This window comes from Roseovarius maritimus (assembly GCF_043355895.2).
Lineage (GTDB): Bacteria > Pseudomonadota > Alphaproteobacteria > Rhodobacterales > Rhodobacteraceae > Roseovarius > Roseovarius maritimus.
The window spans coordinates 1-57,671 of record NZ_JBHFPF020000003.1 but is presented as its reverse complement, the minus strand read 5'-3'; the positions used below and the strand labels follow the sequence as shown (position 1 = coordinate 57,671).

Genomic DNA, 57,671 nt, shown 5'->3' with positions numbered 1-57,671 from the left:
GCCCCGATGATCGCCGCTGGGGTGCTGGCCTGGGCCGGCCTGCTGCATACGGCAGCCGGGCTTGGCACCGTCCTTGTCTTGGCAGGTGCGCCGATTACCGGCACGCCCGGCCTTGCGTTGATGAGCGGCGCCGATCCTGCCGCCGCGTTGCGCCAGCTGGTCCTGGGGACCGCGCTGCTGCCGCTTACGGCCGTGCCCGTCTTTGCCCTGCTGCCGATTTTCCCCGATCTGGTGGCGGTCGCCATCGGCGCCGCGCGCCTGCTGGTGGTGATTGCGCTGGCGGGCGGATTGGCCTTCGCGCTCCACGCGGCGATTCCGCGGCTGCGCCGCCCGAGCGCGGTCGCCGCGATCGACGGAGCGCTGGCGCTGTCCATGGCTTTGGTTGTGATCGGACTGATGGCGGCGGTGGGTCCGGCCATCCTGGCGCTGGACTTGGCGGTTCCAGCGTTGGTGGCGCTCGCCTTCGCCCTCAATCTCGGCCCGGCCATCGCAGTCTGGCACAGCTCGCGCGCGGCGCTTCCGGCTCCCGAAGCGGGCGCCCTGGCCATCGCCGCTGGCAATCGGAACCTCGCGATATTCCTGGCCGCGCTACCGCCCGAGATGGTGACGCACCTGCTGCTTTTCGTAGGTTGCTACCAAGTGCCGATGTACCTCACGCCCTTGATCCTGCCGCGGCTGCTTTCCGCCCTTCGGCAAGGGTGAAGGGCCGGCGGCTGCCAGCCCCTGCTACCAACATGCCTGCGCTTGCATCAAAGTCATTACCGACCCTGTCTATCCAGCCTGAACATCTGATGAAGCCGACATGAAATTGGCAATGCCCTTAAAAAATCAGCATTACCATACACTTCTGATTTCTTACGGAAAGGCGATCCCAATAGTGTTTCAATATATGATAATAAATTTTCACGATATGAAGCTTCCAAGCTAGACACTCTGCGTCACAAGTCACTAGCGTTTTTTGCGCAAAGAGCCGCGCAGACTCGTGGCTCGGTCGGTAAGGAAAGAAGCCTCGGACATGATGGCAGCAAAGCGCGAAAGGCATGGCATGGCGGCGGACGCGACCGAGACGTCGCTGGCCAAGGCATTGCGCCTTCTGCCCATCGTCGCCGAGCGCAACGCCACCGGGGTCAATCTTTCGATGGTGACGCGGCGCGCGGGAATGACGACGGCGACAGCGCGGCGGTTGCTTCAGGGGCTGGTGGATGGCGGGCTGCTCAGTTTCGACCCCTATTCCAAGCTTTATTTCCTCGGCGCCGAGTTCGTGCGCATGTCGCGGCTGGCGGGATCGCCCCAGGCGTTCGAGCGGCTGCGAAATGACATGCACGGATGCCTGACCCACATCGCCGAGCAGACGGGGGATAGTGCGTTCCTGTCGGTCATCTCGAATGGCGAAGCCCTTTGCATCGAGAAAATCACGGGCAGTCATCCGATCTCGGTCAACACGTTGACCGTCGGGGCGCGAAGACCGCTGGGCGTGGGCGCGGGCAGCCTTGCGCTTTTGGCCGCTCAAGAGAGCGACCAGCGCCAGATCATCATCGATGAAAATGCGCGTCGCTTCCTGCGCTATGGGCGCCTGACGGCCACGGCGGTCAAGCGGGCTTTGGCGCGGTGGCAAAAGGACGGCTACGTGTTCAACAGCTCGCTTATCATCGACGGGGTCAGCGCCATCGGTCTGCCCGTCTTTGACGAGCGCGGCGATCTGGTCTGCGCTGTCTCGGTCGGCACGATCAATGCGCGTATGCGCCCGGAGCGGCGCGCCGAGGTAGCCGCAATCATCAAGTCTGCCCTTGGCGACATAGGTTACAAAACAAGCAGGACGACAGATGTATCCCATTCACTTCTTTGAACGATCTGCGGGCCGCTGGCCTGACGCCGTCGCGGCCGAGTGCAAGGGCCGCACAGTCACCTATGCCGAATTGCAGGGCCAGGTGCGCGCGCTGGCCGCCGGATTGCAGGCCATCGACGGGGAGTTCGGCTCGCGCGTGGGGATCTGCTGCTACAACTCGCTCGAGCATCTGGTCGCCTGGTTGGCCGTTCTGGCGGCGGGCAAGGTGTGGGTGCCGCTTCAGGCAATGAGCACAGCCGAGGAACTCGTGCGCGCGGTGGAGTTCACCGACTGCTCAATTCTCATCGTCAGCGGTGAGACGCAGGAGCGTCTGCAGGGCGCGGCAGGGCCCGGACGCACCATGCTGGCCGCTGATCGCGTCGATGGGCTGGAGAGCATCGGCGCCCTGATCGCCCGGCATGATGGGCAGGGGCCGCAGCCCGCAACGCTGCCGCTGGACGCCACGCAGGCAATCAAGTTCACAGGAGGCACCACCGGGCGGCCCAAGGGAGTGATGCAGCCCTACCGCGCATGGAACACCAACATCGTCACCCAGATCGACGCCTGGTCGATGGCCCCGGGCGAGCGGTGCCTCGCCGCCGCGCCGATCACCCATGGCACCTCGACCTATATCCTGCCGACGCTGGGCAGTGGCGGCACGCTTGTCCTTCTGGACCGTCCGCGCCCCGAGGAAACGCTGGACTGCCTGCAGAACCGGCGCATCTGCACCACCTTCGTGCCGCCCACCGTGCTCTATATGCTGATGGAGCTGGAGACTGTCGGCGCCTCGGATTATGCCCATCTGCGCAACCTGATCTACGGCGCCGGCCCCATGCGCCCCGAGGCCATCGCCCGCGCGCAAGAGATCTTCGGCCCCTGCATCGCCTCGACCTACGGCCAGACTGAGGCGCCGCAGATTGCCACCATGATCAGCGCGCAGGACCTGCTGGACCCGGCCAAGCGCGCCTCGGTCGGGCGCGAGACGATGCTGAGCGAAGTGGCCATCATGGATCCGGAGGGCCGCCTGCTGCCCCCCGGCGAGACCGGCGAGATCGTCATTCGCGGCGATCTGCTGATGACCGGCTATTGGAAACAGCCCGACGTGACGGCCAAGACCATCTTGGATGGCTGGCTGCATACCGGCGATCTGGGGATCATCGACGCGGACGGGTTCGTCTTCATCCGCGGGCGGGCCAAGGAAATGATCATCACCGGCGGCTTCAACGTTTATCCCGCCGATGTCGAGCCGCTGATGGGCGAGCATCCCGAGGTCGTCGATTGCGCCGTTTTCGGCGTGCCGGACGACAAATGGGGCGAAGCGGTGCATGCCGCCGTGCAACTGAGCCGCGGATCGGATGCCACGGGCGAGGATATCATCGCCTTCGTCCGCGAAAGGCTGGGCCCGGTGCGCACGCCCAAGACCGTGACGCTCTACGAGGCGCTGCCGCGCAACGCCAATGGCAAATTGCAAAAGGCCGTTCTGGTCGATGATTTCATGGCCCGGACCGGCCAAACACCTGGAAAGGACTGATGATGGGCAAGGATGCCAAGACACCGACAACGGGCCTGTGCAGCTACACCGATACCGAGATTTTCTATCGTGGCCGCGACCTCGTGGGTGATCTGATGCAGGGAGGCGGGGGCGATTTCGTCACCATCATGATGGGCCACATCCTGAACCGCGAGGTCAGCGCACGCGATGCGCGGCTGATGAACGCCATCCTGATCACGATGATGGAGCACGGCCTGACCCCCAGCGCCATCGCCACCCGCTCGGTCTACATGAGCGCGCCCGAGAACCTGCAAGGTGCGGTGGCGGCGGGGCTCATGGCCGTGGGCAGCCAGTTCGTCGGCACGATCGAGAACAACGCGCGGTTGCTGGAGGATATCCTGTCGCAGCCCGAGGACGCGCGCCGCGCCCGCGCCGATGAAATCGTCGCCGACCACCGCGCGCGCAAGGCACATGTGCCGGGCTTTGGCCATCACCTGCACAAGCCGGACGACCCGCGCGCCATCCTGCTGCTGGAGATGGGCGAGAAAGAAGGGCTGGAGAGCGGCCATATCGAGGCGCTGCGCATGCTTGGCGCGGCGGTGGATGACGCGGCGGGCCGGCATATCACTATCAACGCGACAGGCGCGACCGCGGCGCTGCTGGGCGGCATGAACATTCCCACCAAGCTGATGCGCGGCTTCGCCGTCATCAGCCGCGCGGCCGGCCTCGTTGCGCATATCGCCGAAGAGCAGGAGCGCCCCTCGGGCCGTTATATCTGGCAGGTGGTCGACAAGGCCATCCCGTTCGAGAAATAGCCCGATGAGTGATCTGGCCCTTGTAACCGGAGGTGCAGCCGGAATCGGCGCAGCAATCGCGCGGCGATTGACCGAGGACGGCCTGCGCGTCATCGTGCTGGACCGCGTGCCGGTCACGCATGACTACGCGCAAGAAGAGATCACCGTCGATCTGGCCGATGTCGCGGCGACACAAGCCGAACTTGCCCGTGTGATCGGGGATCGCCGCATCACGCGCCTCGTTAACAATGCGGGCATCGTCATGCCCGCATCTCTGGAAGAGACCGACCCCGCCGATCTGGACGCCGTGGCGGCCGTCAACCTGCGCGCGCCCATCATCTGCATGCAGGCGGTCCTGCCTGGCATGAAGGCTGCGGGGATGGGCCGCGTTGTCAATATCTCCAGCCGCGTTGCGCTGGGCAAGGAACTGCGCACGGCCTATTCCGCGACCAAGGCGGGCCTGCACGGCATGACCAAGACATGGGCGCTGGAGCTGGGTCAGCACGGCGTGACCGTCAATGCCGTCGGCCCCGGCCCCATCCAGACAACGCTTTTCGATCGTGTCAACCCGCCGGGCGATCCGCGCACCGAGGCGATCATCGCCAAGGTGCCGTTGCGCAAGCTGGGCCAGCCCAAGGATATTGCCGATGCCGTCTCGTTCCTCTGCTCAGACAGAGCCGGATTCGTCACGGGGCAGGTTTTGTACGTATGCGGGGGGATGACCATCGGATCCGTATGACGAAAGAAGACACCGCGCGCGGGGAGGACGCGCGCGGTTCCAAAAACCAGAACGACGTTCATCAAGGAGGAGAAAACCATGAACATTTTGAAAAAGACAGCCGCGGCCATCGCCGTGGCCGCAGGTCTGGCGACCGCCGGTTTTGCGCAGGACGATTACCCGACCAAGCGCATTACCATCATTGTCCCATATAGCGCGGGCGGCGCGACCGACGTTCTGGCCCGGCAGGTCGCGGACAAGCTGGCGGTGCAGTTCGACGAGACCGTGACAGTCGAAAACCGCCCCGGCGCGGGTGCCACCCTGGGCACAACGCAAGCGGCTGCGGCGCGGCCCGATGGCTATACGCTCTTCATGGGGCAGGTGTCGTCGCATGGTATCGCGCCTGCGGTCTACAAGAACCTGCAATACGATCCGGTCGAGGATTTCAAGCCGGTCACGCTGCTGATCTCGATCCCCAACGTGATGGTGGTAGACAAGGATAGCCCGTGGCAGACCGCCGAAGAGTTTCTTGAGGCGACACGCAGCGAGGGACGCACCTTCGGCTCGTCCGGGGTCGGCAGCTCGATCCACCTCTCGGGCGAGATGTTCAAATCGCGCACAGGCGCCGACATGACGCATGTGCCCTACCGCGGCAGCGGCGAGGCCGTCCCGGCCCTGATGTCGGGCGATGTGGACGTGATGTTCGACAACCTGCCCTCGGCCCTGCCCCATATCCAGTCGGGCGAGCTGCGCGCGCTGGCGGTCACCACGCCCGAGCGTGCCGAGGCATTGCCGGATGTGCCGACATTGTCGGAGACGGGTATCGACGGGCTGGACGGCTTTGCCGCGCGGTCCTGGTTCGGCATTCTTGTGCCTGCCGAGACCGATGACGCGGTGGTCGAGAAGCTCTCGGCGGCGCTGAACGGAGTTCTCGAAGACGACGATTTCGTGAAGTTCGCCGATGGCCGCGGCGCGCAGATCGAGGGTGGTAGCCCGGACGACTTCGCGGCGTATATTGCTGATGAGCTGACCCAGTGGAAGGTCGTCGTGGACGAGGCCGGCGTCACCGTCGAGTGATCCGGTCCCAGTGATGCGATGGGCCGCGCCAAGGTTGGCGCGGCCCGTTTTGACCTCCTGAAATTCGCCCCACTCATTCAGACAAGGTGATCGCCGCATGGCCCGAGGCTCTTCGAAAAAATGGCGCAACGCCGCACGCAAGCGCGAGATGTCGATCGCGGGCGTTCTGATCATTGCTGCGGCCGTCTTTGCACTGGTGATCATCCCGCAGGGCGTTGTGCGCCCAAGCTCGGTCAAGCACCTGCCGCTGTCACCCGTTTTTCTGCCCTATGTCCTCGCGGTGCTGGTCGTGATCTTTGCCGCCCTGCACCTGGTCGAGGCATGGATCGCGCCCGATGCCGTGGCGGCTCCGCCAAGCGACGATGACGCGACGCACCCCCGGTGGAAGCTGCGCGTCTCGGTCCTTTTTGCCTGCCTTCTGGGCTACCTTATCCTGCCGGACATGCTGGGCATGTTGGCGACCGCGATCATGATCACCATCGGCCTCATGTTCCTCGCGGGCGAGCGCAGGCCCCTCATTCTGACCGGCGTCGGCATCCTGATGCCTGTTCTGGTCTGGCTCTTTTTCACTCAGGTCGCGCAGGTACCGCTGCCCGACGGCTTTTTCGAGGCGTGGAGATAGACGATGCTGGAAAACCTCGCCATCGGCTTCGAGATGTTCTTTCAGCTCGAGAATTTCATCGCCATCGCGATCGGCGTCGTCGTGGGCGTCGTCGTGGGCTCGATCCCCGGCCTGACGGCCACGATGGCAGTAGCTCTCGCCCTGCCCTTCACCTTTAATCTCGACCCCGTGACCGGCATCCTGCTGCTGGTCGGCATCTACAAGGGCGGCGTCTTCGGCGGATCGATCACCGCGATCCTCATACGCGCGCCGGGCACGCCTGCGGCCGCCTGCACGGTGCTGGACGGCTATCCGATGGCGCGCAAGGGCGAGGCCGGAAAGGCGCTCAAGATGGCGCTTTATTCCTCCTGCATCGCTGATTTCGTTTCCAATATCTCGCTGATCTTCTTCGCCAGCATGATCGCCTCCCTGGCGCTGGCCTTCGGTGCTCCGGAATATTTCTGGCTGATCTGTTTCTCGCTGACGGTCGTCATCTCGATCTCGGGCGAGTCGCTGACCAAGGGGCTGATCTCGGGCGTGCTGGGCCTTCTGGTCGCCACCGTGGGCCTCGATCTGGTCTATGGCACGCAGCGCTTCACCTTCGGCAATTTCAACCTGATGGGCGGGGTCAGTTACATCCCGCTGCTGATCGGCCTTTTCGCACTGCCCGAAGTCATCGACTTCTATGTAAAAAAAGTGGCCCCCGTCGCGGTCAAGGCCGCCGACGGCAGCCGTGTGACCTGGGCCGAGATGAAACGCTGCTTGGTGTCGATCTTTCGCGGCAGTTTCATCGGCGTGATCATCGGCACTATTCCGGGGGCAGGCGCGACCGCCGCCGCGTTCCTCTCCTATGGCGAAGCGCGCAGGTCGTCGAAACACCCCGAGACCTTTGGCCATGGCGAGATCGAGGGCGTCGCCGCCTCGGAGGCGGGCAATAACGGCGTGGCCGGGGCCACCCTCATTCCGCTGCTGGCCTTGGGTATTCCGGGCGATGTCGTCACGGCTGTCATCCTCGGCGCGTTCATGCTGCAGGGGCTGACACCCGGACCGCTGATGTTTCAGGACAATATCAGCCTGATCTACGCCATCTTTATCGGCATCATGCTCAGCTCCATCGTGCTCTTTGGCGCGGGTAAATTCGCGATCCGCTATTTCGCGCGTATCGCCGATGTGCCGCGCCATATCCTGCTGCCGATGGTGCTGATGTTCTGCATCTTCGGCAGCTACGCGGTGCAGAGCCAGATGTTCGACGTCGGTGTCATGCTGGTCTTCGGCGTCTTGGGCTACATCATGCTGCGCATCAACATGGCCGCGGCGCCCTTCCTGATGGGCTTTATCCTCGGGCCATTGTTCGAAGACAATCTGCGCCGCTCGTACCTGATCTCGGAAAGCGCCGCGATCTTCTTTCGCAGCCCGATCTGCTGGATCTTCATCGCCCTTACGCTCTTTTCCCTTTTTGTAGGCATTCGGCGCGAATGGCGGGCGATCCGCGCCCGTCACGGCGCTGGAAGGAGCGCGGCATGAGCGGGCTTTTGCAAGGCCGGATCGCCGTCGTGCTGGGCGGCGGGGCCATCGCGCCGGGTATCGGGATCGGACGGGCGCTTTGCCTCGCCTATGCAAGAGAGGGCGCATATGTGGTGGTGGCGGACCGCGATCTCGCGGCGGCAGAGGCCACGGTGGCCATGCTGCCCGAGGGCCAGAGCGAAGCGGCGCAGGTCGACGTGCTGGACGATGCCAGCATCGAGACGATGATCGCCGGCACCCAGGACCGGCATGGCAGGATTGATATCCTTCACTGCAACGTTGGCCTCGGCAAAAGCGGCCCGTCCGCGCAGACAAGCGGCGCGGATTGGCGGCGGATTTCGGATGCGAACCTCACATCGCTACACATCGCCGCCCAGGCCGCGCTGCCTGCGATGCGCGCGCGCAAGAGCGGCAACATCCTTGTCACCTCGTCAATCGCCGGGATCCGCGATGTCGGTTATCCTCACCTTGCCTACGGGGCGACCAAAGCCGCGGCGCTGCATTTCACGCGCCTTCTGGCGGCAGAAACGGCGCAGGACGGCATCCGCGTCAACGCCATCGTCGCCGGCCTGATCGATACGCCCCGCATCGGCATCACCCTTGCGAAATCCTACGGAACCCGCAGCGAGGCAGAGATGCGCGCCGCACGGGATGCGCAGGTGCCCTTGGGCCGTATGGGCCGCGCCGAGGAGGTTGCCGACGCGGCGGTGTTCCTGGCATCCGACCGCGCCTCCTACATCACCGGCACCGAGTTGGTCGTCGATGGCGGGCTGAGCGCGTCCATCCGTCAGGTCGCGGGAGACTGACGTCGAAAGCGCTCAGCGGAGTATAGCAAACGCCCCTCGTTCGCTCTTGGCGGCAGGCCAACATTCAGGTCTTCCCGGCAGAGACACTTATCAACCGATGCGACGGGCGGCAAAGCGATCTCTTCGCTAGTCTGGGCGCCTCGGTTCGCCAAGTGCGAGGTCTGCCGGTCACGAGCTTTCATTACCTGCCTGTTTGAGCGTCATTTTTCCGAGATTGAGTTCGATGCCAAATCTGCATTGTGTGAAGCCAGCCCGCTTCCGGCCACCGTTTCTCTGCAATATCGAGGCCAATCCGCGCCTGCTCCAGCAAGCCCGACAGGATTTGTGCGCGAATGCGATACGCGTTGCCAATTTCATCCAGCCCCAGGCCTTCTTCGAGCACATCGGCAATTCTCAGCGCCAATGGCACGTCCTGCTGCCCGACGACCTCTAGGTAGGGCGTCATCAACCATGCAAGACCTTGCTCGGAGAGCGCGCTCAGACGATCATGCACGGTGTCGTCAATCACGCAGCGCAACATCAACCAAGCCATCTCGCATTGGTCCAACTGCGACGCCGTGAGCGGAACCTCCATGACTGATGCGTTGATTGCCGTGACTGGGTCACGTTCTGCGCCGACCGCTTTCAAGCCGATGTCATGCAGAGCAGTTTCAAGTGTTTCCTTCGCGCCGGCATCCGCAAAGAACATCGCCCTCATGATCGGCATTCCCAGCACGGCCTCAGATCGCGCATTCTGGAGAAAGCCGCGTTCGTTGATCCGAGCCAATACGGGCATCAGTTCGGCCAACCGACGCTCAGGTGAATACAGCTTCCGGTGCAGTCGACTCGGGAGTTTCACGAAACTCGTTGCCGCTGAACTTGCGACCCGCATTTCGGAACGCTTCACGTACTCGACGCACATGAACACGTCCGACCCCATTCCAACAGGCGATGGCGACCAGCCTCGCGGCAGACGCAAATACGCATCCCGCCGCACCGCGAAATTGTTCAGGCCAGCGTTCAGCAAGACAGGCTTGGCCCGACCCGACAATTCGCGCGACATGTCGGTGCCCAAATTGGCGATGTTCCACGCCCAGGTTCCGCCAGACCCGAATTCGAGGCTCGCTTGCATCGCAAAGTCCGCGTCCTTCAACATGCCCGTCATGACGTCGAGATGCTGCGCCGCCCATAGATCATCATCGCCGATATGACAGACGAATTCGGCGTTGGACTCGCGGATGACAGGGTCGCGGTATGCCTCCCCAAGACGTTCGCCTTTCGGCTGGACGATAAACCGGACACGCGGGTCAGTCGCAGAAACCGCCGTCAAAATGTCAACGCTTCGATCAGGCGAACCGTCACAGATGACAACCAATTCCCAATCGTGATCCTTTTGCGCCTGGACGCTCGCGACCGATGCGAACAGCGTATCGGCGTGATCAAATGTCGGGCAGATAATCAGCGTTCTGGCCAAAAGGTGCCCCCAAAGTCAGCATGCAAGTCTTAGGCCACTCGCCAAAAACGGATTCTTACCACCCTACAATTCCTGGAGGAACGTCATATGGGATCAGCGGAGTACCGATAGGCAAACGCATCTTGTCCGGATTTTCGTGATCATAGGGCGCCGTCGGAAAGTTCACGACGCGGCAGTCGGTGCTGCCAATGTTCATGTTCAGATGCCAGACATTGACCGGAATGCTGATAATGCGCGGGTTTTCCGGCGTCAGGATAATCTTGGTAATCTTGCCGTGTGTCGCGCTATCCGGACGGACATCGTAACAGACGATTTCCATGCGGCCATCCAAGAGGAAATAACGGTCTTCGTGCAACTCATGAAGGCCCCAGCCTTTGGCGTAGCCGGGGCGAATGGTGTAGGTGTACACAAATGAAATCGGGTCAGGGTGCCAGCCCCAACGCGTATCGAAAAGTTCCGTCACCGATCCGCGATTGTCGACATGCGTACGGCTTGGATGCTCGCGCGTCCCGTCAACATTCTTCGCGCGGGGCGTGCCGTCAGTTTCGACAGTTGACGCGTCAAAGATCGCTGCGGCCTTCGTCTCTTCCAATAGGTTCCGTGAATCAGTCAAAGCATGTCCCCAATTTTCACTGATTATGCACGATACTGGCGCTGAGCTTCAAGCTTACAGACCATGATTTCGGTTTCGATCCGGCGCTTCACGAGCATCCCTTTACACTTCCGAATGCCGGACATGCCGGACAGGATCTCTCCGTCATCGCCTGCGTCTGGGAAATCGCCGCTGTGGTAAGGTAGGGATTTCCGCCTGTCATGCCGCAGCCATGCGCCGACAGGGTTCTGGTAGTATTTCTCGGGAATGTCCCAAAACGCAATCGGCTTGGTCGCGAAAGCTCATTCCTGGCTTGCGGCTGGTATGGGCGAACCATCACGGCGCGTCGGATATCGCAATCGGGGGGGCGATCACCGCGTCACCGCGTCAAAAAGAAGGCGCCCCGCCTCGCGGGTCAATTCGATGGCCCGGTGCCGGCGCCGGAACAGCGGCTGGCCAAGATCCTCATCCAATCTGCCGACTTACCGCGCTTTGGGTCAGACAAAGCTGGTCTGCGGCGCCTGTAAAACTCATCCGCCGCGCGACTGCCTTAAGCAGTATGAAGCTGTAACAGCATCAGCAGCGGATATTTTCTCAATTAAAGCGTCCTCAGGGTATCAATGGCGGCAGCACACCGGCACCCAGCAATGATTGCATATTCGAAGAAGCCTGTGTCCAGTCTGGCGCGCTCCCCGAAAGGTCCTCGCTCACGGCCTGAGACCGGTCCGGGTTTGGGCCTCTGTTGACCACTGGTTGTTCTCTCATAGCGCCGTGCCGGAACCAAATCGCGGCGCGGCACTCCAGCCAGACTTTCTTACTCATAGATCCGGTAGACGTCTTTATCGGCTCATCACCGTCCCGCGCCAAGTAAAACGCCAACAGGCAAGTTTTGACCATGTGCAGCGACAACGCACCTTGCTCGCGACGTCGCTCTTCGTATTTTGCGTTTCGTCTCCGAGGTTGGGACTTGGCAGGCTGAAACGCGGCGCCCAAAGAGTATCGGAAAAATCAATCCTGAGCTGCGCCGCATCCACGACCGGCTTCCGGCCTCCGTCGGCGCTTTTGGCCACCACCGACATTTCGTAAAATCGCGATGGGAAACCCATCGGTATTGGTTCGATGTGAAACCGTCTTTCACCATCGGCGAGAGTTTTCCGACTTTTGCGCTCGGCCCCTCGAATCTTGACTCAACTTAACCGACTCAACTATAAGGATAGTATAGAGTTAAGCTTTTTAGTTTTTCGCGAGAGACTTTATTGGTTCCGCTGGGTGGCCTTGAAACGCCGTCCGTCTCCCTTTGATTAGCCAGTGGGTGCGCGCATGTCCGCGACGTCACAGGTTTCGCCGTCCGATGTCGGTATTTCGTTTCAAGTTTCCGCAGACCAGTTTACGGGCGCCGCAGCCTCCAGTGTCAGCTTTGAACTTCCGAAGGGGCGCAATAGCCTGACCCCCGTTCTTGGGCTGAGTTATGGGTCCGCAAGGCGGCAGGGCCCGTTCGGGCGGGGATGGTCTCTGACCGGCTTGCCGGTGATCGGCGTTGATGCCGAGAGCGGTCTGCCCGGCTATGATGGCCGTGACGGCTACAGTTCGTCGCTCGGCGGCTCTCTTGTGCCTGAGCGCGATCCGGTCACCCATCAGCCCCTCTTTCGAATCGAAGATGCGCACCGGATCGAGCGATTTCGGGCGCAGCAGGAGGGGCCGCGCATCCGGTTCGAACGCTGGATCCATCAATCCACCGGCAGCGTACACTGGCGCAGCCGCGATACGGTCGACACCCTCACGATCTACGGCCGAGCTGCCGACGGCAGCAGTCGCATCAGCGACCCGGACGCGCCCCTGCGCATCTATCAATGGCTGCCCGAGCTGAGTGTGGGCGCGCGCGGCGATGCAATCGCTTATAGTTACAGCGCCGAGGACATGGCCGGCGGCGCGGGCGCGCTGATGGCCGATCAGGGGCAAAGCGGCGCGCAGGCACAGCGGTATCTGCGGCGGATCCAGTGGGCCAACTTGGTGCCCGCAGGCGATCCGGAGACGTTTGATGCGGCCGCAGCGGCTTGGGCCTTTCACGCAGTTCTCGACTATGGCGATCACGACGCGGTTGATCCCGCCCTCGATCCCGACGGGATCTGGCCCGCTCGCCCCGATCCCTTCTCTGTCGGCACACCCGGCTTTTCCCTTCGGACGTGGCGGCTATGCCGACGGCTTCTGGTCTTTCACCAGTTCGGCGCCTTGGGTGCGGCCCCTCAACTGACCCAGGCCAACGTCTTGTCCTACGATGAGCGGGCCGAGGGCACATTGCTGAGCGCGATCACCAAAACCGGCTATCGCCGTGACGGCGGTCTGCGGCAGGAGCGCTCTGTGCCACCGCTCACCTTCGGATACACACAGCCAGAACTGGGCGTCGCATTCGCTCCGGCGCAGCAAGCGTTGGAGGCAAGCACGCCTGCGGGCGTTTCGACGCCTCGGACCGTGCTGGTTGATCTCTATGGCGAGGGTCTGCCGGGGCTCTTGCAGGACGATCCGGGCGGCTGGTTCTTTCAGCGCAATCTGGGTGGCGGGCGCTTTGCCGCGCCGGTCTGCGTTCATGCCCGCCCTGCCCACAGCCTGACCGATGTGACGCTGGGGGATTTCGATGGCGACGGGAATATGGATGCCGTCGTGATGCTGGGCCAGGGCGCGGGTCACTACCGGTTCGAGCGTGAGACCGGCGAATGGTCCGCCTTTCGTCCGTTCGATTACATTCCGACGCCGGGCGGCACAGGGTTCGAGAGGCTGGACCTGACCGGTGACGGAAGGGCTGATCTGCTTGTCCGCGAGGAGGGCGGCCTGCGCATTCACGAGGCGCGCGGCGCAGCCGGATACGCCCTTGAAGCGCGGCACGCGCGGCTGCCGGCCGGTTCTGCCGCTGGACCTGCGGGCGCGCCGCCACTCGCCAGCGATACCGCAACGGACTACCTGTTCGCCGACATGACAGGCGATGGACTGCCCGACCAGGTGCTGATCCGCAGCGGGCTGGTCGCCTATTGGCCGAACCTGGGGCGCGGCAGGTTCGGACCGCCCATCCTTATGGCGAACGCTCCCGTCATGGGGATCGGTGGACGGTTTGCCATAGACCGCGTGCTGCTGGCCGATCTCGACGGCAGCGGCACTGCCGATCTGATCCATCTGGGCGCCGGCGAGATCCACATATGGACCAACGCCGCCGGCAATGCCTTTACCGAGCCGCGTGTGCTCAGTGGCTTGCCGATGATCGACAGCGGCAGCGTTCTGGACATCCTCGACATCGCCGGGGACGGCCGAATGTCGCTGGTCTGGACGGAGGCAAGGCAGAGCCGCGTCGCCGCCTACCAGACGCTGGCCCTGTCGGGGCCAGTGCCACCGGGCTTGCTGAGCGAGGTCAATAACGGGATGGGCCGGCGCGATATGCTGGACTATGGCCATTCCGCCAGCCATTTCCTGCGCGATCAGGGGACCGAGCGGGCTTGGACAACGCATCTGCCATCGCATCTGATCACCGTCGATGCGGTCGTGACGGAGGATCTGATCGCCGGTGCCAAGTACGAGACGCGCTATGCATACCGAAACGGGGCGTTCAACAGCCGCACCCGCCGTTTTGCGGGCTTCGGCGAGGTCGATGCCACGCGAGCCGATTTCCTGCAGGACGAGGACGATCCCCTGCCCGTCAGCGAGCCCGCGCTGATCCGCAGCTTTCTGGACCAGGGCATGGATGCGGCCACGCAGGAAAGATTCTGGAACGGCGATCCGGGCGCCGTTCGCGTGCCGCCCTTTGCACTGGATCGCGGCGCCGCAACCCCCGTTCCCGACCCCGAAACATGGCAGGATGCGCGCGACTGCCTGCGCGGCCGGATGCTCCGACAGGAAGTCTACCGCGTCGGGGCAAATGGCCCCGCTGCCGTGCCGATGACGGTCAGTCAGTCAGGCTATGCCGTACGTATCGAACAGCCCGCCGCGCCGCGCCAGCCTGGTGCCGAACGGCGCAGCGCCGGTCAGCGCGCCGTGCTGGCCTGTTTCGAGGTCGAGGCGTCGACTGCGCTTCACGAGGGCGTCGCGGACGATCCGCGCGTCAGCCACGATTTCGTTCTGGAGCGCGACACCCACGGCGCGCCGACGCTGGCGGCAAGCCTTGGCTATCCGCGCCGCGCCGGGATACCCGTCGAAGATCCCGCTCAATCCCGGATGAGCTGTGACCTCAAGCGCATGGTGGTGCGCCACGACACCGGCGACTCGCTGCTGTCACTGAACACCGACATCGCGCAGGAGGAATTCTCGCTGCCGGGCCTTTCCCTTCCGGCGCGGGGGTATTTCCTGCGGGCAGAGATCGGCGCGGCCGCTGCCCTGGGACTCGCCGCCCCCCTGCGCCATGACCAGTCGCCCGTACCCGCACGCGCGCGCCGGACAAGCTGGAGCAGGCAGATCTATTGGAACGCCGCGGGTGACGCCGCGCTGCCTGTCGGTGAGGTCGCGCAGCCGCCGCGTCTGCACCACATCGAATCAGCCGTCTTTTCCGAGGAATTCGCCGTCACGCATTACGGCGCGGCCAGCACTGCCCGGCTGGAAGCGCTGGGGTACTGGCGCGAGACCGGACATTGGTGGCGCGCGTCCGAGGTGATGACATATCGGGGCGCGGATGGATACTTCCTGCCGACGGGGCATGTTCTGGACGACGGCACATCCGTGGCGGTCGCATACGACGCGGCCATGCTCTTCGCCATCCGCGTGACCGATCCCACCGGAGCCGAGACGCTGACCGAGCCCGACTATCAGTCGCTTTTGCCGCGCCAGACCGTCTCGGCGACCGGAGCCTGGAGCGAGACGCAACACGACCCCCTTGGTGTGGCGGTGCGCGCAGCGCATGGCGGCAGGGTGATCGACGGCACCGGCGCCGCGCAGCCATATGGATTTGACGCGCTGGCGCAAGGTGCGGTACCAGACCTCGCCGACGCGTTTGGCGACCCGGCGGCGGCGCTCGGCGGCGCCGCACAGGTCCTTGCCTATGACTTGGAAGCCTTCGCCAAAGGCGTCGGGCCGCTGTCCGAGATGCAGATCTCGGCGGTCGATCTGATCCATGACGGCGAAGGCGGCGCGCATGCAACCGGCCAGATCGAAATTGAGATCACGTATCGCGACGGTCTCGGTCAGCCAATCTCTTCAAAGCGCCGGGTCGAGGGCGGTCTCGCCATTCATCGTAGCGGCGGCGGCATCGTGATGGATGGCGGCGAGCCTGCGCTACAGATGGCATCGCCGCGCTGGCGCGCCAGCGGCTGGATTCAGCGCAACCGGAAAGGCGAGGAGATCCGTCGCTTCGAGCCCTATTTTTCGGATCGCCCTGACTACGAGGATGACGCCGTGCTGCAAACGCTCGGCCCTGCGGCGCAGCAATTCTCGGACTACGCCGGCCGTATCGTTCAGATACTCGGTCCTGACGGAACGATGGAACGTGCCGAATATCGTGCGTGGAGCGAGCGGCACTTCGACGCCAACGACACGGTAGGCCAATCCGCTTGGCGTCTGTCGCGTGAAATCCTGCCCGCCAATCACCCCGAGCGCCGCGCGCTCGATAGCAGCCTGCCCCATGCGGACACCCCTACCGAACGCATTCTCGATGCGGCCGGCCGGCAAGTCCGACTGCGCGAGGCGGATGATCAGGGTGGCACGCGAGAGATACGCACCATCATCGAGGATGGGGGCGGCGCCCTGCGGATCATTGACGCGCGCGGGATCGAAAGCTCGCGGCACATCCATGATATGGCAGGCCGGCGGATCACGGCATTTCACGCCGATGCGGGCGAGGCCAGAACACTCTACGATCCCCGCGACAATCCTGTCGAGGTAACGAATGCGAACGGATTGACACGGCTGACCACCTTCGACGCGATGGATCGTGCCGTGTCGGTGGATATCGACACCGGCACAGGGCTCCGCCGGATCGAAACCGTGACCTATGCCGACGATCCGGCGGATGCGGCTGCGGTCGCGCGCAATCTTCTGGGTCTTGCGATCCAGCGGCGCGACGAGGCCGGACTTCACAGCATCCTTGGCGCAGCGCCGAACGGGCAAGCCCTGCAAACCGCGATGCGACTGGTCGCCGATGCCGCTCTGCCGGTGGATTGGTCCGGTGCGGTGACGCTGGAGCCACAGGAATTCACCGCGCATGTCGTCCACGACGCGATGGGCCGTCCCGTGCGCGAGCGCCGCGCTGACGGCGCCATCATGCGGGCGCGCTATACCGAGGGTGGCGCGTTATCCGCCCTTTTTGTGACGACGGAGGACGGGCAAGTGCCCGAAACCCAACTGCTGGGCGACGCCACCTACAGCGTCACTGGACAGCGCGAAAGCGCGCGCCTGGGCAATGGCGTGACCATCGCCCGCGAATACCAGCGCGAGACACATCTGGTCCGGCGGATCACCGCGACACGCAGCGCGGCTGGCGGGCGGGCGCCGTTGCTGCAGGACCTGAGATACACCTACGATCCGGTGGGCAACGTCACCGCCTGCACGGATCTGGCGCATGATCCTGCGGGCGGGGCGGTGTCGGCCTTCTTCAGCGGCACACCGGGGGCCTCTGCTGCGCGGTTCTACACATATGACGCTCATTACCGACTGATCGCGTGCGAAGGACGGGCCCATTCGGCTCTCACGGGCGGACCCTTCCACGCCGCGCCGGTCTCGCTCTCGGATGGCAGCGCGACCGAGCGGTTCACCCAGAGCTTTTCCTACGATGCATCGGACAACCTGACGCGACTGCGCCATGTCGCGACCCTCAGCAATTTCACCATGGATTTCTGGGTCGATGCGACCAGCAACCGGGCGCGGCCAGCGCTGGATGCGGGCGGGTTGCCCGTGGCAAATCCCGCAAGCGATTTCGGTGCGGGAGGCGAAATGCGGCGCCTCGACCATCTGGCGGCGCTGGAGTGGCGCCACGATCAACGGCTGTCCCGCGCTGTTGTGATCGACCGCAGCGCCCAGGGCCTGCCGGATGATGATGAGCGCTACCTCTATGACAGCAGCGGCATGAGGCTGCGCAAGATCACGCAGCGCATGCTGGCCGATACCAGCGTCGAGCGCACCGAGGTGACATATCTGGCGGGCGCCGAGATCCGCCGCGTCTTCCGCGGAAACACGCTGATCCTGGAGCGCTTCGTCACCCGCTTCTCCGACGGGCTGTCCGAGATCGCCGAGCTTCATCGCTGGTCGCGCGACGACGGCGGCAGAGAAACCGGCGATCCCACCGCGCACCGACTGCGCTATACGATTGGCGACCATCTGGGTTCGGCCATGCTGCGCCTGGACGAGACGGCGCGGATCATATCCTACGAGGAGTTCCTGCCCTACGGTCGGCGCGCCTTTGCTTCGGGCGACGATGCGCGCGAGATGGCGCTCAAGGCCTATGGATTCATCGCGCGCGAACGGGATGCGGCGACGGGACTACACCATATCGGTCAGCGCTATTACGCCAGCTGGCTCTGTCGATGGATCTCTCCTGATCCGGCGGGCGATATCGACGGGCCGAACCTCTATCGATACGCTCAGTCCAATCCTGTCACCTACTACGATCCGACAGGATTGCAGACCACCGACACGCGCGAGCGCGGCACGGTCAGACCCGTTTCGATACCCGACCTGCCTCCGGAAGTTTATGCGGCAGCGGCGGCGCTGTCCGACGAACAGAGGCGCGAATACAGGGCGTTGGCCGATGCCAACAACTTCACCTATTACATCGACGGCGAAGGCGTGGTCCATTTCGGCACGATTGCGGACATGCGCGCCATGGCGGAGGCGCGACTTGCCTCGGGGGGCGATGTCCAGCTGGCCACGGTCGCCTCGGGCCAAAGCGATCCCGACGGCACCGGCACCGATGGCGACGAGGTGGTGGAGGAGCCTGAAGAGACAAGCGAACTGCCCGCGCTTGCCCCGAGTGAGGAGCAAGGCAGCCCCGATAGCGCGGGCGACACGGAAGGAACGGGCGGTAGCGCCGCGCAGGAGCCGACGGGTGGCGAGGGGTCCGATACCGCCGACACGGATGACGGCAGCGGCGTCGGCGATGAGCGAGGCCGCGAGGACGGCACCGGCGCGGTGGCCGATTCCGAAGAGGAAGGCCGCGGAGGCGGCGGTCTCTCGGAGGATCCCGCTGCCACCGGCAGAGGTGACACCGGCATCGGCCTTGGCGCCGGCCGGGGCAACCGGAACGATACCGGCACGGGCCAGACGCCCAGTGCGGGGCGCCCGGGCGGGACCGGCACCCATACTGGCACCGGGCTGAGGCCGGGCGGCCGAAGAGGTGGCAGCCGGGACGGTGCGCCCGGCGCAAACGGGAGCAACCCAAACGCCACGGGCACACTGCCGGACGGCGTTGAGGGCGGCACCGGCGATGATCCTGGTGGCGCGCCCGGCGGAGAGGAGGGCGGTGATGCACGCGGCACGGCGACCGGATCGCTGGACGGCAGCCTGAACGGAACGCTGCCCGATGACGGCACCGGGGCGCCCTCGGGAAGCGGCGGCAGTCGCAGCGCACCGGCCGATGCGGGCCGCGCGCCCGAAGGCGCCGGATCGTCCGACGAGGGCACCCGGCACGGCAGTGCGCAAGGGTCTTCCCAGCCCGGCGCGGGTGGGGACCAGCAGGGATCGGGCGGCGCGCAAGAGCCTGCCACGGTCATGGACCACGTGGTGCGCGTTGCGGGCTACTGGAATCTGGAATTCTCCTCCTCCGGAACCGGCGGCAGCCGCACCGGCGGCGTTCCCGGCGGCATGGGCAGCCTCGATCTGGGCCGTTGGGGCCAAGGCCTCTACGTGGCGCTGACGGCGGTGGATATCGTGCTCACCGTTGTCACGCTGGGCGGGCTTGCCGCGATCAAGACGGGGCTGAAGGTCGGCTTGCGTCTCATGATGTCGGCGGGCCGGCGCGCCATTGCCGCCGTTGGCCGCGCGTTCAGCCGAGAGGCTCTTCAGAACCTCACATCAGCGGCGATCCGGCGTTTTGGCGGGCGATGGTACCGCACGTTCTATAGCGTTCAGGGCCCGGACGACGTCATCCGCCTGCTGCAACGGGGCGGCGCCCCCTGGCCATCCGGCACGCGGCATGGCTCGCTTGCCGATATTTTCGGCCCGGGTCTTTATACATTCGCGTCTCGCGAGGCAGCGGAGCAATATCTCGAGGCGCTTGCACGCAAGGGTGTGGGCAATCTTCGGATTCTGGGCCACTCCGTTTCCGAGCGCGCCCTGCAAGGCATGAAAACCGCCGATTTCCGAATAAGCGACGATATCGCCAATGCAATTTATGATCTGGGGACAGAGCACGGAATGCAGCGCATCATTCGGCAGACCGGGAATTTCGGCGTCGAGAATTTCTTCAGCAGGGAAACCTTCTCTGCTTTCATCAATGGAGTACTGAAATGAAAGGTCATTTCAAGCTGGCAAGACAAGCTGCCGGGCGCGGCGCATTCGCGGAGGTCAGGGTAGAGATCTCGATGGCCTCACCTGCGCAGGAAGCAGCGGCGAAGATCACCTACGCGCCGGCGGCCAGTGACGCGCTGTCACCGTCCGATCCGTTCGTGGCCGCCGCCGTTTCAGGCATAGAAAAGATCCTTTCAAGCGCCTGCCTGACTGCGGGAGAACAGACCATTGCCGAGATCCGCGTGGTCGAAATCGTCGTCAACTGGGTCGATACCACCCCCGATGCCGTCGAGGCCGCCGCGCAACTTGCAGTCATAAATGCTGTCGGGGCGGACGAGCGCTTTGACCTTACGCACGACGAAAAATGGAAGGTCAGCGCATGCTAGCCGACCCGATTTGCGCGCCGACTGCACCGCTGAAGCCTGGCGCGACATCAACCCGACCCGAGTTGCGCGCCTGAAGCGCAGCGAAGCCAAACAACCGTGGAGGACGACAGATGGCCGATTCAATCCTGAGCCTGAAGGACCTGAGAGCACTCGCCAAGGCGCGCAAGCAGACCACCGTGGCCAGTGCCATCAAGTCGGCCGGACCTGCGCAGACCGTGTTGGCCGAGGTCCGCAAACGCGACACGCTCGCAAACCTGCGCGACGTCCTTCCAACTCTTCCCGGCGCGGTGGACGACGCGATCAAGGCGATGAAACCCGCCGATGCCGCCAATAAAACCCGGCTCGAACTCGCCCGCGCCGCGATTAAAGCGGCCAAGATCGACGCCAAGGACCGCAAGGCGCTGGAGGCCCAACTGGCCGAAATTGACCTGGTCGAGGCGTTGGGAGGCCGCGACGGGAGCGCAAGTGAAACGCTTGACGATCTACCGGAGATACAGGTTGAACTGGAACGCGCCAAGGTAGCTGAACTGACGGCTATCGCCGGGTTGAGCGATGCCGCCTCCAACGCCCTGCTCGAGCGTGTCGCCACCCTCGACGCGCTCGGGGAACAGCGCGTGGCCGCGCTGGTGATCGACGGCAAGCTCAAGGAACAGGATGCGCTGCGGCTGGGCATGATTGGCGGGCTGGCACAGTTTCTGGGCAATGAGACCGAGACAGTGGAGCGGATTGCCAACACAAGTTTCAAAGTGCTGAAAGGCAAGGTCAAGGCGTTGCCCGATCTGCTGCGCGTGGACGATGAAACGCTGGCAAAGGCGCTCGATCCCGAGCTTGCCGAAAAGGATGCCAAGGCCGCAAATGCCGAGGCGCAGGGTCTGCGCATCCGCATCGAGGAACGGTTTCCACTTCAAGGCTTGGACGCGCGGATGAAACCAGCTCCGCAAAGTCTGCGCAGCTCGATCCAGAAGGTGCGCAAGATACTCAAGAACATGCCGGACGCTCTCGACGCGGCGCCGGTATCACTCGGGTTGAAAAAGCCGGAGGCTGATGCGCTGGCCGAAGTTCAAGCCGCCGTCAACGCCTATCCCGGCCTTGGCATGCGCGAGATCGTCGCCGCAGATGCCGCGCCGCAGGAGACAATCGCCGAAATAGAAAAACGCGTAGAGATTTACGAAGCATTCGAGGCGCAAAACGCGGACGCCGAGTTGCTGCGGATGGATATGACGCCAGGCTCGGACGACCTGAAGTCGCTGAATTTTCGGGGTATCCCCAAAGAGGCGCAAGAGGGCGTCATCAATGTCGTCAAGGCGCGTGCGCGGGCACACCGTGCGGGTGGAACAGTGCGCAACGCGGCTGCCCTGATGAAGGGCGGCTATCATTCCAGCATGGCGATCGCAGCAAGCGAGCCCGCCGATATTTCCAAGCATACCGGCATGGCCCTTGGCGAAGCGCGCGTCGTTTACGAGATGGCCAGGGACGCGCGGGTCAGCGTGACAAATCTGGTAGCAACGCTTGCGGACGAGTTGCGCTGGGATTTCACCGGCCACTACTGGGGCTGGTTCGTCGAGGATGTCAGCGATGGGCTGAAGAAACTACCCGGATATCAGGATCTGTTCGGCGATCAGAGCTTTTGCAGCTGTGCGCATTGCGATTCCATCCTCAGCCCGGCTGCCTATTTCGTCGATCTGATGAATTTCGTGGATGAAAAAGTCACCACCAAGGACTTCAAGGGCGCCACCGCCAACCACAAGCTGAAGCTGCAAAGCCGCCGGCCCGACCTCTGGACCGTACCGCTGACCTGCGACAACACCCATGATCTGGTTCCTACCCTCGAGATCATCAACGAGATCCTTGAAACCGCGATCGCGAAGGATGCGGATGCGGGCATCAACATGGCCGACACGGCAGCCGTTCAGGCGAAAGTCTATGAGGAGGTGCTGCCGGGTGCAGTTCGTTCCTTCGTCACCCCCTTCGATCTTCGGGTTGCCGAGGCTGACGAATACATCCAGGATTTCGATACAGACCGTGCAGAGATCGGCAGACTGATGCAACCGGGCGCAAGTGACGAGGAGTCCAACGCCGCTGCGCTGAAACTCGCGCTTGATGACTACCGGATGATCACGACCGCGCGCACGCAATGGGCCTTCTTGCAATCGCTCTACCGTATGGATTTTCCGCATACCGGCTCAAAAGCTGATCCGTTCGATGTGCAACAGATCATGGCCGGCATGGACATCAGCCGCGAGGCATTCGGAAATCTGGTGGCCACCGATTTCGTGCAGGGCGGCGACAACATCCAGATCAAGGCGCAAAAGCGCAGCACCGCAAGCGTTCAAAACGATATCGAGAAGGTGTCGGGCATGACGCAGGGCGCGCTTGACCGCGCGCATCGGTTCTGGCGGCTGAGCCGCGCACTAGGATGGCACATGTCAGAACTCGACCTCGCGCTGGCGCGCGCGGGCGGCACCCTCGCGGACACTCCCATCGCAGCGCTTGTGAGTCTGCACCGGCAGGCCGATCGGCTGGGTCTGGACATCGCCGAGACCTTGGCACTGTCGGGGCCGATTCCCGATGTCCCGCTGGCGGGCGAAGACCTGTCGCTGATGGATGATCTGTTCAACAAGCCCAGAAACGGCGCTACCCAGACGCCATTTCCGGCCCCAACGGTACGGTTCGTCCATCCGGGCCTGCGCGACGATGCGTCGCTGCCCGAAGTCGGCCCGAATGCGGGGGTGTTCATCTCGCAGCGCCTGCGCGTCGCGCTGGGTCTGAACGAGGCCGATCTGCTGGCCCTGATCGTGATGCTGGCCCCCGCATTGGGGATTGATCCGGCAGCTGCAGCAGAGAACGACCGCGGCTTTCTGCTAACGCAGGACGCGCTGGCCCTGCTCTATCGGCATGCGTTGCTCGCCGATGCGCTGGGGCTCGATGTGGAGGAGCTCGCGCTGGCGATCGAGATGGCGGGTGCCGGAAACGCCGTCGTGACTGCCGATCATCTGACGCTGCTGCTTGATTTCACCGAGAGTTTGGGCGAGGTGCCCTTCGATCTGCTGACGGCAGCCGCACTGATGGGAGTGATCGCAGATCCGGTGGCCGAGGGTCTCTTCATCGACGCGGACGCGACAGCGGATGCCGTGATTGCCGCCATCGCCGACAACGAGCTTGCCGTTTTCGCCCCGACGATCTTTGCCTTTCTGGATGGCGTAAGCGAGGACCAGTCGCAAGCCATCGCCGAGGCCAATGCAAGCCTCCTCGATGCGGCACCGCGCGACATGTTGCGCCTAAAGCCCGATATAGGGCTGGCGCCCGCCGTCGTGGCGCCAGCAGGCGGGTTCCCGGCGGGCATCGCCGCCGCCGATCTGCAGGCCGTGCTGGACGAGCATAATCTGCGCGTAATTCTGCCGAGGCAGCTGGCGGCCACCTTGGATATGGAGACGGACAAACTGGACGCAATCGCTGCGCTCTCGGGTGTCGATCTGACGGCGCAGCCGGTAGTGGACGCGGCCAATGGCATGGACCCCGCGCCGCTCCGGGCGGCGGTGCGCAGTCTTGCGCGGCCGCTCGCCTCGCTCGACAATGACGCCGCGACCGCGAGCAGGGTCGCCTTCATCGACACCAACCGCGCGCTCTTTGATCTGATCGATCCGGTCGCGCCCTATGCGCGGCACACGGTTCTGGCGATCGGCGCCTACCTGGCAGCGCTGGAGGACGGCGACGGTATCGAAAACCATGCCGAGACGGTCGATGCCGTATTGCTGGCGCACACGGTCGCACAGCGCTTCGCCGCTGCCGACACGGCGCAACTTGCGCAGGTCACCGGCGGACAGACCGCCTCCGTTCGGGTGTTCGAGGCCAGCGCGGCACTCCCCGATCTTGCGGCGCTCGCGCTGCACCGCCTGCGGATGATCGTGACCTTCGCGGGCGACCGCAAGCTGGATGCAGATGCCATGGCACTGCTGGCAAGCAGCGATCCGGTGGCACTGGGTCAGGGCGCGCAGAGCCTCAAGGCCGCGCTGCAGTTGCGCTTGGGTGATCCGGCCAGTTTTGCCAGCGTGACGGAGGCGCACGAGGACGCGCTGCGCGGGCGACGGCGCGATGCGCTGACGGATTACATGATCCGCACCAGCGCGGGCAGGTTCGAGGATCGCGGCGATCTGTACAATTACTACCTGATCGATCCGGACATGGAGGGCTGTGCGCGCACCTCGCGCGTCGTGTCGGCCACCGGATCACTACAGACCTATATTCACCGGATCGTGCTGAACCTCGAACAGGACCGGCGCGATGCAGACGCGGCCAATCATATCCATATCAGCCCCTCGCGAATTCCCGCCGGGGAATGGGAATGGCGCAAGAATTACCGCGTGTGGGAGGCCAACCGCAAAGTCTTCCTCTGGCCCGAAAACTACATGCTGCCCGAACTGCGCGACAACAAGACACCGCTTTTCGAGGAACTGGAAAAGACCCTGCTTCAGCAGGATATCACCGAGCAAACGGTGCTGGACGCCTATGCCGCCTATCTCAGAGGTTTCGAAGAGGTGGCAAGCCTGCGCATCGCGGGCGCGTTCCACGAACATCTGTGGTCGGGCACCCGCGACGTTCTGCATGTCTTTGGCTGCACCGCCGACGATCCGCCGACCTATTATTACTGGACAGTCGAGAACCTGACCTTCAGCAAGCTCGTTTCCAACCGACGCGTCAGCTATTCCGCCCGCCGCAAAATCGACGTGACAATCGGGGCGCGCGACGTCTCGCCCGTCATTTTCAACAACCGTCTGCATGTATTCTGGGTGGAAACGACGACATCTTCGCGCGACGAGATCGAGGACGGCGAGAACAAGTGGAGAGGCTATCGGCACACGTTCCGCGTGATGTACACCGCGCTGAAGCTCGACGGCACTTGGACAGCGCCGCAGCAGCTTTCGCTGGGCGCGAACTATCCACTGAAGGAGGGTGGCATTCTCAACGAAGGGCTAACCTTCCGGGACGCGGGTGTCTCGCTGCCTATTCCGACCTATTCGGACGTGTTGGTGGGGCATTCCGAATACCAGGAAGGGTACCGGCTGCGCGCCCCGGCGTGGCAAAAGGTCTATCCCGCACTGAGAGGTGAGAAGCTGTTCTTCAATCTGGGCACACCTCAGAGGGTCTTCGAAGTCGACATGTTCGAGCGCAGCGCAGTTGAGCCGGACAGCGACACCACGGACACGCTTGATACCTACTGGCGCAGCAACCGCCAGACGCTGCATATCCGCAAGTTCTCGAGCGGGCGTTACATGTACGAGCAGGTCATGACCCATCCGACATGGCAAGACCCCGCCTCGCCGCCGGCCCGGATGGACTATCACATCACGTTCAACGGACTGAAACGCAACGTACTAAGCGTTGGTATCGGCGAAGACTGGGCAAACGATCTGATCCGCGACATGAACTTCGGCGCGGCGGATCTGGGCGCGACTATCGCCAAGGTCAATGACGATACCGCACGTGCTCTCGTTCCGAATTCGGATTGGGGATACCCCGAGACCTTCATCCAGAAGGACAGCGATGTGTCTTTCTTCTCGTGGAGCTACGATTGGGACAGACGGCCCTACGAGGCGCGCCGTCTGGGCACAACTGTGCTGACAGATCTCAGCCGGACGCTGTTCTACGGCGGTGTCGATGCCTTGCTGGACAAGCAGACCCAGGCGGATTTTGCGGAAAAGACCCATCTCGTCAGCAGCCGCAACTATCGCACCAAGGTCCGGGGACCTACCAACAAGCTGGATTTTACGGGCCCGCTGGGTGTCTACTTCCGCGAGATATTCATGCATATCCCCGCTCTCCTGGCCGGCCACCAGAACGGGCGCGGCGATCATGCGGCGGCGCAGGGATGGTATCAGACGCTGTTCGATCCCACTGCGGATTTCGACAGCGACGTGGATCTTTCCGGCTTGTCGGAAAGCGCGCGCCTGCGGGCCGAGCGGGACCGCGTCTGGCAATATGCCGAGTTCCAGGGAATGGTTCCGCCCAAGCTGCGCGACATCCTTACCGACGAGGATGCGCAGGAAGCCTATCGCAAGGATCCCTTCAACCCCTATGCCATCGCGCGCTTGCGCCTGTCCGCTTTTCAAAAGAACATCGTCATGCGGTATGTCGACAACTTGCTGGATTGGGCCGACGGTCTGTTCCGGCAGTTCCAGCGCGAGACGGTCCATGAGGCGCATGTCCTCTATGATATCGCGCGCCAGATCCTTGGGCCGCGCCCGGCGGATGTGGGGGATTGCGGCGAAGGCAAGGTGCGCCCGCGCACCTACGCCAACATCAAGCCGCATATGGACAAGGGGCAGGATTTCCTGATCGAGGCCGAGACGTTCTGGTTGCACCACTCCTACGTCTCCGCCAAGGATTTCCAGCTCGCGCCCACCGCCAAACGGAAATACATCCAAGTCGAACGTGCGGATCTGCACGCCATCGATCTTCAGGGCAAGATCGAGTCCAAGGTCGCGTCTCAACTCCGCTTCGACAGCGCGCGCCAGCCCGGAACCGCCGAGGCCGTGGCTCTGTCAACACGCGGAGCTACGGAACAGATGCTGGCCGATGACAAGACCGTCGCCCATCTGGACGATGTTCTGACCGGCCTGCCCAAAGCGCCCCAGATGGCCGAGTATCAGGCCGCCGAAATGCGCTATACCGATGCGCTCGCACGTGATGGAAGCGCGGGGCGGCAATTTGACTGGAAGAGAACCGGCAAGGTGCAGTCCGAGCGCAGTTTTGGCCGTTTGACGGGCACCTTGGGGCGCAACTGGCGTGACTGGGGTCATGTGCGACCCGACGATTTCACCGTGTCGGTCGTCCGCCAGATCGGGCCTGTCTTCTGCGTGCCGCGCAACAAGGATCTGCTGGCACTATGGGACCGGGTCGACGACCGGCTGTGGAAGATCCACAATTGCCGCAATATCGACGGCGAGCGCGTGGATATGGCTCTCTTCGCGCCCGAAATAGACCCGATGGCCTTGGTGCGCGCCAAAGCCGCTGGACTGAGCCTGAGTGATATCATGGGCGCGGGCGCGGGCAACCTGCCGCCCTACCGCTTCACCTACCTGATTGCCAAGGCGCGCGAATACACGTCGATGGTGCAAGGGTTCGGCGCCAAACTGCAAGGCGCGATCGAGCGCCGCGACAGCGAGGAACTGGCGACCCTGCGGCTGGCCCAGGCGATCAACATGCAGAACCTGGTGACGCGAATTCGAGAAAACGAGGTCAAGATCGCGAAGGAGAATCTTGACGAGATCAACCGTCGCAAGGCGGCGATGGACTACAAGCTGGGCTATTACGAAGGCTTGATCTCCGAGGATCTCCTGCCTTGGGAACGTGCGCAGCAGGTCATGACCCACACCTCGACAATCAGCTATGCCCTCAGCGCAACCTTGGCTGGCACCGCGGGCATTTTCTATCTGATCCCCCAGCTCGGCTCGCCCTTCGCGATGAAATACGGCGGGAGCGAGATGGGCCACAGCGCGGAGGAGTGGAGCAAGGTGTTCTCCGACACAGCCAAAATGACAGATGTGATGGGAAAATCGGCTTCGCTCGAGGCCGGGTTCGATCGCCGTCGCAAGGGCTGGGAGCATCAGAAAAAACTGGGCGAGCTCGATCTCAAGCAGATCGAGAAAAGCATCATCGCTGCGGAAATTCGCGTGGAGATCGCCGAGAAGGCTTTGGAAAATCACCATCAGGCCATCGAGGATCAGGAGGAACTGCTCGATTTCTACGAGTCAAAATTCAGCAACGAGGCGCTTTACACCTGGATGGCCTCGACCCTTCAGACCATCTATCGAGACGCGTTCAACGCTGCCCTGTCGATGGCGAAACTGGCCGAGCAGGCCTACCGTTTCGAACGCGCAGGCGACAACGCCACCCTGCTCGAGATGCCCTACTGGGACGCCGGGCGGGCCGGCCTTTTGTCGGGCGACAAGCTGGCGGTTGATCTGGTCGCCATGGAGAAGCGTTTTCTCGAGACGAACTACCGCAAGCTGGAAATCAACCAACCCTTCTCGCTGCAACAGATCGATCCCGGCGCGTTGATGCGGCTGCGCGAGACTGGCGAATGCGAATTCGTCATTCCCGAACTTGCCTTCGATCTTCTCTATCCCGGACAATATCGCCGGCGCGTGCAGGCCGCGCGCCTGTCCATCGCCTGCGTCACCGGGCCTTACGTGAACATCCCCGCGACGCTGACCCTGACCGGCGCAAAGATGCGGACCGAGCCAACTCAGGACGGCCCCGCAGGGCTTGTCGACAGTCTGCTCCGACACACGGTTCAGATCGCAACCAGCACCGCGCAGAATGACGCTGGCGTGTTTGACTTCGGCTTCAACGATGCCCGCTACATGCCGTTCGAGGGGGCCGGCGCGGTCGAAAGCAAATGGAAGGTCACGCTACCCAAAACCTTCCGCCCGTTCGACTATGCGACGATCAACGACGTTGTGCTGCATCTGTCCTATTCAGCCGAAAGTGACGGTACGCTGCGCGACCATGTGGAAAGCAACAACACGGCGCTTGAGGGCGCACTGACGCAGGTGCTCAGCGATACGCCTTTGCCGCGCGCCTTCAGTATCCGGCAGGACTTCTCCACCGCGTTTCACCAGTTGCTGAACAACGCCGAGAATACCGATACGGTCATAGCGATCGACGAGCGTGCCATGCCATTGGCATTGCGCGGGCGCGACGTCCAGATCGAGCGGGCGATCCTGTTACTCAAACCCGGAAATGGTCTTGGCGCGACCGGAACCGAGATCACCGTCAACGGCCAGGCGATCTCGGGGTTCACCGCACTGCCGGAATTCCCACACTATCTGGGCACCGACATGTCCGGCGCATTTGCGGGCGGGATCCTGGGTGATCACGTGGTCAGTATCAGCGACTCCGGCGATCTCGCTCTGGGAGGCGGCGGAGCCGCGGCCATAGCACAAGGCGCATTGAAAGATCTGGTTCTCTATTTCGAAATGACGCTGGATTGAGCACCAACCGCACCGTTCCGTCCGATCACATTGCGCCGTTTCTGAACCCGCTCATTGGGACCGTCGGGAATCCGGGCTTGCTTGACGAGGCGCCGCCGCGTAGCTGATTGGCAAGGCAGCCAAGCTCGAAAAACAGCTTACTGACGTGAGCCGAATCCTCATCGGCCATCTATGGCGGTCATTCGTCCAAGGTTTCGGCAATGGCGATGCGGCCCTCGCGCTGGATCTTGTCATCCTTGCGGGCTTCCTTGTCGGTGACATTGGCGACGCGGACGTGGAGATTTTGGATTTCCCCGCAAAAGTAGCAAGCACCAACTAAGGGACCGGCAGGTGCTCTATGCCGCGACTTGCTGAGCCGCGGTGCTTGTGTATAGCTTCCGGCAATCAATGGAACTCATGATCAGCCTCAGCGCCGACATGTAATTCACTGCTTAACGCTGAAAAATGGTGAGCCCTGCAGGATTCGAACCTGCGACCCACTGATTAAAAGTCAGTTGCTCTACCAACTGAGCTAAGGGCCCACTGCGGGGGTATCTAAAAAGAGCGTGGCCGGCGGTCAACCCCAATTCCGACGACAAAGCCGCGCAATCTCTGGATTCATTTCCGGCGGGGGTCTATATGCCGCCGCATGGACACGCGCATGCATACCGGTTTGCCCTTCATGAAGATGCACGGGCTGGGCAACGACTTTGTCGTCGTCGATGCGCGTGCGCAGGATATCAGCATGACGGCGTCCCTGGCGATGGCCATTGCGGACCGCCATTGCGGCATCGGATTCGATCAGCTGGCAGTGATTGGCCCGGGCGCGGGCGATGCCCGGCTGACCTTCTGGAACGCCGATGGCAGCATGGCGGGCGCTTGCGGAAACGCCACGCGCTGCATCGCGCGCTACCTTATGGACGAGACCGGCAAGGATGCGCTGCACCTGACGACCGAGCGCGGCGATTTGCACGCGCGCGATGCGGGGGGCGGCATGACCTCGGTCAACATGGGCGCGCCGCAGCTGGACTGGCAAGAGATCCCGCTGGCCGAGGAGATGGACACAGCGGAGCTGCCGATCGAAGGCAGCCCCGTGGCGACCGGCATGGGCAATCCGCATTGCACATTCTTCGTGGCCGATGCAGGGGCCATCCCGCTGGAGCAGTTCGGCCCGCGGTACGAGCATCATCCGCTTTTCCCGCAGCGCACCAATGTTCAGGTAGCCACGGTGATCGGCCCCGACCACATCCGCATGCGCGTCTGGGAGCGGGGGGCTGGCCTGACGCTCGCCTCGGGCTCCTCCTCCTGCGCTGTTGCGGTGGCTGCTGCGCGGCGGGGTCTGACCGGGCGCAGTGTGCGCATCGAGCTGGATGGTGGCACGTTGGATATCGACTGGCGCGACGATGGCGTCTGGATGACCGGCCCGACGATGCATGTCGCCAGCGGCACGCTGACGCGCCAGTTTCTCGAGAGCGTCCGATGACCGCGCCGATCTTCTCCAACCACGGCTGCCGCCTCAACGCCTACGAGACCGAGGCGATGAAGGAGCTCGCCGCCGAGGCGGGTCTCGAGGGTGCCGTGGTCGTCAACACCTGCGCAGTGACCAGCGAAGCGGTGCGCAAGGCGCGGCAGGACATCCGGCGTCTGCGCCGTGACAACCCGGATGCGCGCATCATCGTCACCGGCTGCGCCGCGCAGACCGAGCCTGCCACGTTTTCGGCCATGCCCGAGGTCGATGCCGTCATTGGGAATACCGAAAAAATGCAGGCGAGCACCTGGGCGGGCCTCGCCGGCGATTTCGGGACCGAGCCGGTGCAGGTCGATGACATCATGTCCGTCACCGAAACTGCCGGCCATCTGATCGACGGGTTCGGCACGCGCAGCCGAGCTTACGTTCAGGTCCAGAACGGCTGCGATCATCGCTGCACCTTCTGCATCATTCCCTATGGCCGTGGCAATTCGCGCAGCGTGCCCGCCGGTGTCGTCGTCGATCAGATCAAGCGGCTGGTGCAGCGCGGCTATAACGAGGTCGTTCTGACCGGCGTCGATCTGACTTCCTGGGGTGCCGATCTGCCAAGCGCGCCGCGTCTGGGCGATCTGGTGATGCGCATCCTGAAACTGGTGCCGGACCTGCCGCGCCTGCGCATCTCCTCGATCGATTCGATCGAGGTGGATGAGAACCTCATGCAGGCCATCGCGACCGAGCCGCGCCTGATGCCGCATCTGCATCTGAGCCTGCAGCATGGCGATGACCTGATTCTCAAGCGGATGAAGCGGCGGCATTTGCGCGACGATGCGATCCGCTTCGCCGAAGAGGCGCGCCGCCTGCGCCCCGACATGACCTTTGGCGCCGATATCATCGCTGGCTTCCCGACCGAGACCGAGGCGCATTTCGAAAACTCCTTGGCACTTGTGCGCGAATGCGACCTTACATGGCTGCATGTCTTTCCCTATTCGCCGCGGCCCGGCACCCCCGCCGCGCGGATGCCGCAGGTTGATGGGCGCGCGATCAAGGAGCGCGCGGCGCGGCTACGCGCGGCAGGCGACGCGCAGGTCGCGCGGCACCTCGCGGCGCAGGTGGGCCGCGATCATGCGGTGTTGATGGAGAACCCGCATATGGGCCGGACCGAGCAATTCACCGAAGTGACGTTCCATGCCCCCCGCCCCGAGGGCCAGATCGTGCCCGCGCAGATCACCGGAGCGCGCGGCACGCAGTTGATCGCAGCCTGAGATGCATCCCAATCCGGTCTTTCGCGGCGCGACAACAGGCTTCAACCTCGATTTCGCGCGCCAGCAGGGCTTTGGCATGCTGGCCGCTGCGTCGGATGGCGCTCCGCTGATCAGTCACATTCCCTTCGTGCTGAATGCGGCGGGCGACATTGCCGATTTTCACTTGGTGCGCTCGAACCCGATTGCCCGGCTGGGCGTCGCGCCTGCACGGCTCGCGGTGCAGGGTCCGCATAGCTATATCTCGCCCGATTGGTATGGTGCAAAGGATCAGGTGCCGACATGGAATTATGTCGCCGTGCACCTGGTGGGCGAGATCGAGCGGCGCCCGGATGACGAGCTGCGCGCGCTACTGGACCGTCAGTCCGAGACATATGAGGCACGGCTTGCCCCCAAGACCCCGTGGACGACGCAGAAGATGGGCGCGGGCGTGATGGAGCGGATGATGCGCCAGATCGCGCCATTCCGGATGCAGATTGCCGAGGTGCATGGCACCTGGAAGCTGGGCCAGAACAAGCCCGAGGCCACCCGCCTCAGCGCCGCCGACAACGTGGATGCCTATGGCATGGGGCAGGAGACCGGCCTGATCGCCGCCCTGATGCGCGGGGCAGTATAGGTAGCCTCAGGTGCGCGCCTAAAGCGTTTTGCGTTTAATCTTAGGCCCAGATTTGACGTAAAACGCGCGCAACATTTATGGGGCGTGGGCGTATTGCTTTCTTCCTGTTTCAGAAAAAAAGCAATACGCTTCAGGCTCCGGCAAAACGCCAGAGGAGCGCCCCATGAGATTGCTGACCGGTCCCACATCCCCCTTTGCCCGCAAGGTCACCGTGGTCCTGCACGAGCTGGACATGACCGACGAGGTCGAGATGCAGGTCGTCACGACGACCCCGATCAAGACCGATTCCGAGGTTGCCGCGGCCAACCCGCTGGGCAAGATCCCCGCACTGATCCGCAACGAGGGCAGCGCGCTCTATGACAGCCGGGTGATCTGCCGGTTCCTAAATGCCAAGGCGGGCGGCGCGCTCTATCCCGAGGCGCACCAGTGGGAGACTCTGACGCTGGAGGCGACGGGGGATGCCATCATGGATGCGGGCATCGCCATGATCTACGAGGTGCGGATGCGCCCCGAAGACAAGCAGTGGGACGGTTGGATCGATGCACAATGGGGCAAGATCGAGAAGGCGATTGATGCGCTTGAAAACCGCTGGATCAGCCATCTGACCGGGCCGCTCGACATGGGCGTGATCTCGGTCGCCTGCGCGCTCAGATATCTCGATTTTCGCCAGCCGGACCGCGAATGGCGCGGCGCCCACCCGCTGCTGGCGGCATGGCTGGCTAAGTTCGATCAGCGCCCGTCAATGCTGGCCACCCGGCCCGAATAACAAAAAGGCCCGAGACGCAGCGCGCCTCGGGTCTCTTTCCCTGATTTTGTATCGCCGCGCGATCAGAAGCTGTAGCTGATACCGATATTGACGGCATGGGTCACCAACTCGGTGCGCAGCTTGCCGTCAGGTTGGCCGATATCGCCGTCAATCGTGACGTCATTGTCCGACCAGGTGATCTGGTATTCGCCAAAAAGCGCCCAATCCTCGGTTAGTTCATATTTCATGCCCGCGATCCCGCGCAGGGCAAGGCCGGTCATCTCATAGTCATAGGTGCGGTTGGTCGCACCCGTGGCCAGGATATCGACATGCGGGATGGCCACACCGATGCCAGCGCCGCCATATGGCGTGAATTTGCTGCCGCCGAACGCGCCGGGAAAGCGCTTCATCACGTTGGCGGTGATGATGTTGTGCCCATCAGTAAATTCCAACCGGTCAAAGCCCATGACTGCCTTGTCGGCTGTGCCAGCATAGGCCTTGGTGTGGGTGCCTTCTATGCCGAACCCCAAGTTGCCGGGGGTCCACCACATCGCGCGGCCACCATAGTAGATCGGCGCATCAAAGGATTTGCCGTCCCAAGATACGTTGCGGTCGAACGTTCCTGCCCCGTTCGGCAAAAACCCCGACGCGTCGCTGTCGCTGGCGGTTTGCGTACCGAGGTAGAAGCTCAGCTCCAATTCGGCGGCGGCGGGACCGGCAATGGCCAGCGTGGCAATGGCGGCGGCGGACTTCAGGGCTTTGGGCATGAAATGGGGCATGTGCATGGGCGCTTTCACAATATGCGGCTGTCTGCGATTGTCTTACACCTCCCGCGCCCGCGCCTCAAGCGCGACACATCGGCACCCATCTCGAATGTGGCGCATTGCCCACTGGACGGGCTGGGAAAGCCTCGCTAAAACCCGAGGCGCAATGGTTGCAGGCATCCTGCGGCCTGAAACCCGTATGGGGCCCGATGGATGGCCCCTGAGATTGGAGTAAACCTCGTGTCCCACGCAGACGATCACGAAGGCACCCGGAGGGACTTCCTCTATTACGCGACTGCCGGTGCAGGCACCGTCGCGGCCGGTGCCGCCATTTGGCCGCTGGTCAATCAGATGAACCCCTCGGCCGATGTTCAGGCGCTCAGCTCAATCCGCGTCGATGTGGGCGGGATGGAGCCCGGCACGCAGCTCACTGTCAAGTTTCTGGGCAAGCCCGTGTTCATCCGTCGCCGCACCGAGGCCGAGATCGAGGCGGCCCGCGAGGTCTCCCTTGACGACCTGATCGATCCCACTTCGCAAAATCCCAACCTCGACGGCGTGCAGCCCGCGACCGACGCAAACCGCACGATCGCGATGCCGGGCGCCGAGGGCGATGCCGCCGAGGAATGGCTGGTCATGATCGGCGTCTGCACGCATCTTGGCTGCGTTCCTATCGGGGATGGCGCCGGTGATTTCGGCGGATGGTTCTGCCCCTGCCACGGCTCGCATTACGATACCGCCGGGCGGATCCGTAAAGGCCCTGCGCCCGAGAACCTGTGGATCCCGCTCGCCCGCTTCGACGACGAAACAACGATCATTCTGGGATAAGGACACGAATAGATGGCTGGTATTCCACACTATCACTATGAGCCGAACTCGCGGGGCGAGAAATGGCTGCACAAGCGCCTGCCCATCGTGGGCCTGCTCTATGACACCTTGATGATCCCGACCCCCAAGAACCTCAACTGGATGTGGATCTGGGGCATCGTGCTGACCTTCTGCCTCGCGCTGCAGATCATCACCGGCATCATTCTGGTGATGCATTACACGCCGCATGTCGATTACGCCTTCGCGTCGATCGAGCACATCATGCGTAACGTGAATGGCGGGCATTTCATCCGCTATCTGCATATGAACGGCGCTTCGCTCTTCTTTGTCGCGGTCTATGCACATATCTTCCGCGGTCTCTATTACGGCTCCTACAAGGCGCCGCGCGAAATCACCTGGATCATCGGCATGCTTATCTACCTGATGATGATGGGCACAGCCTTCATGGGTTACGTTCTGCCCTGGGGCCAGATGTCCTTCTGGGGCGCGACCGTGATTACCGGCCTCTTCGGCGCGATCCCGTTCATCGGCGAGCCGATCCAGACATGGCTGCTGGGCGGACCTGCCGTGGACAACGCCACGCTGAACCGGTTCTTCAGCCTGCACTACCTGCTGCCGTTCATTATCGCGGCGCTGGTGGCCGTGCATATCTGGGCTTTTCACACCACGGGCAACAACAACCCCACTGGTGTCGAAGTGCGCCGCACGTCCAAGGCAGAAGCTGAGAAGGACACCGTGCCGTTCTGGCCCTATTTCGTGATCAAGGATCTGTTCGCGCTCGCGATCATCCTGATCGTCTTCTTCGCCATTGTCGGCTTCATGCCCAACTACCTCGGTCACCCCGATAACTACATCGAGGCGAACGCGCTGGCGACGCCTGCGCATATCGTTCCCGAATGGTATTTCCTGCCCTTCTACGCCATCCTGCGCGCCTTCACCTCCGATGTCTGGGTCGTGATGGCAGCCAGCTGGATCACCGGCGGCATCGTCGACGCCAAGTTCTTTGGCGTGCTGGCAATGTTCGGCGCGATTGCGGTGATGGCTCTGGCGCCATGGCTGGACACATCCAGCGTGCGCTCGGGCCGATATCGTCCGATGTTCAAATGGTGGTTCGCGCTGCTGGTTCTCGACTTCTTTGTCCTCATGTGGGCGGGGGCCATGCCTGCCGAGGGCATCTATGGTGTCATTTCGCTGATCGCATCAGCCTACTGGTTTGCTTATTTCCTGGTCATCCTGCCTCTTCTTGGCGTGATCGAGAAGCCGCTACCACAGCCTGCAACGATCGAAGAAGACTTCAAGGCGCATTACGACGCCAAGACCGGTGGCACGCATACCATCGTCAATCCGGCCGAGTGAGGGGCAGAATGATGAACACAATGTTCCGTAAATTTGGCGCACCTGTTGCCGTGGCACTGTCGCTGTCCCTCACGGGCGGCGCGGCGCTGGCGGCGGGCGGCGAGGTCCATGTCGAGGATGTGGATTTCTCCTTTGAAGGACCTTTCGGCAGCTTTGACCCGTTGCAGCTTCAGCGCGGTCTCAAGGTGTATACCGAGGTCTGCTCGGCTTGCCATGGCCTGAAATATGTGCCGATCCGCACCCTGCATGACGAGGGTGGACCCCAGCTGCCAGAGGATCAGGTTCGCGCCTATGCATCGCAATACGAGGTGTTCGATGCCGAGTTGGACGATTTCCGCGAAGCGAAACCGTCGGATCACTTCCCTGAATCGGCGCTGGAAACGGCCCCCGACCTTTCGTTGATGGCCAAGAAGCGCGCCGGGTTCCACGGACCTTATGGCACCGGGGTCAACCAGTTCCTCAAGGGCATGGGCGGACCAGAGTACATTTATACGCTCCTGACCAGCTATCACGAGGTGCCGGACTGCGCGCCGGAGGATTTCCCGGGCAGCTATAACTCGGCTTTTGGTGCTGGCGGCTATCCCGAGGAGTGCAGGGACGACGAGGGGCACCCGACGGTTCCGGGCAGCTGGATCGCCATGGCGCAGCCTATCTACGAGGAGTCCGTGGAGTTTGACGACGGCCATCCGGCAACGCTCGAGAATCAGGCCAAGGACGTCGCTGCGTTCCTGACCTGGACGGCAGAGCCGAAGCTGATGGCCCGCAAGTTCGCGGGCCTGACGGGCGTCATCTTCCTGACCTTGCTCGCGGTGCTGCTCTATCTGACCAACAAGCGCATCTGGGCGCCGATCAAGCGCAAGATGAAAGACTGATCCGGTCCTTCCCGAACCATACAAAGAAAGCCCCGCTCGGCATCCCGAGCGGGGCTTTTTTTATTGCGCTCGGACTTTTCGGTTTCCGGTCGTGGATACTAAAGCGTTTCGCGAAAAACCTGAATCAACGATTTTCGCGAAACGCGTGCCACGCCTCACCGTCGCGCGCGTTTCGCCTTTATCTGATGTCTCAGGTTAAAGGCGAAACGCTTTAGGGTCGACGCAACGTATCGCCATAGCTGATCTTGGGCTCCAGCGCGATGCGCTGGGGTGACTGATCCGCATCGGGCTGGGCGCGGTCCGCAATGATCTGGGCGGCACGGCGGCCGATCTCATGCCGGCAGGCATCCATCGTCGCCAATTCGCGCGGCAGGCCCTTGAGCAGATTGAGTCCATTGAACCCGGCAAGACCGATCTTGCCGGGTATGTCATACCCCTGCTCCAGCAACCACAGAAGGCCGCCCGCGCCAATCATGTCGTTCGAGTAATAAAGGAAATCCAGCTCTGGGTCGCGCGCCATCATGGCCTGCGTCATCTCGCGACCTTTCAGCAGAGCCGAGCCGCCCGAGTAGAACTCCCGTTCGGCAATCTCGACGCCGGCCTTGCCCAGAACGTCAGTCAGACCCTCGAACCGTTTGCGCGCGCGATGATCGCGGGGCATGGTCGTGCCCATGAAGCCGATGCGCCGATAACCGCCCTTGAGGATCGCACGCCCCATCTGTTCGCCCGCGCGGCGATGCGAGATGCCAACGACGGAATCGACCGGCGTGCCATCCACATCCATGATCTCGACCACCGGAATGCCGGAGGCGCGCAGCATCGCGCGCGAAGCCTCGGAATGCTCAAGCCCTGCGATGATGACACCCGAAGGGCGCCAGGACAGCATCTCGTAGAGGACCTTTTCCTCTTTCTCGCGGGTGTAGTCGGTCAGGCCCATGACGGGCTGCAGCTCGGTTTCCTCCAGCACCTCATTGATGCCCATCATGACCTCGGGGAAAACCATATTGGACATGGAGGGGATGATGACGGCAACCAGGTTGACCCGGCTGGACGCCAAGGCACCAGCGATCTTGTTGGGCACGTATCCCAGCGCTTTCGCGCTTTCCAGAACGCGCTGCCGCGTGCTTTGTGACACATCGCCCCGATTGCGCAGGACCCGGCTGACCGTCATCTCGGACACGCCGGACGCCTCTGAAACATCGCGAAGTGTCAGCGGGCGGTTGGGTGACTTGGTCAACGTGGATTTCCTGTCCAATTTCAGCGACGTTACCGCAAGCACGCACACCTGATCAAGCGCCTTGCCTGCCGTATCTTTCCCCCATGACAACCGCGCCGCGCCGCGTTATTCAGGCCGCGCTGGCCCCGTGGCTCAACTGGATAGAGCAGCCCCCTCCTAAGGGGCAGGTTGCAGGTTCGAATCCTGCCGGGGTCGCCAAATCTGAATATATCGAATTGGTTCGACCGCGCACCAAGCCTTATCTATCCACCATTGATCAGCGCGCGATGCGCAGCAGAACGGCGCCGGCCAGCATCCCGGCGGTTGCCAGGACCTTGGCAAGATCCAGCCGCTCCTTGAGGAAAAACACGCCGATCAGCAGCGCGAAAATTACGCTTGTCTCGCGCAGCGCCGTGACCAACGCGATAGGCGCCTGCGTGAATGCCCACGTCACAACCGCGTAGGCCACGAACGACGCGCTGCCGCCCAAAAGCATGACCTTGCGGCCTGAACCTGCCATGCGCCGCAGCAGGCCGGGGTGGCGCGCCCTTAGATATAGCGCCATGATCAGCGCATTGACCAACGCGATCCAGGAAAAATACCCCAGCGACGTGCCCGCAATCCGCGCGCCATATCCATCGACCAGCGAATAGGCGGCAATGAACATCCCGGTGATGAGCGCCAGCACCGCCGCCCGCCCGTTGCGCAGCCCATCGGCGCGCCGTACGGCGGCCAAGCTGATGATCCCGAGCGCGATGATCGCGACAGCCATCAGTTCGGCGCCGCTCAGATGCACCCCCAGCGCCGTGACCGAGACCACTGCCACGATCAACGGCGCAGATCCGCGTGCAATGGGATAGACTTGGCTCAGATCGCCGGACTCGTAAGCGCGCATCAGAAATATCTGATACCCGATATGCAGCGCCAGACCGGCTGTCATCCACGGCAGCGCGGCGGCCTCGGGCAGCGGCGCGATGAAAACTGCGATCAGCGCAAAGGGTACATGGCCAATCACGACGCCGCCCATGGCCAGCCTTTTGTCCCGGCCGCCCTTGACCGCGGCGTTCCAGACAGCGTGCAGAAGCGCGGCGCCGATCACGGCGAGAAAGACGGTCAGGCTCATGCGTGGCTCCTTTTTCAGGAGGCCACGCTAGAGGGGTTGCGGTCAGGTGGGAAGGTGTATCCGATACGCCGCGCGGATCGCGGCATCGACATCAGGCGCGAACCGCGCGGCCGAGCGCTCGGCCAGGATCGCCTCCTTGCGGGCCGTCGCGGTGGCGTTCAGATCAGGACTGCCGACTTCGGCCCATTGTTTGGGACTCATTCGGTTGCCAGTCCTTGGATACTGGTAATCACTCTCCATCCGGGCCAGCGTCTGTGCGGTGCCAAGGTAATGGCCCGGCCCGCCGATGCAGACCTGCCGGATCTGCTCCAGCGCCAATGTCTCCTCATCCACCTCGATGCCGCGCACGCAGCGCTGCGCATGGCCGATGAGGTCATCGCCAAGGATCAGCGATTCAAGGCAGAAGCCCAGCAAGGATGCGTGCATCCCCGCGGCCTCATAGACCATGTTCAGCCCTGAAAGCCCCGCCATCACGTTCGAGCACATCTGCTCCCACCCGGCCTGCATGTCCGGCAGCTTGGCATCGGTGATGCCAGCCGCGGCGCCGCCTGGCAGATCGTAGAAGCGATGCATCTGCGCGCAGCCCGCCGTCAGCAGCGCCTGCTCGCCCGAGCCGCCCGTCATCGCGCCTGTGCGCAGATCGAGGCCGAAGGGCCAGGTGCCGAAGATCGCCGGATGGCCGGGCCTCACCGCGTTCACATAGACGAGGCCCGCCAGACACTCCGCCGTCGCCTGCACGATGGCGCCCGCGATGGTCGAGGGCGCGGTTGCGCCCGCCATCCCGGCGCTCAGCAGCAGCACGGGCATCCCGCCCATGATGCACTCCTCCATCACCTCGCAGGATTCGGTGGCGAATTTCATCGGCGGCACAACAAAGCAGTTCGAGTTCGACACGAAAGGCCGCGCGCGCCACGCCTCTTCGCTGCCCGCCATGAGGTGCAGCATCTCGATCCCCTTGCGTGCAAAGGCGCGCTCGGTGAAGGATACGCCCACATGCTTGGTCGTGCCCGCGCAGCAGGCGTAAAGCGTGTTGAGGTCCATCTCCATGTTGTCGGCGATGTCGCGGCAGACCATGGGGCGCTGCACGAAATGGATATTGTCCAGAACGTCGCAGATCCGCGCGGCATCATGCAGGTCCTGCACGGTGCATTCGCGGTAATTGCGCCCGTCCACATCCACCATATGCACGGCGGCACCCGCAGTGCCGTAATGCACGCGCGTGCCGCTCAGCTGCATGTCATGCACCGGATCGCGCCCCATCAGGGTCACGCTGCGATTGGCCCGAGCGATCGTATCCTCGATCAGCGCGCGGGGGAACCGGATGCGGCCATCGTCGCCCAGAATGGCGCCCGCGCCGGTCAGGTAGGCCACGCCGCTGGGTGGCGCATCGGCCAGCCCGATCTGTTCCAGCGCGTCGAGCGCGGTCTCGTGGATGCGCTGCACATCGGCCGGGCTGAGCGGGCTGTATCGCCCGCCTTCCATGCCGGGGCGAATGGCGCGCATTGCGTGAGGGACGGGGGCAGAGCGTACGGCGCGGCGCGCGGCGCGTCCACCTGTGCGGCGGGGGGCAATCTGGTTCATCTGGGAGGCCTCATGTGTGAGGGTGGGTCGGGATATGGGGATCAGTCGGAAGGTCAGAGACCTGCGGGCCTGCCGCGTGCGGCACGGCCACGCTCCGCACCGATGGTGCGCACAACGAGGGCGATCTTGCTGAGTGGCGACATGGCCATCTCTCCGCTGTTAATCACCCAATCCCTACATATGGGCGGCCTCCTGTCTGTCCTGATTGCGACCCATGTCGTTTTTGCACCATCAAGAGGTGCTGCGCCGTGCAAGCGCCGGACCCGCGCGCCCATCTGCGCTATTCCAAAGCGGGGCCGGACTTGCTAAGCCCGCACCACCCCGAGCCAACCCCGCGAGGCCCGCCATGACCGAGATCAAGCTGCACAACACCCGCACCCGGCGCAAAGAGACCTTTGTGCCGCTCGATGAGAAAAACGTGCGGATGTATGTCTGCGGGCCCACCGTCTATGACCGCGCCCATCTGGGCAACGCGCGCCCCGTGGTGGTGTTCGACGTGCTCTACCGCCTCTTGCGGCATGTCTATGGCCCGGATCATGTGACCTATGTGCGCAACTTCACCGACGTCGATGACAAGATCAACGCCCGCGCTGCCGAGAGCGGGCGCAAGATCGGCGACATCACCGAAGAGACGATCGAGTGGTTCTTGGGCGACATGGGTGCCCTTGGCGCATTGCAGCCGGATCAGATGCCCCGTGCCACGGAATTCATCCCGCAGATGGTGGCGATGATCGAGGATCTGATTGCCAAGGGCCACGCATATGAGGCCGAGGGCCATGTCCTCTTCGCCGTCGAAAGCTACGCCGAATACGGCGCTCTTTCAGGCCGCAGCATCGACGACATGATCGCCGGCGCCCGCGTCGAAGTGGCCCCCTACAAACGCAACCCGATGGATTTCGTCCTGTGGAAGCCGTCCTCGGGCGATCAGCCCGGCTGGGACAGCCCATGGGGCTACGGCCGCCCGGGCTGGCATATCGAATGCTCGGCCATGGCCTACGAGCTTCTGGGCGAGAGCTTCGACATTCACGGCGGCGGCAACGATCTGATGTTCCCGCACCACGAGAACGAAATCGCCCAAAGCTGCTGCGCCCACCCCGAGGGCGGCTTTGCGCAGGTCTGGATGCATAATGAGATGCTGCAGGTCGAGGGCAAGAAGATGTCTAAATCGTTGGGCAATTTCTTCACCGTGCGGGATCTGCTGGATCAGGGCGTGCCGGGCGAGGTGATCCGGTTTGTTTTTCTCAGCACGCATTATCGCAAGCCGATGGACTGGACGGCGGAGAAGGCGAAGGAGACCGAGACCACCTTGCGCAAATGGTATGCCCAAGCGGATCGCGCTCTGGACAACGCTGAGCCTTATAAAGCCGTCGTTACAGCGCTTGCAGACGACCTGAATACATCAAAGGCGATCAGTGAAATTCATCAGCTGTCCCGTGCTGATGACGTTCCAACTTTGCGTGCCAGCCTGAAGTTTCTCGGGCTGATGGCTGACACCACACCCGCTTGGGCAAACGTGCCGCCAGCCGACCTGTCCACTTGGGAGGCTCGACTTTCCGAAGCACGCTCCAAAGCCATGGCAACCAAGGATTTCGAACAGGTTGACTATATCAAGGCCGGTCTGGTGGCTGCAGGCGTCGAGGTCCAGATGCACAAGGACGGCGTTGAATTGACGCCTGGCGCCGATTTTGATCCTTCAAAGCTCGAGGCGTTGGAATGACAAAACGCTATCGTACCACGATCAACCATCCGCTTTCAGCGGTGCAGCGTCCGACGGCGGGAGGGCGCTCCAGCCATCCGAACGATGCACTTTATCGTGCAAAATCTTCGGACGGGCCCGCAGCGTCCAACCGTCGCAATAGCGCCCGCCCGGGACGCGATCGGGCGCTGCGCGGCGATGCGTTGACGCACACCTTGAGTCCGCGCGAAGGGGGCTCGGCCCCATGAAACAACGCCTCTCCCTCTACGACACCACCCTCCGAGACGGCCAGCAGACCCAGGGCGTCAGCTTCTCCACGGCGGAAAAGCAGCGCATCGCGGAAATGCTCGACACCCTCGGGGTCGACTATATCGAAGGCGGCTGGCCCGGCGCGAACCCGACCGACAGCGCCTTTTTTGACGCAGCCCCCAAGACACGGGCCAAGATGACCGCCTTCGGCATGACCAAGCGCGCGGGCCGCAGCGCCGCAAATGACGACGTGCTGGCCGCCGTGATGAATGCCGGGACGCAAACCGTCTGCCTCGTCGGCAAGGCGCATGATTTCCATGTTGAGCGTGCCCTTGGCATCACCCTGCAGGAAAATACCGATAACGTCGCGCAGTCCATCGCGCATCTTGTAGCCGAGGGGCGCGAGGCGCTGCTGGATGCAGAGCATTTCTTCGACGGTTATAAGGCAAACCCGGCCTATGCGCTGGAAGTCTGCCATGCCGCCCATGACGCCGGTGCGCGCTGGGTCGTGCTCTGCGATACCAATGGCGGCACCCTGCCCAGCGAGATCGGGCGCATCACGTCCGAGGTGATCGCCTCCGGCATCCCTGGCGACCATATTGGCATCCACACGCATAACGACACCGAGAACGCCATCGCCGGATCGCTGGCCGCCATCGACGCGGGCGCGCGTCAGGTGCAGGGCACGCTCAATGGCCTCGGCGAGCGCTGCGGGAACGCCAACCTTACCACGCTGATCCCGACGCTGCTGCTGAAGGAGCCCTACGCCAGCACCTATGAAACCGGCGTCACACTCGATGCGCTCAAGGGTCTCAGCCGGATCAGCCGCAAGCTGGACGATATCCTGAACCGCGTCCCGATGCGCCAAGCCGCCTATGTCGGCGCCTCTGCCTTCGCGCACAAGGCGGGGCTGCATGCGAGTGCGATCCTCAAGGACCCAAGCACCTACGAGCATATCGAGCCGGCCCTTGTCGGCAATGCGCGCATCATCCCGATGTCCAATCAGGCGGGCCAGTCCAATCTGCGCCAGCGCCTGATGGAGGCCGGGATCAAGGTCGCGCCCGACGATCCCGCCCTCGCCCTCATCCTCGACCAGATCAAGGAGCGTGAGGCGATCGGCTATACTTATGACAGCGCGCAGGCGAGTTTCGAACTGCTCGCCCGCCGCGCCCTCGGCACCCTGCCCGACTTCTTCGAGGTCAAGCGCTACAAGGTCACGGTCGAGCGGCGCAAGAACAAGTACGACCGCATGGTCAGCCTCTCGGAGGCGGTCGTCGTGGTTAAGGTCGACGGCGAGAAAAAGCTGTCGGTCAGCGAGTCGATGGACGAGCTCGGCTGCGATCGCGGCCCCGTCAACGCGCTCTCGAAAGCGCTGGCAAAGGATCTCGGCCGCTACCAGAGCCTGATCGAGGACATGCGCCTCGTCGATTTCAAGGTGCGCATCACCCAGGGCGGGACCGAGGCCGTGACCCGCGTCATCATCGACAGCGAAGATGATCAGGGCCGCCGCTGGTCCACCGTCGGCGTCAGCGCGAACATCGTCGATGCGTCCTTCGATGCGCTGCTGGATGCGATCAACTGGAAGCTGCTCCAAGGTGCCTGAGCTGGGCCAGGACCTCACCGGCTGCGCCGATCTTTTGCGCCGTGGCGATCCCGACCGCTTTCGCGCCGTAATGGCGGCACCGGTTGCGGCGCGGCGGGTGCTTTTCCCGGTCTACGCCTTCAATGTCGAGGTCTCGCGCGCCCCCTGGATGACGCAGGAATCCATGATCGCCGAGATGCGTCTACAATGGTGGCGCGACGCGCTGGAAGAGATCGCAGCGGGCGGCAATGTGCGGCGTCACGAGGTGCTCACGCCCTTGGCCGATGTGCTGGACGCGACCGGCACCGAGCTACTGGACGATCTGATCATCGCGCGCCAGTGGGACATCTACCGCGAGCCCTTCGAGGACGACGCGCACCTGACCCGCTACATCGAGCAGACCAGCGGCAACCTGATGCTGGCCGCGGCCCGCGCCCTCGGGCAGATGGATGCGCAGGTGGTGATGGATGCGGGTTATGCCACCGGCGTCGCGGCCTGGCTGCGCGCCATCCCCGCGCTTGAGGAGGCGGGGCGCATACCCCTCCTTGACGGTCGCCCCGAGGGCATCCGCGCGCTGGCCGAGGACGGGCTGAACCGTCTGGCAAGCGCCCGCGCCCAGCGCAGCAAGATCAGCCCCGAGGCGCGACCCGCGCTGCTGGCGGCATGGCAGGCGGGCGGCGTTCTGCGCCGCGCGGCGGCGCATCCAGCGCTGGTGGTGAATGGCGGGCTGGAGCCCGCGCCGATTCGCTCTTCACTCGGCCTGATGGCGCGATCCATGAGCGGGCGGTGGTAGGAACAGCGTTCCATCCAACCCTAAAGACAGTCATGCGAATTAAAATTCTGTTCCACCCAACGCCAAGATCAGGAAACGAAACATCCGAATCGCAGTCCGGCGCGAACAAACACTCCACGCTACCCGCCTTGCCCTGAAAGGCGTTTCGCAGCCCTAGGCCGGCGCGGGGGCCGCCCCCCTTCCCACATGAAAAATCCCGCGTCATATCCTTGTCCATGTTTGACGCGCTCCCCCTCCCCGCCCACCAGTGGCCCACGATCCAGCCCGGTTGGGTCTGGCTCTGCGGTGCCGGTCCCGGTGATCCAGGCCTGCTGACCATCCACGCGCTCAACGCGCTGCGTCAGGCGGATGTGGTAGTTTATGACGCACTGGTGCAGGAATGCATCCTCGACTGGGCGCCGCAGGCCGAGAAAATCTACGCGGGCAAGCGCGGCGGCAAGCCGTCGGCCCAGCAACGCGATATCTCGCTACGCCTCGTAGATCTGGCGCGCGCGGGCAAGCGCGTCCTGCGCCTCAAAGGCGGCGATCCCTTCGTTTTCGGGCGCGGCGGCGAAGAGGCGCAGACGCTGGTGCAGCATGGTATCCCGGTGCGCATCATCCCCGGCATAAGCGCGGGCATCGGCGGGCTGGCCTATGCGGGTATCCCTGTGACTCACCGCGACCTGAACCAGTCCGTGACCTTCGTCACCGGCCATGACCAGACCGGCAATGCGCCCGCCTCGCTAAACTGGAAGGCGCTGGCCGAAGGCAGTCAGGTGTTGGTCATCTACATGGGTATGAAACATGCCGAACAGATCAGCGCATCACTGATGAAACATGGCCGCGACCCGGACGAGCCTTGCGCGGTAGTCTGCAACGCCACGACCCCGCAGCAGCAGGTGATCGAGACAACGCTCAGCCGTATGGCTGCCGATATCATCGCCAGCCGGCTGGAGCCGCCGGCGCTTATCTGCATCGGGCGCTCGGTCCTGATGCGGCAGGTTCTGGACTGGCAGGGACATATGGCAGGCGAACCGGTACGCGACGTGGATCCGCTGGGACGCGGCCTGGCTGCAGAGGTCGCCTAGCGCCTCTTGCTAACCTCCCAAGACAGGTCTAGCACTTTGCGGCATGACATATGCCGCCCCCCTCACTGACGACAATCGCGCCCGGCGCAACGTCACCGTTCTGGTGCTGGCGCAAGCCATCCTTGGCGCGCAGATGCCGATGATTTTTGTTGTCGCGGGCCTTGCCGGGTCGGGTCTGGCCGCGAATCCGTGCTTTGCGACGCTGCCGATTTCGATGATCGTCATCGGCTCGATGCTGTCGGCGACGCCGGTCTCGGCCATCATGCAGAAATACGGGCGGCGCACCGGATTTTTCCTGGGCACGGCGGGCGGCGCGATTGGCGGTGCGGTTGGCGCCTACGGCCTCTACACCGCCTCCTTCCCGCTCTTCCTGCTGGGAAGCCTTCTGACTGGCCTCTACATGAGCGCGCAAGGGTTCTACCGCTTTGCCGCTGCCGACACCGCCAGCGATGAATTCCGCCCCAAGGCAATCTCATACGTCCTTGCAGGCGGGCTGATGAGCGCAATCATAGGACCGCAGCTGGTCAAGGTGACGGCGCAGGCGATGGTGGTGCCGTTTCTGGGCACCTACCTTGCGGTGATCGTGCTGAACCTCGTCGGCTCGGTGCTCTTTTTGTTCCTGAACATCCCCAAGCCGCCGGTCCCCAATCAGGACGCGCCGCGCGGGCGCAGCCGGGTCGAGCTGTTGAAGACGCCGCGCATCGCGGTGGCGGTAATCTGCGCCATGGTCTCCTACGCGCTGATGAACCTCGTGATGACCTCGACGCCGCTGGCGGTGGTCGGTTGCGGCTTTGACGCGGGCACGGCGGCGGATGTGGTCACGGCGCATGTTCTGGCAATGTACATCCCGTCCTTCTTCACCGGCCACCTGATCGCACGCTTCGGCGTCGAGAAGATCTTGGGCGCGGGTATCGCCATCCTTGCCGCCGCAGGCGTGGTCGCCATTCAGGGCGTCAACCTTGAGAACTTCTTTGTCGCGCTGGTCCTGCTGGGGGTTGGTTGGAATTTCGGCTTTATCGGGGCCACCTCGATGCTGGCCGGCGCGCATGAGCCGCATGAGCGCGGCCGCATGCAGGGCCTCAATGACCTGTTGGTTTTTAGCGGCGTCACGGTCGCCTCGCTGGCCTCGGGCGGGCTGATGAACTGCTCGGGCGGCGATGCGCAGGCCGGATGGATGTCTGTCAACCTGGCGATGGCGCCCTTCCTGGCGCTGGCAGGCGGCGCACTGATCTGGCTGGTGATGCGCGGGCGCGAGGGTGCGTCTTAACCCAGACCCAGCTTGTCCGCCATGAAGGCCAATGCCACCTCGAGCCCATCGGGCGCGATACCGTGGCCGGTGCCCTTCATCACATGGGCATAGACATCCTTCCAGCCTGCGGATTGCAGCGCCTCGGCAGCCTCGGGCAGGGATTGGGCCGGCACCACCTCATCCGCGTCACCATGCACCAGCAGGATTGGCGGACGGCTGACAACCTCATCGGCCAAGAGCTCGGGGCGCAGGAGGCGGCCCGAAAAGGCGACGATACCCGCCACCTCATCCTCGCGCCGAGGCGCGACGTGAAGCGCCATCATCGTGCCTTGAGAAAAGCCGAAGAGAACGACCTGCTCGGGCAGCACATCCTCGTCCACCATCAGCGCATCGAGAAAGGCATTCAGATCATTCGAGGCCGCAAGGAGCCCGCGCTCGGCCTCTTCCTCGCTGCTGCCGTCGATCCAGGGGATGGGAAACCACTGAAACCCGTTCGGCATGCCCGGCACATTCTCGGGCGCGTCAGGGGCGACGAAAAGCGTATCGGGCAGATGCTCGCCCAGCGGATCGGCAAGGCCCAGAAGATCCGGCCCGTTGGCGCCGTAGCCATGCAGGAAGACCACGATGGATTTCGTCTCGCCCGAAATCGGCTCTCTGCGGCCAGCGCTAAGTACTCGCGTCATCTGATGCCTTCCCTTTGTTTTGCCACCCGGTAGTAGGCCCAAAGCAGGCGCGCGGCAACCGACCTGTAGGGGCTCCAATCCGCGGCCATGGCGCGCATCGCGCGCTCGTTCGGGCGTTCGGGCAGATCGTAAAGGAGGCGCGCCGCCTCCTGCAGCGCGAGATCGCCATGCGCAAAGACATCCGCATGACCAAGGCTGAACATCGCGTATATTTCCGCCGTCCATGTGCCGATGCCGGGCACCGTGGTCAGCGTTTTCAGCACCTCATCCGTGGGCGCGCTGCGCAGCGCACCAAAGTCGATGCCGGCATGGGCCAGCTCCTGCGCATAGCGGATCTTCTGCCGGCTGAGGCCAGCGGCGCGCAGCCCCTCCTTGCCCGCTTTCAGGATCGGCGCAGGCGCGATCAGGCCCGCCTCCTGCATCCGCGCCCAGATGGCATTGGCCGAGGCGACGCTGACCTGCTGACTGACGATGGCGCCGAGCAGCTCGGCAAAGCCATCGGGCCTGCGCCGCAGCGGCAGCGCGCCGATCTGGGCATAGGCCTCGGCCATGCGCGGGCACATCGCACAAAGCGCATCCGCATCCGCCGCCACATCGGCATCGGTTTCGATGATCCGCAAGCTCACAGCGCGCGCACCCATGCCAGCGCCTCAGTCTCCGTCTCGACACGGGGCGCATCGGGCGGGGCTGGCCGCGCGATCATCGCCACGTTGATGCCAAGGGCGCGGGCCGCCGTCAGCTTGGTCGCCGCGCGGGCGCTGCCGGCATTGCGCAGGACCAGCCAATCGATGCCAAGCCGTCGGAACAGCTCCGCCTCCTCATCGACGGGAAAGGGCGGCTGCTGGACCAGCCATTCGCCATTTGGCAGCGGAAAGGACACGTCCGGCGCGCCGATCTGCCGGCAATAGACATAGCCATCTGCCAAAGCCGCATAGGCCGCCAGCCCCTCGCGCCCCGAGGCGACAAGGACAGTGCTGCCCGGCGCGATATGCCGGACCGCCTCGGCATCGCTCGCCACATGGGTCCAGAGATCGCCCTCCTGCGCGCGCCATTCAGGACGGCGCAGCAGCAGGTAGGACAGGCCATGCCGCGCGCAGTGATGCGCCGCCTCTTGCGAGATGTCACCTGCGAAAGGATGGCTGGCATCCAGAACGGCTTGGGGCGCCACGTCGCTCAGACATGCCGCCAGTGTCCCGCGATGGCAGGGTACGGGCCAATCCTGCGGCGAGAGGCGCTGACCATCCGGGAGCCAGACGGCACAAGGCCGCCCTTCCTCCGCCATGCGCGCGGCGACGCGCAGCGCCTCGCCGGTGCCAGCAAGGATCAGCAAGGTCATGATAACCCCCAATGGGCAAAGTTATGGCAATGGCGCATCATGGATCCGACCATACCGGCGATGCAGTGCTGCGCAATCGCCAAACACCCCGAGCAAAAGGACGCCGTGTCGCAGCCCTGCCCGTTGCAACAGGCGGCAGGCACGCCCACATCAAACGTGCAAAACACAGCAAAGCGAAAGGGAGTGGCGATGAAATGTCCGATTGACGGGACGCAGCTGATAATGACCGACCGATCCGGGGTCGAAATCGACTATTGCCCGGAATGCCGGGGTGTCTGGCTGGATCGGGGCGAGCTGGACAAGATCATCGAGCGCTCGGACGTGGCGCCGCCGCCGCCACCGCCCAGCGCCGACCGCGGTCGGGGCGACTATTACGATGATCGGTATGACGACCGCTACGACGACCGCTCGCGCAAGAAGAAAAAGCGCGGCAGCCTTCTGGGTGAGATCTTCGACTTCTAGAAAACGCTTTTGTCAGAGACAAAAAAAGAGCGGGCAGATTGCCCGCTCTTTGCGCTTTCATGCTGTTCTTGGCGCTTACACGTGCGCCTTGTTGCCCCGGGGGCCTGCGATCAGCCAGATGATGAAGCCGATGATCGGCAGGATCAGGATGAGCAGAGTCCAAAGCACCTTGGCGCCCGTCGACGCGGCCGAGGTCAACACCTGATAGATCGCATAGATATCCGCGATCAGGACGATAATTCCGAAAAGACCATATTCCATGATACATCTCCTATTCTTCGATTGAGGATGTAACGTGATCGTGAGCCGTTCGGTTCCGCCGCCCCTCCGCCTACCTCTTGCGCCGCTTGACGTTGCCGCCCCGCTGCCCCGGCTTGCCCGCGGTCGAGCGCCCGCGCGTCACAGACCCAGCGGCCACCGCATCCTCCACCGCCGATTGCCGCGCGAGCGGATCGTCCGAGATCGCCAGATCGACCGCCTCCAACCGCTTGACCTCGTCGCGCAGGCGCGCAGCCTCCTCAAATTCGAGGTTCTCGGCGGCCTTGCGCATATCGGTGCGCAGCCCGTCCAGATGCGCTTGCAAATTGCCGCCATGCATCGGCTTGTCGACCTTGGCGGTGACGCGGCTCATGTCCACATCGCCCTTGTAGAGACCGGCAAGAATATCCTCGACGTTCTTCTTGACCGTCGCGGGCGTGATGCCGTGCTCTTCGTTATAGGCGATCTGCTTGGCGCGGCGGCGATCCGTCTCGCCCATCGCGCGCTCCATACTGCCGGTGATGCGGTCCGCATACATGATGACGCGGCCCTTCTCGTTCCGTGCAGCGCGACCGATGGTCTGGATGAGCGATGTCTCGGACCGCAGGAAACCTTCCTTGTCGGCGTCCAGAATGGCGACCAGCCCGCATTCGGGAATATCCAGACCCTCGCGCAGAAGGTTGATCCCGATCAGAACGTCAAAGGCACCCAGACGCAGGTCGCGCAGGATCTCGATCCGCTCGATCGTGTCGATATCGGAATGCATGTAGCGCACCTTGATGCCCTGCTCATGCATGTATTCGGTCAGATCCTCCGCCATCCGCTTGGTGAGGGTGGTGACCAGCGTGCGATAGCCATCGGCAGCCACGCGGCGCACCTCGTCCAGAAGATCATCGACCTGCGTCTCCACGGGACGAATCTCCACCATCGGATCCAGAAGGCCCGTGGGCCGGATGACCTGCTCGGTAAAGACGCCGCCAGTCTGCTCGATCTCCCACTTGGCGGGGGTAGCCGACACGAACACCGACTGTGGCCGCATCGCGTCCCACTCCTCGAACTTGAGAGGGCGGTTATCCATGCAAGAGGGCAGGCGAAAGCCATGCTCGGCCAGGGTGAACTTGCGGCGATAGTCGCCTTTGTACATCGCGCCGATCTGGGGCACGCTCACATGGCTCTCATCCGCAAAGACAATGGCATTGTCGGGGATGAACTCGAACAGCGTGGGGGGCGGCTCGCCCGGCGCGCGGCCCGTCAGGTAGCGCGAATAGTTCTCGATCCCGTTGCAGACGCCGGTGGCCTCCAGCATTTCCAGATCGAAATTCGTGCGCTGCTCCAGCCGCTGCGCTTCCAGCAGCTTGCCCTCACCCACCAGCTGATCCAGCCGCGTGCGCAGCTCTTTCTTGATGCCGATGATGGCCTGCTGCATCGTCGGCTTGGGCGTGACGTAGTGGCTATTGGCGTAGACACGGATCTGATCGAATGTGCCGGTTTTTTCACCAGTCAACGGATCGAACTCGGTGATCGCCTCCAACTCGTTCCCGAAGAAGCTGAGCCGCCACGCGCGGTCCTCCAGGTGCGCTGGAAAGATCTCCAGGCTGTCGCCCCGCACGCGGAAACTGCCCCGCTGGAACGCCGCATCATTACGCTTGTATTGCTGGGCCACCAGATCAGCCATTACCTGCCGCTGATCGTAATCGGTGCCCACCTTCAGATCTTGTGTCATCGCGCCGTAGGTCTCGACGGAACCGATGCCGTAGATACAAGACACTGAAGCGACAATGATCACGTCGTCCCGCTCAAGCAGCGCACGCGTGGCGGAGTGGCGCATCCGGTCGATCTGTTCGTTGATCTGGGACTCCTTCTCGATGAAGGTATCGCTGCGCGCGACATAGGCCTCGGGCTGGTAGTAATCGTAATAGCTGACGAAATACTCGACCGCATTGTTGGGAAAGAACCCCTTGAACTCGCCGTATAGCTGCGCCGCGAGCGTCTTGTTCGGGGCCAGGATGATGGCAGGGCGCTGCGTTTCCTCGATGACCTTGGCCATCGTGTAGGTCTTGCCCGTGCCGGTCGCACCCAGCAGCACCTGATCACGGTCGCCGTCCTTCACCCCTTGGGACAGCTCGACGATGGCCGTAGGCTGATCGCCTGCGGGTGAGAACTCACTGACCATCTCGAACCGTTTGCCACCCTCCAGCTTGAGCCGATCCCGCACATCGGGCGCGGGATTGGCCAGGACGGGGGGCTGGCTGTCGGAATGGGCGTAGGGCATGGGGGCGATATCCTTCGGGCGGCGCAAGGCACACATTTGATACTTTTTCCGCGCCATTCAACCCAGGCCGCCTGCCCGACCCCGACGCGAAACCGGTTTATCTGCGGCTCAATGCGCCATATACAGAGCACGGCCCTACCAATTTGCACTTCGGACAACCCACATCATGCAGCTCGTTCTTCACGCAGGCGCTCACATCACCGACGAGGACCGCCTGCTGAAATGCCTCACCGCCAATCAGCCGATGCTGGCCGAGCGCGGCACGCAAGTGCCCTACCCCAAGGAGTATCGCCGCCTGCTGCGCGACGTGCTGCATGCCGGCGCGGACGGTGGCCTGGCCGAGAATACGCGCGAAGTGCTGATGGACGCGCTGGGCTTTGACGAAGTACCCGAGCGGCTGATCCTGTCCAACCCCGGCTTCTTCGGCACGCCCAAGATGGCGGCCTCGGGCGGGGATTTCTATACAGCCGCCGCGGGCCGCACACAGACCTTCCGCGAGATCTTTGCGCGCGACGAGATCGAAATGTTCTTTGCCATCTGCAACCCCGCCACCTTCCTGCCCGCCATCATGGCCCAGACCAAGTTTGACAGCCTTTCCGCCTATCTGGGCGGAACCGACCCGCGCGAGATGCGCTGGTCCGGCATGATCCAGCGCGTGCGCGCCGCGATCCCTGATATCCCGATCACGATCTGGTGCAATGAGGACACGCCGCTGATCTGGGGCCAGATCCTGCGCGAAATGGCTGGGATCGAGCCCGGCGTGCCCCTGACCGGAGAGCATGCGCTCTTGCGCGAAATCATGAGCCCGACAGGCATGACCCGGTTCGAGAGCTATCTGGAACAGCATCCCGGCATGACCGAGATGCAGAAACGCCGCGTCATCTCGGCCTTTCTTGACAAGTTCGCGAATGACGATGCCATTGAGGAAGAACTTGACCTGCCCGGCTGGACCGAGGAGATGGTCGACGAGTTGAGTGATCTTTATGACGAGGACGTCTACAATATCGGCCGCATGCCCGGCATCACACTGATCACGCCCTAAGCACCGCTCGACCGCGCTTGCCAACCTCGCAGCACCCTGCTAAATGCCGCCTCGGCGCCCCTATAGCTCAGCTGGTAGAGCAACTGATTTGTAATCAGTAGGTCGGGAGTTCGAGTCTCTCTGGGGGCACCATTATTTTTCATATAAATCAATAATTTATAAGAAAATCAAAAGGCCAGCCTGGCAAAGGTGCACTCAAAGTGCGACCACTTGAACCAATTCGTGGCTTTTAGCCTCTGCCCACGCCAAGGCACTACAGAAACGGATCCCTCGAAGCGAGTTGCCCCCCAGCCCGGTGTTGGAGAGCAGGCGAAGTGATCGGCCTCGCATGTGATCGCCCCGTTGGGCAAGAGCAGAGATCGCATCGAGACCGGCTATGATCCGGAAAAATGCTTTCGCGGTCCAAAAATTGCCAGATTCAGCAACGTATTCTGAGCTAGGGTTCAGGATCAGGAGAGAAAAAATGGGTAGCGTTGAAGCCAAGAATTCTGGGTTCGGATACGCCCTCCTTCTGATCGGAGGAGTCGTTGGCGCGCATCTGTTCTACTTGCGTCGTCCTTTTGGGGGGCTACTTATGATTGCAATGACGGGTGTCGCCACGTTCGCGCTGTCCGGCGCCGGGCAGATAATGCTCGCGACAAATGCTTCCGTCTCAGCCTCGATCTTCAACGTGGGGGTTGGGTTGGCGATCTTCATCGTCCTTTTTCTGATCGAGGATCTGATCAAGATGGAGAAGCGCGTCTCCGAGTTGAATGACGAAGTCGGTAAGTTCGACTTCGATGCTCGAATCCGTCGATGAAGCAGATGTTTAGCAGTGACCACCCTGATTGTAATGCTGGATATCGTTAAGACTTGGTCCGGTTTTCGGCATCTATCCGGGCATTGCGAGCAGCGACGAGGGCTGTCACCGCATCCCGATAGGTTCGGTATTCGCTGAGATCTCGTGGATATGGGGAGCGGTCGAACTCCTTGTGGGGCAGGAAGAATTCCACGGATGACCAGTCATTTGAAACCAAGTCATGGAAGAGGAAGAACTCGACATAACCAGCAAAGCTGCCGAACAGGTCGAAGAAGTCGTGATAGCGCTCCAAGGCAGCACTCAGTGGGCTGGCTTTGCCGGCATAATGAAGCCGTATGCATTCGAGGGTGAGATCAAAACGGTCACCGATCTTCGGATGAAGGCCTCTGGCACCGTTGATCGTCGGTTTCCGGTCGACCCGCTTGCCTGGGAAAATCGTGTAGGCACCAATAGTGCTGCACCGGGTGAAGAATTCGTCGAGCTCCTCGGCCGGCACTTGGTAAATCACCTCAGCCACAGGCTTAGAGTATCGATAGGTGTGGCCCAGTGCATCGCTGGACAGGAAGAATTCGCCTTGCTCTGATTGATGATGAAGGTAAGCGCCCTTGGTATCGACGGATAGGTTGAACAGATGGCCGTCAGGCAGTGGCTTGCTCCAAAGCATCGCGTGATATCGGCGCAGGGTTGCGCTGAGTTGGTCCGGATCGCCACCTGGCCGGGTGTCCGAGTAAACATCAAAGGTCGTATCAATCATTAGGGAGCGATCCATTCTATGGGGCGTATGGCGACCTTCGGCAACGGACGATGTTGCATCCATTCGTAGGCTGACCATTTGCCCTTCGGTAGGGAGTTCATCGCGAAAGTCGGCGGGATCGGCAGTTAGAGACCTTCATCCCAGCCGAATCTGGTTTCATTCAGTCCCTCGTATTTTGCCTTGGTCTCGACATTGGATAGAGGGGACTTCTCCAACGTGGAGACAATGATGCCTTTCCGGGCTTGGTAGTGCGCGTCCGTCATTTTCATGTCTTTGGTCTCCTGTGCTATCACAGAGGCACATGCGCTATGGCATAAAACACACAAGAAAGACGAATGAATTTGGTCCGTGACCTAACCATTGAAATGCCTCTGCGGTCTATGTAGCTTTTGACTCGGCGGCGCCGCCATAGGTTGCGTCGATCAGACAACTCAGTTGCTGATCAGGTCGGGGGACGATCCGAAGATCTGCCGTAACTACTGCGGAACGACATAAGTCGTTTGGCGCGAGCAAAAGCTTCCTTAGTGGGGGCGGTTCTAGGAGCCGCTGTGCATCCGTTTCGTTTAAAACCGAAGCAATGGATATGCATGTGACCAGAAGCATAAAGAAGATCAGACAATCAAAATTCAAAGCTCAGAATGGGCGTTGTCATTATTGTCGGCAGCCAATGTGGGTAGCGAGCTCAGATAAGTTCCGCCTCCGTTTCGGTATGAGTGCGAAGCAATCGGCGAAATTCCAATGCACAGCCGAGCACGTCCAGGCACGATGTGATGGAGGCCCTGATGCTTCGTCGAACATTGTCGCGGCCTGCAAGTTCTGCAATCAGACCCGCCACAGCGCCAAGGATGCCTTATCGGAAAAGCAGTATAAGGAGAAGGTTATCAGGAGACTGAAGGGCGGAAAATGGCATGGCTTTCTCGTCATGCCGCCTTAGGCGCAGGTCCAATCCAATTGTTCCAGGAGCGCAACCGCATACCCCTCACCCTTCGTTCATTGCCGCGACCGTCTCGGCTCTAAGGCGGTCGGATCCGGAGAAATTGGCCTCTGTCAGGACATCCAGAAAGCGCAGCATTGCACCACAGAGTTCGGGGTTCTCCACGTCAGGCTGCGTGACCAGCTCCAGCTCTTCGTCGGTTCCTCCGGTTTCGTAGAAGTCCACGAAGAGATTGCCCCAGTCCTCATCTGTGGCTTGCGCTCGTTGCACAGGGGACTGCGTTCCTTCATACATCGCTCGATACAGCAATCCCGCGGACTCCATCTGTCCAACGATGCGCTTGCGTTCGCTCTTGGGTATTGCTGCGGCTCCCAACATGACAACTCGGTTGCAAAGCATGGGGTCTTCTTCGAAAGCGGCAATGACCTGAGTTTGATACTCTAGGATTGACCGAAGCAATTGATCCGGTGCCGTTCGCAGGTTGGCGGCGTGTCGCTGCCGGATCTCTGCACCGACCGCAAACATCTTTGAAAATGCATCTTCATTTCCCAAATTATCTTTCAGAGCAACCATAAAGCTACTCATGAAATACTCAGCTTCTTCTGGAAAGTATCTTCGGAGGGCCGCATACATCTCACTGACCGGTGAGTCTTCTATCATAGCCACGGCCTTGGCCTCTGTAATGACTGGCTGTGCCGCAAAATATTCGTAAATTTCCGTTCCGACTGGCCTGGCAAGGACGAAGGCACCAATGCCCACTGCAATAATGAAAGAATTACCAAAGAGCTTTTTCATGGAGCACCCGATTAGAGCACGTATGCGTTAAAAATTTGGAATTTGCCCCAGGCCCAGTTTTAATGTTGCCTGGCTCGTCCAGTCGGTTTCCGCTGCATGACGAAATGCTATCATCAGGCATGCACACCTATCAAGCCCAGTCAAACCCTAGGCTCAGGACCCATTAATTGCCTTGAGGTCATGATGGCTGCATGATTCAAGCTCCCGAACTGATGGGGGCATGA

44 protein-coding genes and 3 tRNA genes (1 of these 47 running past the window's edge) are annotated in these 57,671 nt (G+C 62.7%); 31 read left to right on the top strand and 16 right to left on the bottom strand.

Annotation, left to right across the window (positions count from 1 at the left end; translation table 11 throughout):
• From ACEWPM_RS07585 to ACEWPM_RS07545, 9 genes are all read left to right on the top strand, one after another.
• On the top strand, positions 1-702 hold the 3' portion of the coding sequence (locus tag ACEWPM_RS07585) for a GumC domain-containing protein (RefSeq protein ID WP_393961055.1). It extends 231 nt beyond the left edge of the window; the window shows 702 of its 933 coding nt (coding positions 232-933); the start codon falls outside the window, past its left edge; the stop codon is at positions 700-702.
• Positions 703-1,015: 313 nt separating this feature from the next.
• Positions 1,016-1,846, top strand: a complete 831-nt coding sequence (locus ACEWPM_RS07580) for an IclR family transcriptional regulator (protein WP_393961054.1) — start codon at positions 1,016-1,018, stop codon at positions 1,844-1,846.
• Positions 1,824-3,356, top strand: coding sequence for a class I adenylate-forming enzyme family protein (locus ACEWPM_RS07575; protein WP_393961053.1), 1,533 nt, complete (start codon positions 1,824-1,826; stop codon positions 3,354-3,356). The genes ACEWPM_RS07580 and ACEWPM_RS07575 overlap by 23 nt, the downstream gene beginning before the upstream one ends.
• Positions 3,356-4,132, top strand: coding sequence for a citryl-CoA lyase (locus ACEWPM_RS07570; protein ID WP_393961052.1), 777 nt, complete (start codon positions 3,356-3,358; stop codon positions 4,130-4,132). The genes ACEWPM_RS07575 and ACEWPM_RS07570 overlap by 1 nt, the downstream gene beginning before the upstream one ends.
• A 4-nt stretch (positions 4,133-4,136) precedes the next feature.
• Positions 4,137-4,850, top strand: coding sequence for an SDR family oxidoreductase (locus ACEWPM_RS07565; RefSeq protein ID WP_393961051.1), 714 nt, complete (start codon positions 4,137-4,139; stop codon positions 4,848-4,850).
• Positions 4,851-4,928: 78 nt separating this feature from the next.
• Positions 4,929-5,906 carry a Bug family tripartite tricarboxylate transporter substrate binding protein gene (locus ACEWPM_RS07560; RefSeq protein WP_393961050.1) on the top strand — a complete coding sequence of 326 codons (978 nt, stop codon included), beginning with the start codon at positions 4,929-4,931 and terminating at the stop codon, positions 5,904-5,906.
• A 97-nt stretch (positions 5,907-6,003) separates the two neighbouring features.
• The gene (locus ACEWPM_RS07555) at positions 6,004-6,528 is read left to right on the top strand and encodes a tripartite tricarboxylate transporter TctB family protein (RefSeq protein ID WP_393961049.1); all 525 of its coding nucleotides are present in this window, start codon (positions 6,004-6,006) and stop codon (positions 6,526-6,528) included.
• Between the two features lie 3 nt (positions 6,529-6,531).
• Positions 6,532-8,031, top strand: a complete 1,500-nt coding sequence (locus ACEWPM_RS07550; RefSeq protein WP_393961048.1) for a tripartite tricarboxylate transporter permease — start codon at positions 6,532-6,534, stop codon at positions 8,029-8,031.
• Positions 8,028-8,837, top strand: coding sequence for an SDR family NAD(P)-dependent oxidoreductase (locus tag ACEWPM_RS07545; RefSeq protein WP_393961047.1), 810 nt, complete (start codon positions 8,028-8,030; stop codon positions 8,835-8,837). The genes ACEWPM_RS07550 and ACEWPM_RS07545 overlap by 4 nt, the downstream gene beginning before the upstream one ends.
• A 181-nt stretch (positions 8,838-9,018) precedes the next feature.
• On the opposite strand, the gene ACEWPM_RS07540 is transcribed toward ACEWPM_RS07545, so the two are convergent.
• From ACEWPM_RS07540 to ACEWPM_RS07530, 3 genes are all read right to left on the bottom strand, one after another.
• A complete protein-coding gene (locus ACEWPM_RS07540) occupies positions 9,019-10,290 on the bottom strand; it encodes a glycosyltransferase family 2 protein (RefSeq protein ID WP_393961046.1) in 1,272 nt (423 codons plus the stop codon).
• Between the two features lie 55 nt (positions 10,291-10,345).
• The gene (locus ACEWPM_RS07535) at positions 10,346-10,882 is read right to left on the bottom strand and encodes a polysaccharide biosynthesis C-terminal domain-containing protein (protein WP_393961045.1); all 537 of its coding nucleotides are present in this window, start codon (positions 10,880-10,882) and stop codon (positions 10,346-10,348) included.
• Between the two features lie 465 nt (positions 10,883-11,347).
• Positions 11,348-11,416 (bottom strand): LysR family transcriptional regulator, encoded by a 69-nt coding sequence (locus tag ACEWPM_RS07530; RefSeq protein ID WP_393961445.1) that lies wholly within the window; start codon positions 11,414-11,416, stop codon positions 11,348-11,350.
• A 786-nt stretch (positions 11,417-12,202) separates the two neighbouring features.
• Between ACEWPM_RS07530 and ACEWPM_RS07525 the strand changes: the two genes are divergently transcribed.
• From ACEWPM_RS07525 to ACEWPM_RS07510, 4 genes are all read left to right on the top strand, one after another.
• Positions 12,203-20,296, top strand: coding sequence for a SpvB/TcaC N-terminal domain-containing protein (locus ACEWPM_RS07525; RefSeq protein WP_393961044.1), 8,094 nt, complete (start codon positions 12,203-12,205; stop codon positions 20,294-20,296).
• Positions 20,293-20,679, top strand: a complete 387-nt coding sequence (locus ACEWPM_RS07520) for a hypothetical protein (RefSeq protein WP_393961043.1) — start codon at positions 20,293-20,295, stop codon at positions 20,677-20,679. The genes ACEWPM_RS07525 and ACEWPM_RS07520 overlap by 4 nt, the downstream gene beginning before the upstream one ends.
• 110 nt (positions 20,680-20,789) lie before the next feature.
• Entirely contained in the window at positions 20,790-29,672 is an 8,883-nt protein-coding gene (locus tag ACEWPM_RS07515; RefSeq protein WP_393961042.1) for a Tc toxin subunit A-related protein, read from the top strand.
• A gap of 145 nt (positions 29,673-29,817) precedes the next feature.
• Complete coding sequence (locus ACEWPM_RS07510) at positions 29,818-29,991, top strand: hypothetical protein (protein WP_393961041.1); 174 nt, start codon at positions 29,818-29,820, stop codon at positions 29,989-29,991.
• A 126-nt stretch (positions 29,992-30,117) separates the two neighbouring features.
• Here ACEWPM_RS07510 and ACEWPM_RS07505 read toward each other — a convergent pair.
• A tRNA-Lys gene (locus tag ACEWPM_RS07505) sits at positions 30,118-30,193 on the bottom strand.
• Between the two features lie 119 nt (positions 30,194-30,312).
• On the opposite strand from ACEWPM_RS07505, the gene dapF reads away from it, so the two are divergent.
• From dapF to ACEWPM_RS07485, 4 genes are all read left to right on the top strand, one after another.
• Entirely contained in the window at positions 30,313-31,134 is an 822-nt protein-coding gene (gene dapF, locus ACEWPM_RS07500; protein WP_393961040.1) for a diaminopimelate epimerase, read from the top strand.
• Positions 31,131-32,381 (top strand): tRNA (N(6)-L-threonylcarbamoyladenosine(37)-C(2))-methylthiotransferase MtaB, encoded by a 1,251-nt coding sequence (mtaB, locus tag ACEWPM_RS07495; RefSeq protein WP_393961039.1) that lies wholly within the window; start codon positions 31,131-31,133, stop codon positions 32,379-32,381. Before dapF ends, mtaB begins: the two co-directional genes overlap by 4 nt.
• Position 32,382: 1 nt before the next feature.
• Positions 32,383-32,994, top strand: coding sequence for an FMN-binding negative transcriptional regulator (locus ACEWPM_RS07490; protein WP_393961038.1), 612 nt, complete (start codon positions 32,383-32,385; stop codon positions 32,992-32,994).
• Between the two features lie 163 nt (positions 32,995-33,157).
• Positions 33,158-33,760, top strand: a complete 603-nt coding sequence (locus ACEWPM_RS07485) for a glutathione S-transferase (RefSeq protein WP_393961037.1) — start codon at positions 33,158-33,160, stop codon at positions 33,758-33,760.
• Positions 33,761-33,822: 62 nt separating this feature from the next.
• Here the strand turns inward: ACEWPM_RS07485 and ACEWPM_RS07480 are convergent, their stop codons facing one another.
• Positions 33,823-34,518, bottom strand: a complete 696-nt coding sequence (locus ACEWPM_RS07480; protein WP_393961036.1) for an outer membrane protein — start codon at positions 34,516-34,518, stop codon at positions 33,823-33,825.
• A 225-nt stretch (positions 34,519-34,743) separates the two neighbouring features.
• Here ACEWPM_RS07480 and petA point away from each other — a divergent pair, with 225 nt between their 5' ends.
• Genes petA through ACEWPM_RS07465 form a run of 3 tightly spaced genes read left to right on the top strand, consistent with a single transcriptional unit; the run spans position 34,744 to position 37,556 of the window.
• Positions 34,744-35,328: a ubiquinol-cytochrome c reductase iron-sulfur subunit gene (petA, locus tag ACEWPM_RS07475; protein ID WP_393961035.1), complete on the top strand. Its 585-nt coding sequence runs from the start codon at positions 34,744-34,746 to the stop codon at positions 35,326-35,328.
• Positions 35,329-35,340: 12 nt separating this feature from the next.
• Positions 35,341-36,684: a cytochrome b gene (gene petB, locus ACEWPM_RS07470; RefSeq protein ID WP_393961034.1), complete on the top strand. Its 1,344-nt coding sequence runs from the start codon at positions 35,341-35,343 to the stop codon at positions 36,682-36,684.
• 20 nt (positions 36,685-36,704) lie between these two features.
• A complete protein-coding gene (locus ACEWPM_RS07465; RefSeq protein WP_393961033.1) occupies positions 36,705-37,556 on the top strand; it encodes a cytochrome c1 in 852 nt (283 codons plus the stop codon).
• A 211-nt stretch (positions 37,557-37,767) separates the two neighbouring features.
• Here ACEWPM_RS07465 and ACEWPM_RS07460 read toward each other — a convergent pair whose 3' ends face one another.
• A complete protein-coding gene (locus ACEWPM_RS07460; protein WP_393961032.1) occupies positions 37,768-38,793 on the bottom strand; it encodes a LacI family DNA-binding transcriptional regulator in 1,026 nt (341 codons plus the stop codon).
• A 121-nt stretch (positions 38,794-38,914) separates the two neighbouring features.
• On the opposite strand from ACEWPM_RS07460, the gene ACEWPM_RS07455 reads away from it, so the two are divergent.
• A tRNA-Arg gene (locus tag ACEWPM_RS07455) sits at positions 38,915-38,991 on the top strand.
• 58 nt (positions 38,992-39,049) lie between these two features.
• Here the strand turns inward: ACEWPM_RS07455 and ACEWPM_RS07450 are convergent.
• Both ACEWPM_RS07450 and ACEWPM_RS07445 read right to left on the bottom strand, forming a co-directional pair.
• Positions 39,050-39,895 (bottom strand): EamA family transporter, encoded by an 846-nt coding sequence (locus ACEWPM_RS07450; protein ID WP_393961031.1) that lies wholly within the window; start codon positions 39,893-39,895, stop codon positions 39,050-39,052.
• Positions 39,896-39,937: 42 nt separating this feature from the next.
• The gene (locus tag ACEWPM_RS07445) at positions 39,938-41,476 is read right to left on the bottom strand and encodes a trimethylamine methyltransferase family protein (protein WP_393961030.1); all 1,539 of its coding nucleotides are present in this window, start codon (positions 41,474-41,476) and stop codon (positions 39,938-39,940) included.
• 346 nt (positions 41,477-41,822) lie between these two features.
• On the opposite strand from ACEWPM_RS07445, the gene cysS reads away from it, so the two are divergent.
• The 5 genes from cysS (at position 41,823) to ACEWPM_RS07420 (ending at position 48,130) form a co-directional block, all read left to right on the top strand.
• Positions 41,823-43,193 (top strand): cysteine--tRNA ligase, encoded by a 1,371-nt coding sequence (gene cysS, locus ACEWPM_RS07440; RefSeq protein WP_393961029.1) that lies wholly within the window; start codon positions 41,823-41,825, stop codon positions 43,191-43,193.
• 223 nt (positions 43,194-43,416) lie between these two features.
• On the top strand, positions 43,417-45,024 hold the full coding sequence (gene cimA / locus ACEWPM_RS07435) for a citramalate synthase (protein ID WP_393961028.1): 1,608 nt from the start codon (positions 43,417-43,419) through the stop codon (positions 45,022-45,024).
• Positions 45,017-45,796 carry a squalene/phytoene synthase family protein gene (locus ACEWPM_RS07430; RefSeq protein WP_393961027.1) on the top strand — a complete coding sequence of 260 codons (780 nt, stop codon included), beginning with the start codon at positions 45,017-45,019 and terminating at the stop codon, positions 45,794-45,796. Before cimA ends, ACEWPM_RS07430 begins: the two co-directional genes overlap by 8 nt.
• Positions 45,797-46,011: 215 nt before the next feature.
• Entirely contained in the window at positions 46,012-46,863 is an 852-nt protein-coding gene (cobA, locus tag ACEWPM_RS07425) for a uroporphyrinogen-III C-methyltransferase (protein ID WP_393961026.1), read from the top strand.
• Between the two features lie 43 nt (positions 46,864-46,906).
• Positions 46,907-48,130 (top strand): MFS transporter, encoded by a 1,224-nt coding sequence (locus tag ACEWPM_RS07420; RefSeq protein WP_393961025.1) that lies wholly within the window; start codon positions 46,907-46,909, stop codon positions 48,128-48,130.
• On the opposite strand, the gene ACEWPM_RS07415 is transcribed toward ACEWPM_RS07420, so the two are convergent.
• Genes ACEWPM_RS07415 through ACEWPM_RS07405 form a run of 3 tightly spaced genes read right to left on the bottom strand, consistent with a single transcriptional unit; the run spans position 48,127 to position 50,131 of the window.
• Entirely contained in the window at positions 48,127-48,795 is a 669-nt protein-coding gene (locus ACEWPM_RS07415) for an alpha/beta hydrolase (protein WP_393961024.1), read from the bottom strand. The two genes, ACEWPM_RS07420 and ACEWPM_RS07415, sit on opposite strands and share 4 nt — an antisense overlap.
• Positions 48,792-49,436: a DNA-3-methyladenine glycosylase family protein gene (locus ACEWPM_RS07410; RefSeq protein ID WP_393961023.1), complete on the bottom strand. Its 645-nt coding sequence runs from the start codon at positions 49,434-49,436 to the stop codon at positions 48,792-48,794. Before ACEWPM_RS07410 ends, ACEWPM_RS07415 begins: the two co-directional genes overlap by 4 nt.
• Complete coding sequence (locus ACEWPM_RS07405) at positions 49,418-50,131, bottom strand: precorrin-6A/cobalt-precorrin-6A reductase (RefSeq protein ID WP_393961021.1); 714 nt, start codon at positions 50,129-50,131, stop codon at positions 49,418-49,420. Before ACEWPM_RS07405 ends, ACEWPM_RS07410 begins: the two co-directional genes overlap by 19 nt.
• Before the next feature lie 189 nt (positions 50,132-50,320).
• On the opposite strand from ACEWPM_RS07405, the gene ACEWPM_RS07400 reads away from it, so the two are divergent.
• Positions 50,321-50,593: a TFIIB-type zinc ribbon-containing protein gene (locus ACEWPM_RS07400; protein WP_393961020.1), complete on the top strand. Its 273-nt coding sequence runs from the start codon at positions 50,321-50,323 to the stop codon at positions 50,591-50,593.
• Between the two features lie 75 nt (positions 50,594-50,668).
• Here ACEWPM_RS07400 and ACEWPM_RS07395 read toward each other — a convergent pair whose 3' ends face one another.
• Both ACEWPM_RS07395 and uvrB read right to left on the bottom strand, forming a co-directional pair.
• Complete coding sequence (locus tag ACEWPM_RS07395) at positions 50,669-50,854, bottom strand: PLDc N-terminal domain-containing protein (protein ID WP_393961019.1); 186 nt, start codon at positions 50,852-50,854, stop codon at positions 50,669-50,671.
• Positions 50,855-50,924: 70 nt separating this feature from the next.
• Positions 50,925-53,123 carry an excinuclease ABC subunit UvrB gene (gene uvrB / locus ACEWPM_RS07390; RefSeq protein WP_393961018.1) on the bottom strand — a complete coding sequence of 733 codons (2,199 nt, stop codon included), beginning with the start codon at positions 53,121-53,123 and terminating at the stop codon, positions 50,925-50,927.
• Positions 53,124-53,289: 166 nt separating this feature from the next.
• On the opposite strand from uvrB, the gene ACEWPM_RS07385 reads away from it, so the two are divergent.
• The 3 genes from ACEWPM_RS07385 to ACEWPM_RS07375 all read left to right on the top strand — a co-directional run bounded on the left by ACEWPM_RS07385 (position 53,290) and on the right by ACEWPM_RS07375 (position 54,964).
• Positions 53,290-54,165 carry a hypothetical protein gene (locus tag ACEWPM_RS07385; RefSeq protein ID WP_393961017.1) on the top strand — a complete coding sequence of 292 codons (876 nt, stop codon included), beginning with the start codon at positions 53,290-53,292 and terminating at the stop codon, positions 54,163-54,165.
• A 56-nt stretch (positions 54,166-54,221) separates the two neighbouring features.
• Positions 54,222-54,297, top strand: a tRNA-Thr gene (locus ACEWPM_RS07380).
• Between the two features lie 331 nt (positions 54,298-54,628).
• Complete coding sequence (locus ACEWPM_RS07375; protein ID WP_393961016.1) at positions 54,629-54,964, top strand: hypothetical protein; 336 nt, start codon at positions 54,629-54,631, stop codon at positions 54,962-54,964.
• A gap of 46 nt (positions 54,965-55,010) precedes the next feature.
• Here ACEWPM_RS07375 and ACEWPM_RS07370 read toward each other — a convergent pair whose 3' ends face one another.
• Together ACEWPM_RS07370 and ACEWPM_RS07365 are read right to left on the bottom strand one after the other, a co-directional pair.
• Positions 55,011-55,718: a DUF6994 family protein gene (locus ACEWPM_RS07370; RefSeq protein WP_393961015.1), complete on the bottom strand. Its 708-nt coding sequence runs from the start codon at positions 55,716-55,718 to the stop codon at positions 55,011-55,013.
• Positions 55,719-55,843: 125 nt separating this feature from the next.
• On the bottom strand, positions 55,844-55,987 hold the full coding sequence (locus ACEWPM_RS07365; protein WP_393961014.1) for a hypothetical protein: 144 nt from the start codon (positions 55,985-55,987) through the stop codon (positions 55,844-55,846).
• Positions 55,988-56,295: 308 nt separating this feature from the next.
• On the opposite strand from ACEWPM_RS07365, the gene ACEWPM_RS07360 reads away from it, so the two are divergent.
• Positions 56,296-56,652: an HNH endonuclease gene (locus ACEWPM_RS07360; protein ID WP_393961013.1), complete on the top strand. Its 357-nt coding sequence runs from the start codon at positions 56,296-56,298 to the stop codon at positions 56,650-56,652.
• 45 nt (positions 56,653-56,697) lie between these two features.
• Here ACEWPM_RS07360 and ACEWPM_RS07355 read toward each other — a convergent pair whose 3' ends face one another.
• Entirely contained in the window at positions 56,698-57,447 is a 750-nt protein-coding gene (locus ACEWPM_RS07355; RefSeq protein WP_393961012.1) for a hypothetical protein, read from the bottom strand.
• Positions 57,448-57,671 lie beyond the last annotated feature (224 nt).

Bases quoted from the DNA above. Each gene is read 5' to 3' on its own strand.
- ACEWPM_RS07375 (WP_393961016.1), top strand. From the start codon at position 54,629: ATGGGTAGCGTTGAAGCCAAGAATTCTGGGTTCGGATACGCCCTCCTT.
- ACEWPM_RS07555 (WP_393961049.1), top strand. From the start codon at position 6,004: ATGGCCCGAGGCTCTTCGAAAAAATGGCGCAACGCCGCACGCAAGCGC.
- ACEWPM_RS07355 (WP_393961012.1), bottom strand. From the start codon at position 57,447: ATGAAAAAGCTCTTTGGTAATTCTTTCATTATTGCAGTGGGCATTGGT.
- ACEWPM_RS07485 (WP_393961037.1), top strand. From the start codon at position 33,158: ATGAGATTGCTGACCGGTCCCACATCCCCCTTTGCCCGCAAGGTCACC.
- ACEWPM_RS07370 (WP_393961015.1), bottom strand. From the start codon at position 55,718: ATGATTGATACGACCTTTGATGTTTACTCGGACACCCGGCCAGGTGGC.
- ACEWPM_RS07515 (WP_393961042.1), top strand. From the start codon at position 20,790: ATGGCCGATTCAATCCTGAGCCTGAAGGACCTGAGAGCACTCGCCAAG.
- cimA (WP_393961028.1), top strand. From the start codon at position 43,417: ATGAAACAACGCCTCTCCCTCTACGACACCACCCTCCGAGACGGCCAG.
- ACEWPM_RS07520 (WP_393961043.1), top strand. From the start codon at position 20,293: ATGAAAGGTCATTTCAAGCTGGCAAGACAAGCTGCCGGGCGCGGCGCA.
- ACEWPM_RS07490 (WP_393961038.1), top strand. From the start codon at position 32,383: ATGCATCCCAATCCGGTCTTTCGCGGCGCGACAACAGGCTTCAACCTC.
- ACEWPM_RS07415 (WP_393961024.1), bottom strand. From the start codon at position 48,795: ATGACGCGAGTACTTAGCGCTGGCCGCAGAGAGCCGATTTCGGGCGAG.
- ACEWPM_RS07395 (WP_393961019.1), bottom strand. From the start codon at position 50,854: ATGGAATATGGTCTTTTCGGAATTATCGTCCTGATCGCGGATATCTAT.
- ACEWPM_RS07450 (WP_393961031.1), bottom strand. From the start codon at position 39,895: ATGAGCCTGACCGTCTTTCTCGCCGTGATCGGCGCCGCGCTTCTGCAC.
- ACEWPM_RS07465 (WP_393961033.1), top strand. From the start codon at position 36,705: ATGTTCCGTAAATTTGGCGCACCTGTTGCCGTGGCACTGTCGCTGTCC.
- ACEWPM_RS07410 (WP_393961023.1), bottom strand. From the start codon at position 49,436: ATGGGTGCGCGCGCTGTGAGCTTGCGGATCATCGAAACCGATGCCGAT.
- ACEWPM_RS07365 (WP_393961014.1), bottom strand. From the start codon at position 55,987: ATGAAAATGACGGACGCGCACTACCAAGCCCGGAAAGGCATCATTGTC.
- cysS (WP_393961029.1), top strand. From the start codon at position 41,823: ATGACCGAGATCAAGCTGCACAACACCCGCACCCGGCGCAAAGAGACC.
- dapF (WP_393961040.1), top strand. From the start codon at position 30,313: ATGCATACCGGTTTGCCCTTCATGAAGATGCACGGGCTGGGCAACGAC.
- mtaB (WP_393961039.1), top strand. From the start codon at position 31,131: ATGACCGCGCCGATCTTCTCCAACCACGGCTGCCGCCTCAACGCCTAC.
- ACEWPM_RS07400 (WP_393961020.1), top strand. From the start codon at position 50,321: ATGAAATGTCCGATTGACGGGACGCAGCTGATAATGACCGACCGATCC.
- ACEWPM_RS07445 (WP_393961030.1), bottom strand. From the start codon at position 41,476: ATGAACCAGATTGCCCCCCGCCGCACAGGTGGACGCGCCGCGCGCCGC.
- petB (WP_393961034.1), top strand. From the start codon at position 35,341: ATGGCTGGTATTCCACACTATCACTATGAGCCGAACTCGCGGGGCGAG.
- ACEWPM_RS07525 (WP_393961044.1), top strand. From the start codon at position 12,203: ATGTCCGCGACGTCACAGGTTTCGCCGTCCGATGTCGGTATTTCGTTT.
- ACEWPM_RS07560 (WP_393961050.1), top strand. From the start codon at position 4,929: ATGAACATTTTGAAAAAGACAGCCGCGGCCATCGCCGTGGCCGCAGGT.
- ACEWPM_RS07385 (WP_393961017.1), top strand. From the start codon at position 53,290: ATGCAGCTCGTTCTTCACGCAGGCGCTCACATCACCGACGAGGACCGC.
- ACEWPM_RS07580 (WP_393961054.1), top strand. From the start codon at position 1,016: ATGATGGCAGCAAAGCGCGAAAGGCATGGCATGGCGGCGGACGCGACC.
- ACEWPM_RS07570 (WP_393961052.1), top strand. From the start codon at position 3,356: ATGATGGGCAAGGATGCCAAGACACCGACAACGGGCCTGTGCAGCTAC.
- ACEWPM_RS07575 (WP_393961053.1), top strand. From the start codon at position 1,824: ATGTATCCCATTCACTTCTTTGAACGATCTGCGGGCCGCTGGCCTGAC.
- ACEWPM_RS07405 (WP_393961021.1), bottom strand. From the start codon at position 50,131: ATGACCTTGCTGATCCTTGCTGGCACCGGCGAGGCGCTGCGCGTCGCC.
- ACEWPM_RS07565 (WP_393961051.1), top strand. From the start codon at position 4,137: ATGAGTGATCTGGCCCTTGTAACCGGAGGTGCAGCCGGAATCGGCGCA.
- ACEWPM_RS07360 (WP_393961013.1), top strand. From the start codon at position 56,296: ATGGATATGCATGTGACCAGAAGCATAAAGAAGATCAGACAATCAAAA.
- ACEWPM_RS07545 (WP_393961047.1), top strand. From the start codon at position 8,028: ATGAGCGGGCTTTTGCAAGGCCGGATCGCCGTCGTGCTGGGCGGCGGG.
- ACEWPM_RS07420 (WP_393961025.1), top strand. From the start codon at position 46,907: ATGACATATGCCGCCCCCCTCACTGACGACAATCGCGCCCGGCGCAAC.
- cobA (WP_393961026.1), top strand. From the start codon at position 46,012: ATGTTTGACGCGCTCCCCCTCCCCGCCCACCAGTGGCCCACGATCCAG.
- uvrB (WP_393961018.1), bottom strand. From the start codon at position 53,123: ATGCCCTACGCCCATTCCGACAGCCAGCCCCCCGTCCTGGCCAATCCC.
- ACEWPM_RS07480 (WP_393961036.1), bottom strand. From the start codon at position 34,518: ATGCCCCATTTCATGCCCAAAGCCCTGAAGTCCGCCGCCGCCATTGCC.
- ACEWPM_RS07550 (WP_393961048.1), top strand. From the start codon at position 6,532: ATGCTGGAAAACCTCGCCATCGGCTTCGAGATGTTCTTTCAGCTCGAG.